Below are 56040 nucleotides of genomic sequence, written 5' to 3'. Positions count from 1 at the left end.
GTGCAGGCGGTCCGGCTGCGCCGCTCCGCGGTGCGGCGATGAGCAGCACGGCTGAACAGATCATCGACGCCTGCCGCGGGCAGTCCCTGACCGTGGCCACGGCCGAGTCCCTGACGGCCGGCCTGGTGGCGGCGGCCCTCGCCGACGTGCCCGGCGCCTCGGCCGTCCTGCTCGGCGGAGTGGTCGCCTACAGCAGCCAGGTGAAGGCCTCCATGCTCGGCGTCTCGGCCGAGCTGCTGGAACGCGCCGGATCGGTCGACGCGCAGGTGGCCCGGCAGATGGCCGCCGGCGCCAGGCGCCGGCTGCACGCAGACATCGCCGTCTCCACAACCGGAGCGGCAGGACCGGAACCGCACGACGGCAAGCCGGTGGGCACGGTCTTCATCGGCCTTGCGGACGGTGCGGGAAGCATTTCGCGCGGTTTTCGGTTTACCGGGAACCGGGCCGAAATCCGGGCGCAGGCCTGCGCGCAGGCGCTGGCCATGCTCGGCGGGCACGTGGCGCGGACCCAGCGCTGAGGCCCCGCCGCAGCAGGGCCCCGGACCGGGAACAAATCCCGTCACGGCCCGGTTGTAGGTATCAGGAACCCCCAAGGTTTCCGGTTTAGGATCGAAAAACGTTCTGCGGCGAAAACACGCAGACCGAACCCAGAGGGAGCAGGAACGAATCAGATGGTCAAGCAGCCCGTATCCGTGAACGGCGTTGTACGCTGGCGGGATGTAGGGTTGGCGGAAGAAGCACACCGGGAGCCAAAGGAGCGCAAGATGGTAGTTCTTCGTCACGAGATCGGTGACGTCCTCCGCGACGTCCGTCAGCGCCAGGGTCGCACCCTGCGCGAGGTCTCGCACAGCGCCCGGGTTTCCCTCGGCTACCTCAGCGAGGTGGAGCGGGGCCAGAAAGAGGCCTCCTCGGAGCTCCTTTCGTCTATCTGCGGCGCGCTCGATGTTCCCCTGTCCCTGATGCTTCGAGAGGTCAGCGACCGGGTGGCCAGCGCCGAGGGCGTGGCAATCCCCGACACCGTCCCCTCCGAGTTCTCGCGGGAGTTCGCCCGTGAGTTTCCGGAGGACATGGCGCGGGACCTCGCCCGAACCCCCTAAATCCACTACGGCGGCCTGACCGGCCGCCGTTCACAGCCTTACCGGTTTGGCCCCGTCGGAAGCGGCGGGGCCAAACTGCGTTCCGGGCTATCTGCCTTCGGTGCCGGCGCCGGTCGGCGGCTGCCCGGCGGGCCCCGCCGCCACGGAGTAAGAGTGGTTGAGCTTGTCCAGCAGCTGGGCCAGCTGGGTGATGTCATCCTGCGGCCAGTGGGCCAGCAGCTCGCGGAAGTGTCCCTTGCGCGCCTGCTGCACGGCGGCGAGGCGGCGCGTGCCTTCCTCGGTGAGGCTGATCGCCTGGGCCCGCCCGTCGTCGGGGTCGGCCTCGCGGCGCACGAGTCCCAGCTTCTCCAGCATGACCACCTGGCGGCTCACCGACGGCTTGCCGACCCCGATCTCCGCGGCGAGGTCCGTCAGCCGCATGGCCCCGCAGCGCTGCAGCAGGACCAGCAGGCCGTAGGCGGAGGACTCCATATCCGGATGCACCTGGCGCGCGATCCGGTGCGAGTTGGACCGCGCCCGCCGCCACAGCAGGCTCAGCTGATGTTCCAGCGACTCCACCGGATCCTCGCCCGGCGTTCCGCTGCCTGCAATGCTCATCCTCCAAGTCTAGGCGGACGTGCCGAGGTGAGGGGCAGGGGAGCAGCCGGCGGCGGCACGGCCGCGTGGCGGAGGGCTCTGCTGGGCATCGGGGGAGCGTGAGAGCATGGAGGCATGCGCATCAGCGATTTCTGGCGGCTCATGGACGACGAATTCGGGCCCGCTTACTCCCGGGTCCTCGCCGGTGACCTGGTCCTCGGCGCAGTCGGGGGAGTCACCGCGGCCGAAGCGCTGAAGCGCGGAGCGGACCCCAAGGCTGTCTGGCTGGCCGTCTGCGAAATGCAGGACGTTCCGCAGGAACGCCGGCTGGGCCGGGACATCAAGCCGGCGAACTAGACACGCCGTCAGATGGGTTCGAATATTTGTTCGGACCCCGGTACGATCACATCGTAACCGGCACCCCTCCGGACGCGATCGAATATCCACAAGGGCGGCTCGGCACAGGTTTTGTCAGTGCCTCCGCTTACGGTTGTGGCAGAGGATTAAGCCATCCCCCACAGCCACACTCAACGAGGTGAAGAATGCCTGCTCCTGCAGACCGCGCCAAGGCGCTAGAAGCCGCCCTCGCCCAGATCGACAAGCAGTTCGGCAAGGGCTCCATCATGCGGCTGGGAGACGATACCCGTGCTCCCATCGAAACCATTTCCACCAGCTCCATCGCCCTGGACATCGCCCTTGGCATCGGAGGCCTGCCGCGCGGCCGCGTCGTGGAGATCTACGGGCCGGAATCCTCCGGCAAGACCACCGTCGCCCTGCACGCCGTAGCCAACGCCCAGAAAAACGGCGGCATCGCCGCGTTCATCGACGCCGAGCACGCCCTCGACCCCGAATACGCCCGCAAGCTCGGCGTCGACGTCGACGCGCTCCTGGTCTCCCAGCCGGACACCGGCGAGCAGGCCCTGGAGATCATGGACATGCTGGTCGGCTCCGGCTCGCTGGACATCATCGTCATCGACTCGGTGGCCGCGCTGGTGCCCCGCGCCGAAATCGAGGGCGAAATGGGCGACAGCCACGTCGGCCTGCAGGCCCGCCTGATGAGCCAGGCGCTCCGGAAGATCACCGGCCGCCTGAACCAGACCAAGACCACGGCCATCTTCATCAACCAGCTCCGCGAGAAGATCGGCGTCTTCTTCGGCAGCCCGGAGACCACCACCGGCGGCAAGGCGCTGAAGTTCTATGCCTCGGTCCGCATCGACGTGCGCCGCATCGAAACCCTCAAGGAGGGCGGCAACCCGGTCGGCAACCGCACCCGCGCCAAGATCGTCAAGAACAAGATGGCCCCGCCCTTCAAGCAGGCCGAGTTCGACATCATCTACGGCCAGGGCATTTCCCGCGAGGGCGGCCTGATCGATATGGGCGTGGAGAACGGGCTGGTGAAGAAGTCCGGTGCCTGGTTCACCTATGACGGCGACCAGCTGGGCCAGGGCAAGGAAAACGCCCGCCGCTTCCTGCACGACAACCCGGAGCTCGCCGACGAAATCGAGCGCCGCCTCCGCGAGAAGGTCGGCATCGACCCGACGCCGGAATCCGACGCCGAGCCGAAGCTGAAGGCCGTCGGGGACTGACGGCAGACGCCCGTGGCTGACTGGAATTCCCTGCTGGCCGACGAAGCCGCTCCCGACCCGGGGGCGGCTTCGCCGTCAGCTGCCCGAACACGAAACCGACCCGCCAGGGGCAGCTCTGAGACCCCGGACGCGCCGCACGCCGCGGAACCGGATACCGATGAGCGCAGCGGAGAGCTCCTGCCGGACGGGGAGGGCGACGGGTGGCCCGGGGCCAGGGGCCGGCGCGGCTCCAAGGGCAGGGGCGGATCCAAGGGTACGGGTGGATCCCGGACGGAGCGGAGCCGGCGGAAGGGGGCAGGCGCCGAGGACCGCGGCACGTCCCCGGGCAGCGGAGCCGCAGGGCCCTCGGAGGACCCCTACGAGCGGGCCCGGTCCATTGTCCTGCGGCAGCTCACCGGGGCGGCCCGCAGCCGCCGACAGCTGGCGGACAAGCTGGCGGAAAAGCAGATTCCCGCTGATGTCGCTGCAGCCGTGCTGGACCGCTTCGAAGAGGTCCGCCTCATCGACGATGCCGAGTTTGCCCGGATGTGGGTGCGCAGCCGCTCCCGGACCCGCAGCCTCGCGCGGGGAGCGCTGCGCAGGGAACTGAGCGAAAAGGGCATCACGGGAGACCTGGCCGACGAGGCCCTGGCCGAAATTGACGACGATGACGAGTACCAGGCCGCCGTCGAGCTGGCCCGGCGTCGGCTTCCCGCCCGGATCGACCTCACCGACCGCGACCAGAAGGACAGGCAGACCCGCCGGCTGGTCTCCATGCTGGCCAGACGTGGCTATCCGCCGGGACTGGCCTATCGGGCCGTCGGGGAAGCGATCGGAGACGAACTCGAAGGAGCCGACGAGGCCGGTTTCTGACCGCCCCGGCAATTGGTATGCCGCTGTTATCGTCGCCCTGCCCGCGGGCCGCAGGGCTGAAGTAAGCTAACGCTCGCGATGTTAAAGATGAGGCCCATGGGGCGAATGACAAACGGACTGCTGCCCGTCCAGGCAGCGGCCGCTGCGGGCATCCTTGCCGCCGCCCTGCTCGCGGCTGCCCCCGCCGCCGCCCGGGACGCGCTTACCTGGGACCAGATTGAACAGGCGATCGGCGACGACGCCGCCGTTGCCGAGCACGCAGGCCGGCTTGAAGCCTCTCTCCTCGAGCTCGAGGAAGAAGCCGGCGCCCTCGGAAACGCAGCGGTCGCCGCCTCCTCCGAGTACGCCCTCATCCAATCCGACCTCGCCGCTGCCGAGGAACGGATCGCGGAGCTGGAGCAGCAGCAGGCGGCCGCCGACGCCCGCTCCCTCGAACTGTCCCGGCAGGTTGGGGCCCTCGCCGCGCACACGTACAAGAACGGCGGAGCGGACAGCACCCTCGGGCTGCTCCTCGATACCGAACCCGGCGGAGACAGCCTCCAGGCGATCGGCGCCCTGTACCGGGTCACCGACCGCGCCGGCCGGGTCTATGCCGAAGCCCGCTCCGTTGCCGACATTGCGGAGAGCCTGCGGGATCAGCAGGAGCAGGCACGCCGCGAGCACGAGCGGCTCTCCGGCGAAGCCCGGGCAGCCCTGACCGAGACGCAGGCGGCTGCGGCGGCGGCGGATGCGGCCGTCGTCGAGGGGCGTGAGCAGGCTGCCGTCATGCTTGACCAGCTGGCCGCGCTGCGCGAGACCACCGCCGCCGAGGAAGCGGAACGGCTCCGCCGGCAGCGGGCCGAGGAAACGTTCCGGGAGCAGCAGGAGCAGGCGGCGCAGGCGGCACGCGAACAGGCGCAGGACACCGGCCGGGGACAGCAGGACACACCCGAAGCCATCGCACCGCCCAAACCGGCGCCCGAGCAGCCTCCGACCGTGATTCTTCCCACGCCCCCCACGCCCCCCGCGCCGCCCGCGCCAGCGGAACCGGCTCCGGTGCCCGCTCCGCAGCCGACCCCGCCGCCGGCCGCGCCTCCGGCCCCGGCCCCCGCGCCGGTGGTGGACGACCCCGCGGGCGCCCAGGCCTACGCATCGTCCAGGATGGGCGGCTTCGGATGGGACCAGGGCCAGTTCCGCTGCCTCGTCGACCTGTGGAACCGGGAGTCCAACTGGCGAACGAGCGCGCATAACCCCTCGTCAGGGGCCTACGGCATTCCCCAGTCCCTACCCGGTTCCAAGATGTCGGTCTTCGGAGACGACTGGCGGACCAACTACCGCACGCAGGTGAACTGGGGGCTGGACTACATCAAGTGGCGCTACGGAAGCCCGTGCGGCGCGTGGGAGCACTCCGAGCGCCACAACTGGTACTGAACCGGCTGTTCCGGGCCGCCGGGCCGGTTTCCGTGCCGTTACCGTTTTGAGACTTCTCCCAGAAACGGCCGGTAGCGTCTCGCGCTTGTGACCTCACCGCACCCGTCCCCACTGTCCGCGCCGGCCCGTCCGGACCGTCCCTCCGCTCACCGAAACCCGGCGTCCGTTCCCGGACAGGAACCGGATCCGGCCGCCGTCTCCGCATCCTCCGCCGCCACCGCATCTGCCCCCGGGTCCATGCGTCCGCACTCCCGGCGCGAGGCCGCTGCCGAGCGCCGACGCCGCCGTCGTGCCCGCCGGGTACAGGCAGGGGCCGCCCTGGGCCTGGGAGCGGTGGTGGCCGTGGCCGGGGTCGGCAGCGCCATGGCCGGGGAGGACCTGCGCTCATCCGTGGCGCTGTCGCTCTCCGCGGCCGTTGCGCCGCTGCCCGCCTCAGAAACCGCCGGACCGGATCCGGCCGGCACCGGGACCGGCGCCGAAACCGGCTCCGAGCCGACCGCCGCCCCGTCGGATGAGGCTGCGGCAACGGACACCGGCGGCGGGCCCTCGGATGCCGAAGCTGCCGAAGCTGCCGAAGCTGCCGAAGCGGCAGAAGCCGATGCCTCCGCCGAACAGGAACAGGCCGCTGCCCGGGCCGAGGCGTCGGCCGCCGAAACCGCTGCCGCGGAGGAGGCCGCCGCAGCGGCGGCAGAGCAGGCCGCCGCCGCGGAGGCCGCCGCAGCCTCCGTCCCGGTGGACGACCCGGCGGCCGCCAAGGCCTACGCAGCCGGCGCCCTGGCCGGATACGGCTGGGACGCGTCCCAGATGACCTGCCTGGATACGCTCTGGACGAAGGAATCCGAGTGGCTCACCTCGGCCACGAATGCCGGCAGCGGCGCCTACGGCATCGCCCAGTCGCTGCCCGCCGAAAAGATGGCCGCCACGGGCCCTGACTGGCTCACCAACCCGCAGACACAGATCCGCTGGGGACTGACCTACATCCAGTCCCGCTACGGCAGCCCCTGCTCTGCCCTGAACTTCCACTACGCCAACAACTGGTACTAGCCGCCGCGGCCGTTCCTCCGGCCGGGCGGGCAGGCAGCGAAAGGGCCCGTCCGATGTCCGCGGCACCGCTGCCGGGGACGTACCCTAGGAGGGTGAGTTTGACAGTTGCCTCCGCCCCGCAGGAACAGACCGCCGAGCATCCGCGCACCTACCAGGTGCGTACCTTCGGCTGCCAGATGAACGTGCACGACTCCGAGCGCATCTCCGGTCTGCTGGAAGACGCCGGCTATGTGCCGGCTGACGGCGATCAGGCGGACCTGGTCGTGTTCAACACCTGCGCGGTGCGGGAGAACGCGGACAACAAGCTCTACGGCAACCTGGGGCTGCTGGCTCCGGTGAAGGAGTCCCGCCCGGGCATGCAGATCGCCGTCGGCGGCTGCCTGGCGCAGAAGGACCGTGACACCATCCTGCGCAAGGCGCCGTGGGTGGACGCCGTCTTCGGCACCCACAACATCGGCTCGCTGCCGGCCCTGCTGGACCGGGCCCGGCACAACTCCAAAGCCGAGCTGGAGATCCTCGAATCCCTGGAGGTCTTCCCCTCCACCCTGCCCACCAAGCGGGACTCCGTGCACTCGGGCTGGGTCTCCATCTCCGTGGGCTGCAACAACACCTGCACCTTCTGCATCGTGCCCTCGCTGCGCGGCAAGGAGCGCGACCGCCGCCCGGGCGAGATTCTCGCCGAAATCCAGGCGCTGGTGGACGACGGCGCCATCGAGGTCACCCTGCTGGGCCAGAACGTGAACTCCTACGGCGTCGAATTCGGCGACCGCGGTGCGTTCGCCAAGCTGCTGCGCGCCTGCGGCGACATCGAAGGCCTGGAACGCGTGCGCTTCACCAGCCCGCATCCGGCCGCCTTCACCGACGACGTCATCGAGGCGATGGCCGAGACGCACAACGTGATGCCGCAGCTGCACATGCCCCTGCAGTCCGGCTCCGACAAGGTGCTCAAGGACATGCGCCGGTCCTACCGCTCGAAGAAGTTCCTCGGCATCCTGGACAAGGTCCGTGCGCGGATGCCGCACGCGGCCATCTCCACCGACATCATCGTCGGCTTCCCGGGCGAAACCGAGGAGGACTTCCAGGCCACGCTCGACGTCGTCGAGCAGTCCCGCTTCGCCACCGCCTTCACCTTCCAGTACTCCAAGCGGCCCGGCACGCCCGCCGCGGAGCTGGCGGACCAGCTGCCCAAGGCCGTGGTGCAGGAACGCTTCGAACGCCTGGTCGCCCTGCAGGACCGGATCAGCGCCGAGGAAAACGCCAAGCAGGTCGGCCGCACCGTGGAGGTCATGGCCACCGCAGCCTCCGGCCGCAAGGCCGGGGAGACCGGCCGGCTCTCCGGCCGGGCCCCGGACCAGCGGCTGGTCCACTTCAGCGTGCCCGAGGGCGCCGAAGCCCCGCGCCCGGGGGACCTGGTCACCGTGCCGATCACGGCGTCCGCCGGGTTCCACCTGATCTCCGATCCGGCCACCGCCGCCGACTACAAGCTCCGCCGCTCCCGTGCCGGCGACGCCTGGGACCGGGCGCAGGCTGAATCCTGCGGCGTGCCCGCCCCCGGTGCCGGCAGCGGCAGGGGCGTCTCGCTGGGCATGCCCACGCTGCCCGTGCGCCGCTAGGCGTGGACGAACCCGTGCCCGTGCCCGCGCCGGCAGGCGCCGCCGCCGGGCCCGACGCCGCCGCGCACCGGCTGCCGGTGGTCGCCGTCGTCGGCCCCACCGGATCCGGCAAATCCGACCTCGGCGTCGAACTGGCGCTGCGCCTGGACGGCGAGGTGATCAACGCCGACGCCCTGCAGTTCTACCGCGGAATGGACATCGGCACCGCCAAGATTTCCGAAGCCGAACGCCGCGGGGTGCCCCACCATCTGCTGGACATCATGGAGGTCACCGAGGAGGCCAGCGTCTCCGCGTTCCAGGCCCAGGCCCGCCGCGCGGTCGAGGAGATCCGCTCCCGAGGCCGGCTGCCCATCCTGGTCGGCGGGTCGGGACTCTACGTGCGTGCCGCCCTGGACGTGCTGGAGTTTCCCGGCACTGACCCCCGGGTACGCGGAGAGCTCGAGGACGAGCTCGCCGCCGTCGGGCTCGAGGCCCTGCGCGCCCGGCTGGCCGCCGTCGACCCGGTGTCGGCGGAGCGGCTGGGCGACGCCCGGCGGGTTGTCCGCGCGCTGGAGGTGCACCGACTGACGGGGCGTCCGTTCAGCTCCTACATGCCACGCCGCGAGTACTTCCAACCCGCCCTGCAGATCGGGCTGAGCGTGGACCGGCCGGTGCTGCACGCCCGGCTCGCGGACCGGGTACAGCGCATGGTCGACGCCGGCCTGCTGGAGGAGGTGCGCGCCCTGGACGGACGCGGGCTGCGCAGCGGCAGGACGGCGTCGCGCGCCCTGGGCTACGCCCAGTTCCTGCAGGTGCTCGACGGCGAGGCAACCGTGGCCGCGGCCGCCGAACAGACGGTCGTCGCGACCCGGCAGTTCGCCCGTCGGCAGCTCACCTGGTTCCGCGCCGACGAGCGGATCCGGTGGTTCGCCCATGACGATCCCGCGCTGGCGGCGCAGGCGGAGCGCGCGGTCACCGCTATTCTGGAACGGTGAGCACCCTTTCCACCCAGCCGCTGTCCGCCTCCGGCCTGCCCGCCTCGCTGGCCGGCACCGTGTTTGCCAAGGGCCACGGCACCGGCAACGACTTTCTGCTCGTCGCCGACCCCGACGGAGCCCGGGACTTCACCGCAGCCGAAACCGCGGCGCTGTGCGACCGCCGGCTCGGGCTGGGCGCCGACGGCTTCATCCGTGCCGTGCCCTCCCGCCACCTGCCCGAGGGGCAGGCGCTGCTGCAGACCGAGCCGCAGGCCGAGTGGTTCATGGACTACCGCAACTCCGACGGCAGCATCTCGGAGATGTGCGGCAACGGGGTGCGCGTGTTCGTGCACTTCCTGCTGGAGGAAGGCCTGGTGGAGCTGCCCGAAGGCGCCGTGCTGCCGATCGGCACCCGCGCCGGCGTCAAGCTGGTGACCCGCGTCGCCGGCGGGTACGCCGTGGACATGGGGCCGTGGGAGTTCATCTATCCCGACCACGCCGCGGCCAAGGCCATGGACACCGTGGTCGACGCCGGCGGCCTCGAGGTGCCCCGGCCGGGACTGTCCGTGAGCATGGGCAACCCGCACACCGTCGTCGCGCTTGCCGAGCTGACCGAGCTGGCCGCCACCGACCTCACCCGCGCCCCCTCTGTCTCGCCGGAGCCGGAGGACGGCACCAACGTGGAGTTCGTGGTGCCGGCCGAGCCGCTTGTGGTTGAGGGCATCGGCCAGGTGACAATGCGAGTGCACGAGCGCGGCGTGGGGGAGACCCTGTCCTGCGGCACCGGAGCCTGCGCGGCAGCCGTCGCCACCCGGTTCTGGGCCGGCGCCGGAGCGCCCGACGCCTGGTCGGTGGACGTGCCCGGCGGGACTGTGGGAGTGCGCTTCCTGCCCGGCCCCGACGGCCGTGAGCACGTTGAGCTCAGCGGCCCCGCCGTGCTGGTGGCCCGCGGAACGGTGCTCTGACCCGCCCCCTGTCAGGCCGCGGCGCGCTCCACCTGCAGCACGCGGAAGCCCTTGTCGGTCGCGTAGCGGGACACCGCGTAGCCGGCGCCCAGCTCGGCGGCCAGCCACTTCTGCAGGCTGTCCGAGCCCAGGTTCTTCTGCACCACCAGCCAGGCGCTGCCCCCGGGCGCAAGCCGGGGAAGCCACTGCCGCAGCAGGCCGTGCAGCGCCTCCTTGCCGACGCGGATGGGCGGGTTGGACCAGATGGTGTCGAAGCGCAGATCTCCGGGAACGTCCTCGGGCAGGCAGGTGCGCACGTTGTCCAGGCCGAGAGCCGTGGCGTTGTCACGGGTGAGGCCCAGGCTGCGTTCGTTGACGTCCACGGCGTACACCTGCGCCGCAGGAGACTTCAGGGCGAGGGTGAGCGCGATCGGCCCCCAGCCGCAGCCGATGTCCAGCAGCACGCCGTCGGCTGCCGGGGCGGGTGCCTCGGCGAGCAGGACGGCGGTGCCCTTGTCCACGCCGTCGGGGGAGAAGATGCCGCCGGCCGTCTGGACGGAGCGCTCCGCGCCGTCGAGGACCACGCTGATCCGCCGGCGCTTTTCCGGACCGGACGGCTGCGAACTGAAGTAGTGCTCTGAACCCATAATCCCCAAGCCTAGTGCGCCCTTGCCACGGGCCGGGGACGGGAAGAAAATGGCGCTGCGCGACGTTGACCACAACAGGCACATCGGCAGGCTCTGGCCTAGGATGGTGTGTAACGAATCCTAAAGGAGACCATGACCAATAATTCCCGTCCTGTCGCCTCGTCCCCGGAGCTGTCTCCGGAGGAAATCCAGGGGGTAATCGACAGGATCCTCGCGAAGGACAGCGCTGTGGAGGCCAAGGCTGCGGCCGGGCCGAACGGCGCTACAGCGAAGCACGGTCGGGCCCAGGCACTGGACGAACCAGGCCAGGAGCATTCCGACTACGACGGTGAGCAGCAGGACCTGCAGGAACGGCGCGCCCTGCGCCGCGTCGCCGGCCTCTCCACCGAACTCGAAGACGTCACCGAGGTCGAATACCGGCAGCTGCGCCTGGAGCGCGTGGTCCTGGCCGGGCTGTGGACCGAAGGGACATCCGCCGACGCCGAGAACTCGCTCCGCGAGCTGGCGGCCCTGGCCGAGACCGCAGGCTCCGAGGTGCTCGACGGCATCATCCAGCGCCGGCTGAAGCCGGACCCCGGCACGTTCCTGGGCTCGGGCAAGGCGCAGGAACTCAAGGACATCGTGATGGCCACCCGCGCCGACACCGTGATCGTGGACAGTGAACTGTCTCCGTCGCAGCGCCGCGGCCTGGAGGACATCGTCAAGGTCAAGGTCATTGACCGCACCGCGCTGATCCTGGACATCTTCGCCCAGCACGCCAAGTCCCGCGAGGGCAAGGCGCAGGTCGAGCTGGCGCAGCTGGAGTACCTGCTGCCGCGCCTGCGCGGCTGGGGCGAATCGATGTCCCGGCAGGCCGGCGGCCAGGTCGGCTCCGCAGGCGCCGGCATGGGCTCCCGCGGTCCCGGTGAAACCAAGATCGAGCTGGACCGGCGGAAGATCCGCAACCGGATGGCCAAGCTGCGCCGCGAAATCGCCGCCATGAAGCCCGCTCGGGAAACCAAGCGGGCCAACCGGCAGCGCAACGCGGTGCCCTCGGTGGCGATCGCCGGCTACACCAACGCGGGCAAGTCCTCGCTGCTGAACCGGCTCACCAACGCCGGGGTGCTGGTGGAGAACGCCCTGTTCGCCACCCTGGACCCGACCATCCGCCGCGCCGAGACCCCCGACGGCCTGGGCTACACCCTGGCCGACACCGTCGGTTTCGTGCGGTCGCTGCCCACGCAGCTGGTCGAGGCTTTCCGCTCGACGCTGGAGGAGGTCGCCGACGCCGACCTGATCCTGCACGTGGTGGATGCCTCGCATCCGGATCCGGAAGGCCAGATCGCGGCGGTCCGCGAGGTCCTCGCCGAGGTCGACGCCCGCAAGGTGCCGGAGATCATCGTGCTCAACAAGGCCGACGCCGCCGATCCGTTCGTGCTCGAGCGGCTGCGGCAGCGTGAGCGCCGGCACGTGGTGGTTTCGGCCCGGACCGGTGAAGGCATCGACGAGCTGCTCGAAACCATCTCGGCCTCCATCCCGCGGCCCGCCGTGGAGCTGGAGCTGCTGGTTCCCTACGACCGCGGCGACGTGGTGTCCCGGCTGCACAGCCAGGACACCGAGATCCTGTCCATGGACCACGTCGAAGAGGGCACCCGGCTCCGCGTCATGGTTCGGGAAGGACTGGCTCCTGAACTGGAGCCCTTCACCACCCGTGGCTAAGCAGCGCCCCGAGAAGGTCCTCGCGCTGCTCGACGCCGCCGTCCGGGCGATGGGCGGGCAGAACCGCGAAGGCCAGCACCAGATGGCACGGCAGGTGGCGGATGCAATTGAGTCCCGCCGCCACCTGCTGGTCCAGGCCGGCACCGGCACCGGCAAGTCGCTGGCGTACCTGGTGCCGCTGGTGGCCCACGCCGTGGAAAGCGAGAAACCGGCGCTGGTCTCCACGGCCACGCTCGCGCTGCAGGCGCAGATCGTCGGCCGTGACCTGCCGCGCCTGCTGGAGGCCCTCGAGCCGGAGCTGCCCCGCCCGGTCGACGTCGCGCTGCTGAAGGGCCGCAGCAACTACGTCTGCCTGCACAAGACCGGCGGCGGCTTTCCCGACGAAGACGACCCGGGCGCGCTGTTCGTGCTGGGGGAGGAGAACGCCGTCGGGCACCCCGCCCCCGGCACCGGCCCGGTGAGTGCCCTGGGCCGCGACGTGCAGCGCCTGCACGAATGGGTCGAGGAGACCGAGACCGGGGACCGCGACGAGCTGGTGCCCGGCGTCAGCGACCGGGCGTGGCGGCAGGTGTCCGTCACCTCCATGGAGTGCCTGGGCGCCCAGAAATGCCCGATGGCCGCCGAGTGCTTCAGCGAACGGGCCCGCGCCAAGGCGGCGGAAGCCGACCTGGTCATCACCAACCACGCCCTGCTGGCCATCGCGGCCTTCGAGGGCCTGGCGGTGCTGCCGGATTACGACGTGGTGGTCATCGACGAGGCGCATGAGCTCGCCGACCGGGTGACCGGAGCGGTCACCGGCCAGCTCTCCGGCGGCACCATCAGCTCCGCCGTGACCGCGGCGCGCAAGCACACCAACGCCAGCGTGCAGGAACTCGCCGACGCCGGCCGCGCCTTCGACGGCGCCATCGAAGGCATCGCCTCCGGGCTGCTGCCTTCGGGGCTGAACGAAGACCAGCTGCTTGCCGTCGGGCGTGTCCGTGAGGCGTGCCGTGTCGCGCTGTCCGATTCGAAGCCGGACGGGCAGGACAACGCCGACGGGGGCCGGCAGATGGCCCGCTCCCGGCTGATGGCGATCCTTGAGCTGTGCGAACGGCTGGAGTCCGCGCCCGAATCCGGAGAGGTTGTCTGGGCCTCGCGCAGCAGCACCTTCTCGCCGTCCGGCGGCTACCAGCCGCCCGACGACGACGCGCCGGCGACGCTGAACATCGCCCCGCTGTCCGTGGCCGGAAAGCTGCGGGAAAACCTGTTCGACGGGCACACCGTGGTGCTGACCAGCGCCACGCTGGCCATCGGTGCGGAGTTCGGTCCGGTGGCCGGAGCGCTCGGCCTGCAGGGCCCGGGAGCGCCCGCCTGGGAGGGCGCCGACGTCGGCAGCCCCTTTGACTATCCGCGGCAGGGGATGCTGTACATCGCCAAGGACCTGCCCAAGCCGGAGCGGGGGACCTCCGAGGCCCAGCTCGATGAGCTGGCCGAGCTGATCGCCGCTTCGGACGGCGCTGCGCTGGGCCTGTTCTCCTCACGGCGGGCGGCCGAAGAGGCCGCCGAGGCGATGCGGAAACGGCTGGACGTACCGATCCTGTGCCAGGGCGAGTCCTCAATGGCCTCGCTCGTGAAGCAGTTTGCCGAGGACGAGCGGACCTGCCTGTTCGGCACCATGGGACTGTGGCAGGGCGTCGACGTCCCGGGCCCGTCCTGCCGCTTGGTGGTCCTGGACCGGATTCCGTTCCCGCGCCCGGACGACCCGCTGATGACGGCCCGCAGCCGGGCCGTGGCCCGCGCGGGAGGCAACGGCTTCATGAGCGTGTCCGCCACGCACGCCGCGGTGCGTCTGGCCCAGGGGGCGGGCCGGCTGATCCGGGCGGCCGAAGACCAGGGCGTGGTGGCGGTGCTGGACTCGCGGCTGGCCACGGCGCGGTACGGAGGCTTCCTGCGTTCGGCGCTGCCGCCGTTCTGGCCGACCGCGGACCGGGCCGTCGTGCTTAAGGCGCTCCAGCGCCTCGCCGCCGCGTCGAAGGCCGGCAGCGGGGCCTGACGCCCGCGCAGGGGATGTGGGCGCACGCCCGCGGGCCCGGCGCTTCCCCCGGCCCGTCCGTACACGCAAACGCCCCCGACCGCGGCGCCGAAGCCGGCGCCAGGGTCGAGGGCGGAGCGGGAGGAGCGGGTGCCTAGAGCGACCGCATCACGGAGACAACCTTGCCCATGATCGTGGCGTGGTCGCCCGGAATCGGCTCGTAGCGGGTGTTCTGCGGCAGCAGCCAGGTGTGGCCTTCGCGCTGGCGGAAGGTTTTCACCGTGGCTTCGTCATCGAGCAGCGCGGCCACGATGTCGCCGTTCTCCGCGGTCGGCTGGCGGCGGACCACCACCCAGTCGCCGTCGCAGATGGCGGCGTCGACCATGGAGTCGCCGGAGACCCGCAGCATGAACAGCTCACCGTGGCCCACCAGCTGGCGGGGCAGCGGAACCATGTCCTCAACCTGCTGGTCCGCGAGGATCGGACCGCCGGCGGCAATGCGGCCGACCAGCGGGACCATGGCGGTATCCAGCGCGGTGTCCGTCCGCAGCGGGGTGACGTTGCCCGCCTCCGCCGCGCCGCCGGACGGTGCGGGGGCTGCCGCCGGGGCGGCCGGGGCTGAAGGCTCGGCGTCCCGAAGCATCAGCGGTGTGAGGATCTCCATGGCCCGGGGCCGTTTGGGGTCACGCCGGATGTAGCCGAGCTTTTCCAGCTGGCCGAGCTGGTGGGTCACGCTCGAGAGGCTGGCCAGCCCCACGGTGTCACCGATCTCGCGCATGGACGGCGGGTAGCCGTTGCTGCTGACGGACCGCTGGATGGTCTCCAGGATCCTCTGCTGGCGGGGAGTCAGGCCCTTGGCCGGGCGCCCGGAGGTGGAGGCATCGGTGCCTCCGCTTACAGTCCTGCGTGCCACGGCGCTTCCCTTCAGGCCGGCGGCCGGTGCATCCGGCCGCGTTTTTCGTGCGTACGGACGGCGGTGCCGCCCGGGCTCCCGGCGGTTTTGTCAGAGGCGGGTGATGGACTCGCTTCTGTCAGCTTCCGGTGCTGCTCACAACGCTAGGGGAGCAGCCCCCTGTTTTCAAACATTTGTTCGAGCGAGTCTCGACAACGTTCGTAGACAGGTGCTAGAAAGGATCCAGCTGATCGAACAAAGATTCGAAAGAAGCTGCTCTTAATCCGAGCGGACTTTCGAAACAAGCTTCGAAACCGCACCGCCCGAGCCTGATGGGCCCCGCGGTTCGGAAAGGAAAACCATGTCACTCGCACTTCAGCCCGGCCTGTCCGCCGCGTCCGCCACCCCGTCCTCCGCTTCGGGTCCCGCGTCCCCGCTGCGCCTCACCCGCCGCGGCCGCCTGGTCCTGGTGGGCCTGCCGCTCATGCTGGTCACCGCAGCCCTGATCTTCCTGGCCGCCTTCTTCACCGCCCCCGCGATCGCCGGCAGCGAGACACAGGATCCGGCCGCCCACACGCTGCAGGTCAGCGTGGAAACCGGTGAGTCGCTGTGGGGGCTGGCGGACCGATACGTCCCGGACCGTGACCCGCGCGCCGTCGTCGCCGACATCATGGAGCTGAACAACCTGCAGGAAGCCACCATCCCGGCCGGCGCGCAGCTTTACGTCCCGGTCTCGCGCTGAGCGGCCGGACCACCGCCTGCACCTGCCCCTGTACCTGCCGCTGCTTCTGCCCCCGGGGCCTGCGGCGCGTGAGCCGCTGCAGCCGCAGGGCCGTAACCCCCCGCCCCGGGATTCTCCCCAGCAGTGCCTGCGGACTTAAGCTGGACGGGTGACTGAACAGCTGGACAAACTCAACCGCCTTCCGCTCCGCGACGATCTCCGCGGCCTTTCGCCCTACGGCGCTCCGCAGCTGGAAGTACCCGTCCTGCTGAACGTCAATGAGAACACCCACGGCCTGCCCGCACATGTGCGCGACGCCATCGTGGCCGCCGTCTCCGAAGCAGCGGTGGGCCTCAACCGGTACCCCGACCGCGAGTTCACCGAACTGCGGGACCGCCTGGCCGCTTATCTGGGCCACGGACTGAGCCGCGACAACATCTGGGCGGCGAACGGCTCCAACGAGGTCCTGCAGCAGATCCTCCAGGCCTTCGGCGGACCGGGCCGGACCGCCATGAGCTTCCCGCCCACGTATTCCATGTACCCGCTGCTGGCCAGCGGCACCGGCACCACCTACCTGTCCGGGAAGCGCACCGAAGACTTCACCCTCTCCGCCGAGTCGGCGGCCGGGCAGGTCCGTGACGCCGCGCCGAACATTGTCTTCCTCTGTTCGCCGAACAACCCGACCGGCACGGCGCTGGGCCTGGACGTCGTCGAAGCCGTCTACGAGGCGGGCCGGGCAAGCAACGCCATCGTGATCGTCGACGAGGCCTACGCGGAGTTCTCCCACACGGGCACGCCCAGCGCGCTGGAACTGCTGCCCGGGCGCGAACGGCTGATCGTCTCGCGCACCATGAGCAAGGCCTTCGCCCTCGCCGGCGCCCGCATCGGCTACCTGGCCGCAGCGCCGGAAATCACCGACGCGCTGCGCCTGGTCCGCCTGCCCTACCACCTCTCGGCCCTGACCCAGGCCACCGCCAACGCCGCCCTCGCCCATGCAGATGCGCTGCTGGCCAACGTCGAGGACATCAAGGGACAGCGCGACCGCATCGTCGACGAACTGACGGCGCTGGGGCTCACGCCCGCCCCGTCCGACTCCAACTTCGTCTTCTTCGGCGGCCTGGCCGAGCCGCACCGCATCTGGCAGGGACTGCTGGAGGCCGGAGTGCTGATCCGCGACGTCGGCATTCCCGGCCACCTGCGCGTCACCGCCGGAACCGAAGCGGAAACCACCGCCTTCCTCGACGCCCTGCGTGCCCTGCTTGCCCAGGACGACGCCGGCCGGTCCGGCGTCCGCGCCGCGCACTAGACTGGTTCTCAGCCCCTACCGACTTCGAAGGACTTTCATGACCGTGGAGACCACCACCGGACGCACCGCCCGGCTCGAACGCAGCACCAGCGAGTCGTCGGTCGTCGTGGAGCTGGACCTGGACGGCACCGGCCGCTCCAACATCAGCACGTCCGTGCCGTTCTACGACCACATGCTCACGGCACTGGCCAAGCACTCCCTGATCGACCTCACGGTCCAGGCCACCGGGGACACCCACATCGACGTCCACCACACCGTTGAGGACGTCGCCATCACCCTGGGCGAGGCCCTGCGCCGGGCGCTCGGCACCAAGGCCGGCATCCGCCGCTTCGGCGAGGCCACCGTCCCACTCGACGAGGCGCTGGCGAACGCCGTCGTCGACATCTCCGGCCGCCCCTACCTGGTGCACTCCGGCGAGCCCGCAGGGCAGGAGTACCACCTGATCGGCGGCCACTTCACCGGCTCGCTGACCCGCCACGTGTTCGAGGCGATCACCCTCCACGCACAGATCTGCCTGCACATGACCGTGCTCGGCGGCCGCGACCCGCACCACATCGTCGAAGCCCAGTTCAAGGCCTTCGCGCGCGCCCTGCGCGCCGCCGTCGAGCCTGATCCGCGGGTCGAGGGCATCCCCTCCACCAAGGGCGCGCTGTGAGCACCCGCAACGTCACCGTCCTGGACTACGGATCCGGGAACATCCACTCCGCCGTCCGCGCCCTGGAGCGCACCGGCGCGAACGTCACGCTCAGCGCCAAGCCCGACGACGTCCTGAACGCCGACGGGCTCGTCGTTCCAGGCGTCGGGGCGTTCGCCGCGGTGATGCAGGGCCTGAAGGACGTCGACGGCATCCGGATGATCGGCCGCCGCGTCGCCGGAGGCCGGCCCGTCCTGGGCATCTGCGTGGGCCTGCAGGTCCTCTTCGAGGAAGGCGTGGAGCACGGGGTCCGCACCCCGGGCATGGGGGAGTGGCCGGGCACGGTCGAGCGGCTCGCCGCCGACGTCGTGCCGCACATGGGCTGGAACAACGTCACGGTGCCCGAAGGGTCCAAGCTGTTCGCCGGCATCGAGGACGAACGGTTCTACTTCGTGCACAGCTACGGGGTGCAGAAGTGGGACTTCGACGTCACCCAGCCGGCCATGCGCCCGCCGCTGGTCACCTGGTCCGAGCACGGCGGCCCGTTTGTCGCCGCCGTGGAAAACGGGCCGCTGTCCGCCACCCAGTTCCATCCGGAGAAGTCCGGCGACGCCGGGGCTGCCCTGCTGGACAACTGGATCAAGACGCTGGGCTGACGCCATGTGGAGCATCATCCTGATGGGCCTGGCCGGGCTGCTGATCGGCGGCGCCATTTCCTTCCGCGCCCAGGGCTTTTCCAAGCTCATATCAATCAGCTTCTGGGTGCTGGCCGGCATGGCCCTGCTGGCCGCCTACTTCCTGACCCTCGACCTCGCCTGACCGCCGGGTCCGCCAACCACCCCGCCGGGCACCCTCCGGGCCGCCGGCACCGTATCGAAAGAGAACGATGAGCCTTTCCGACACCCCCATCCTCGAACTGCTGCCCGCCGTCGACGTCGCCGACGGGCAGGCCGTGCGCCTGGTCCAGGGCGAGGCCGGCAGCGAGACCAGCTACGGCGACCCGCTGGACGCGGCCATGGCCTGGCAGAACGACGGCGCGGAATGGGTCCACCTGGTGGATCTGGATGCAGCCTTCGGCCGCGGCTCCAACCTGCCGCTGCTCAAGCGCGTGGTGGAGAAGCTGGACATCAAGGTGGAGCTTTCCGGCGGCATCCGCGACGACGAGTCCCTGGAGAAGGCCCTCGAGCTCGGCGCCCGCCGCGTGAACCTGGGCACCGCCGCCCTGGAGAACCCCAGCTGGACCGCCAGCGCCATCGCCCGCTACGGGGACGCGATCGCCGTCGGCCTCGACGTCCGCGGCACCACCCTGGCCGCCCGCGGCTGGACCCGCGACGGCGGCGACCTGTGGGAGGTCCTGGCCCGCCTGGAGGACGCCGGCTGCTCCCGCTACGTGGTCACCGACGTCACCAAGGACGGCACCCTGCGCGGCCCCAACCTCGAACTGCTCCGTGAGGTGCTGCAGCGCACCGAACGCCCCGTCGTCGCCAGCGGCGGCATCTCCAACCTCGACGACCTCGCCGCCCTGCGCGAGCTCGTTCCCCTGGGCCTGGAAGGCGCCATCGTCGGCAAGGCGCTCTACGCCGGCGCCTTCACCCTGCCGCAGGCGCTCGACGTCGCCGGCCGTTCGCGGAGCCAGGCCTAGGCCATGGCTGAGCGCGCCCTGCCCGGACACATTGCCGCCGCCCTGGCCGCAGCCGGCGGGCCGACGGACTCCGCCGGCCAGCCCTGGTCGGGGCGCGACCTCAGCGGCGACGGGAACCCGCTGCACAACTTCGACCAGGACGACGGCGCCGCCGACGCCGGCTACCTGGCCGCCGTCGCCGACCTCGCCGCCGGCACCGGCTCGGAAGCTGCGGTGGTCGCGGCGCTGGCCACCGCGCGGCTGTTCGTGCCCATCGTCGCCACGCTCGGCGAGGAGGCCGAGGGCCACGACGGCCTGACCTCCGACAAGCAGGCCGACATGGCGCTGGTGACCCTCACCGCACCGGACGGTCGCAAGGCCCTTCCGGCCTTCACCTCCGTGGACGCGCTGCAGCGCTGGCACCCCGAAGCCCGGCCGGTCGCCGCGTACACGGCCCGCGCCGCGCTGTCCGCCGTGTCCGAAGAGGCGCAGCTGATGGTGCTGGATCCGGGCGGGGATGTGACCTTCGTCGTCCGCCGCCCGGCGCTCTGGGCCCTGGCGCAGCAGAAGCCGTGGACGCCGTCGTACGCGGACCCGCAGCTCGCCGAAACAGTGGGCGCGCTGGCCGCGGAGGAGCCGGCCGTGCTGGACGTCCGCCTCACGGCGGGCCCCGGAACGGCGAGCCGCACGGCAGCGGGTACAGTAATCCCGGGCGGCGGCAGCGGGCCCGAGCTGAGGCTGATCCTCCGGCTCACGCCCGGCCTGGACGCGGACGCGGTGCGCAGCATCGCCGGAACGCTCCAGCAGCGGCTGGCCTCCCATCCCGATTTCGTTGAGCGCGTTGATTCACTCGAACTGAAACTCACGCGCTGACCCCAGGCGGCAGTGCCGCCAGGAAAGACGTGCCGTGAACTTCAAACTGTATGGGCAGCTGCTGCGCCATGCCCCGATCCGCTGGGTCCTCCTGGTGGGAATGATCGCCCGCTTCCCGCACTCAGCGGCCGGCGTGCTGCTGACCCTGCACATCGTCATGACGATGGACCGCGGCTACGCCGAAGCCGGCGTCGTCGCGGCCCTGGTCACCATCGGCATCGCCGTGGGAGCGCCGTGGCGCGGACGGCGGGTGGACACCGTCGGCCTGCGCCGGGCCCTGATCCCCTCGGTCATCTCCGAAGCCGTGATCTGGTCCGTCGTGCCGCACGTGAGCTACCAGTGGGTGCTGGTGCTGGCCCTGGTGGGCGGCCTGTTCACGCTGCCGGTGTTCTCCGTGGTGCGGCAGGCCCTCGGGGTGCTGGCCGAAGGGGAGCAGCGGCGCACGGCGTTCGCCGTGGACTCGATCGCCACGGAGCTGGTCTTCATGATGGGTCCGGCGCTGGGCGCGGTCATCGCCACCCAGGTCTCCTCCGCCCTCGGCCTGACCCTCGTGGGACTCTGCACCGCTGCGGCGGGCCTGCTGCTGATGTGGTTCAACCCGCCCACCCGCAGTCCGGCGGCAATGACCGCGGTGGAGGAGGCCGACGACCAGGACGCCGCCGCGGCCGCCGTCGTCGCCTCCGCCCCCGCGTCGATCGGGGAGGCCAGCGCGGAGCTGGCGCTGAGCGGCGAACGGCGTCCGGGCCTTCGCGGCCGGGTCCGATCCGCGCTGCCGGCGGGCCTGTCCTGGGTGACCGTCAGCGTCGTCGTGGTCTTCACGGTGGCGGCGGGCGCCGGGCTGCTCCTGTCGGCGACCGACGTCGGGATCGTGGCCCTGCTCGAAGGCACCGGGCACTCCGGCCAGCTCGGGCTCGTCTTCGCCTGCTGGTGCGCCGCCTCGGCGATCGGCGGCATCCTCTACGGCGCCATGAACCGCCGGATTCCGCCCATGCTGCTGCTGCTGGCGATGGCGGTGCTCACCATTCCGATGTCCTTCGCCACCGACACGCTCAGCCTGGCGCTGCTCTCGATTGCTCCCGGGCTGCTCTGCGCCCCGGTGCTCTCCTCCGCGTCGGAGCGGGTGGCGGACCTGGTCTCCGAGGAGCGCCGTGGAGAGGCCATGGGCTGGTACGGCTCCGCGCTCACCTCGGGCACCGCCCTGGGCGCCCCGGCCACCGGCCTGGCGATCGACGCGATCGGCCCGTGGGCCGGCTTTTCCTTCGCCGGCGGCCTGGTGGTCCTCATGGGCTGCCTGGTGCTGACGGTGCGCGCCGTCGTGCACCGTCGGGCCGCCGCCGTGCGCTAGCCGACGCGGGGCCGGTCACCTGGGTTAAGCAGCGCTGCCGCCGCCCGGCGGGCGGCGGCAGCGGATGCCGGAACGGTGAAGCGGGTCAGTTGACCGGGCCGGTGAACTTCTCGCCCGGGCCCTTGCCCGGAGCATCCTGGATGACCGAGGCTTCGCGGAAGGCCAGCTGGAGGGAGCGCAGGCCGTCACGCAACGGGCCGGCGTGCTGGCTGCCGATCTCGGGTGCCGCGGCGGTGACCAAGCCGGCCAGCGCGGTGATCAGCTTGCGGGCCTCGTCGAGGTCCTTGAGCTCTTCGGCGTCCGGGCCTTCGGCCAGGCCGCACTTGACGGCCGCCGCGCTCATGAGGTGGACGGCGGTGGTGGTGATGACTTCGACGGCGGCCACCTCGGCGATGTCGCGCATCTGCTCGGCGACGGCGCGCTCAGCCGCTGCCTGCTCGGCGGCTTCGCGGGCTGCATCGCCGGCCGGCTCCGAGGTTTCGGGGAAGGCATGGCGGGAGGATCCGCCTGCCGGATTGCTCTGTGGGGTACTCATACTGGTAAGCTTGTCACAGACCAGCCGATCGTCGGTATTTTCGGGTGCCCCTGCGGGCATCGGAGACCGGCGGCCGGTTTGCAAGCGGAGACTCCTCCCACCCGCGTCAGCCCGAGCCGTTTCGGCCGGAGTTGCCGGGTTCAGGTCGGCCCTGCGGCCAGCGTCACGGCGAACCAGCGTTCGCCTTTGAAGCGCCGCGGGTAGGCACCGTCAGGGACGGCGCAGCCGATCAGAGGCCTCCGATTGCGCGTGCAATTTGGAGGCCTTCTTCATTTGCAGGCGGCTGCCGTACCCAGACAAACAGGAGCTGAAACATTAGCGAGCCAAGAATCAATGATCGCATCCGCGTCCCCGAGGTGCGGCTGGTAGGGCCGGCCGGCGAACAGGTGGGAGTGGTGCGTATTGAAGACGCCCTGCGCCTTGCAGCCGAGTCCGATCTGGATCTTGTCGAGGTGGCGCCGCAGGCCAAGCCGCCGGTTTGCAAACTAATGGACTACGGCAAGTACAAGTACGAAGCCGCCGTCAAGGCCCGTGAGGCCCGGAAGAACCAGACCAACACGGTGCTGAAGGAAATCCGGTTCCGCCTCAAGATCGACACCCACGACTACGAGACGAAGCGCGGCCACGCGATCCGCTTCCTCGCCGCCGGGGACAAGGTCAAGGCCATGATCCAGTTCCGCGGCCGTGAGCAGCAGCGCCCCGAAATGGGCATCCGGCTGCTCCAGAAGTTCGCCGATGACGTGGCCGAGGTCGGCGTCGTGGAGTCCGCTCCGCGCATCGACGGACGCAACATGGTCATGGTGATCGGACCGCTGAAGAACAAGGCGGAGGCCAAGGCCGAAGCCCGTCGTACTGCCCAGAAGGAAGAGGCCAAGAGCGGCCGCGCGTCCCGCGTCGACACCTCCGGTGCCGAAGCTCCCATGACGCAGAGCCTGGCCGACCTGATCCCGGGCGGCCTGCGCCTGGGCACCGGCAGCGGCGAAGCGCCGCAGCGTCCCGCAGCCTCGGCCCCGGCCCAGGCACCCGCGGCGGCGCAGGCACCGGCACGGACCGAAGCCGAGCGGAGCACCACCAGCGCCGCGCGGACCGAGTCCGCCGCGAAGGCGCCGGCTCCCCGCGCGGCAGCGCCGAAGGCTGCTCCGGCCCCGCGGCCGGCGGCGGACGCGGCCCCGGCACCCGCTCCGAAGCCGATGCCGGCTCCGAAGCCCACCGCGATGCCCAAGCCTACGGCCATGAAGCCGGCCCCGCGCCCCAAGCCGCAGGGCGCACCCAAGCCCGGTGGCCGACCCGCCCCGCGCAGCCAGAGCAAGCCGGACGCCGCGGAGTAACACCCGCGCTGCTCCGCCGGCCCAGCCTGGCAGTTCAGTAAACCCTGACGCCCCTCCCAGGGCGTTCAAAGCCCCGCGGTCCGCCGCGGAAACCATTAAGGAGATCGGTTCCCATGCCGAAGATGAAGACCCACAGCGGCGCCAAGAAGCGTTTCAAGCTCACCGGTTCCGGCAAGCTCAAGCGCCAGCAGGCCAACCGCCGTCACTACCTGGAGCACAAGTCCAGCACCCTGACCCGCCGCCTGGCCTCCGACCAGATCGTCGCCCCGGCGGACGCCAAGGTCATCAAGAAGATGCTGGGCAAGTAAGCCCTTCTTCCTTCGGCGGCGGAAGCCGCCACCCACTAATCACCATTCGTTCCCGCCCGCGGCCCTGCCGTGAGAGGTCCGGGAACAGCAGATAAGGAGTACGCACGTGGCACGTGTGAAGCGGGCGATCAACGCCCAGAAGAAGCGCCGGGTAATTCTTGAGCGCGCCAAGGGCTACCGGGGCCAGCGTTCGCGCCTGGTCCGTAAGGCCAAGGAGCAGCTGCTGCACTCGTACGTGTACAGCTACAACGACCGCCGCAAGCGCAAGGGTGACTTCCGCCGCCTGTGGATCCAGCGCATCAACGCTGCCTCCCGCGCCAACGGCCTGACCTACAACCGCCTGATCCAGGGCCTGAAGGCCGCTGAGGTCGAGGTCGACCGCCGCATGCTGGCAGAGCTGGCCGTCAACGACGCCAACGCTTTCGCCACCCTGGTCCAGGTTGCCAAGGACGCCCTGCCCGCCGACACCTCGGCCAAGGCCGCTCCGGCCGCCGCTGCTGCCGTCGCCGCACCGGCTCCGAAGACCGCTGCCGCTCCCGCTGCTGACGCCGGCTTCAAGGCCTCCGAGGGCGAGGCTCCCGAGGGCTACGTCATCAAGGGTGCCGCCACCGGCAAGTACCACGTTCCGGGCTCCACCTGGTACGAGCAGACCGTTGCCGAGTACTGGTTCAACTCCGTTGAGGCCGCCAAGGCCGCCGGCCTGGAGCCGGCAGGCGGCGAAGCCCGCCAGAAGTTCCAGGGCTAAGTCCTCGAACGCATGAGCATCGACGGGCGCCCGCAGGCTCCGCTGCTTTCCAACCCCCGGGCTGACCGGGTGAAGGAGGTGGCGCGGCTTGCCGGGCGCCCGTCGCGCTTAAAGACCGGCACCTTCCTGGCCGAAGGGCCGCAGGCCGTCCGCGAGGCGCTGTCCGCGCACCGCGCGGCCGTGGCCGCCGGCGGCCCGGCCGTCGTCGCCCAGGTCTACGCGACCGGGGCCTGCCTGGACCGGCTGCCCGAACTGGAGGACCTGGCGCGCGGCGTGCCGCTGCGCCTGGCCACCGACGAGGTCCTCGCCGCCATGGCCGATACCGTCAACCCGCAGGGCATCGTGGCGGTCTGCCACATCCCTGCGCCGCGGCTCGAGGACGTGCTCGACGCCGGTGCCCGCCTGATCGCCGTCCTGTGCGAAGTGCGGGACCCGGGCAATGCCGGCACCATCCTCCGCGCGGCCGACTCCGCCGGCGCGGACGCCGTCGTGCTCACGCGCAGCAGCGTCGACATCCACAATCCCAAGGCCGTGCGGTCCACCGCCGGCTCCCTGTTCCACCTTCCGGTGATCACCGGCCAGGACTTTGACGACCTGGCCGTGCAGCTGCGCGGGCGCGGCATCACCCTTCTGGCCGCTGACGGTTACGGCAGCGCCGACCTCGACGTCCTGCAGGACGAAGCCGCGCTCCGCCGGCTCGTGCCCGGTGACGCCGGCTCCGGACCCAACGCCGGCACCGCGGATCCGGCCGGCACCGCGCCGGCCCCGGGTCCCCGGCTTGAGGACGCCACCGCCTGGCTGTTCGGCAACGAGGCCCAGGGCCTGTCCGACGCCGAGTTGGCAGCCGCGGACCACCGCGTCGCCGTACCCATATACGGCGAGGCGGAAAGCCTCAACGTGGGTACCGCCGCAACCGTGTGCCTCTACGCCTCAGCCCGCGCTCAGCGGCGCTAGCGCCCGCCCGGCACCCGCCGTCGGGTGCCGCTTCGGTGGATTCACCCCCGGCGCTGCCACAAGCCTGAGGCCCGCCCCGCCCCGCGGACGTTCAGCGGGCGGACGGCCCTTCAGCCGCCGCCTGCCCCGCCGCTTCGGGGGCGCGTGACCGGCGGCGCTCCAGCAGTCCGCTGAACAGCGCCACGGCCAGGCCCATGACCGCCAGGCCGGCTCCCACCAGCGCCGGTGACCGGTATCCCCAGCCCCAGGCAATGACGACGCCGCCCACGAACGCACCCAGCGCGTTGGCCATGTTCAGGGCCGCGTGGTTCAGCGACGAGGCCAGCGACTGCGCTCCGGGGGAGACATCCAGCAGCCGGGTCTGCAGCGGGGGCACCAGCATGGATCCGATCAGCCCGACCAGGAAGACGAAGACCAGCGCGGGGATCCGGTACTGCACCAGCCACGCATAGCCGAGCAGGATGATCACCGTCGCGGCCAGGATGGCGTAGATGCTGCCCAGCACGTTGCGGTCGGCAACCCAGCCGCCGATCACGTTGCCCGCCACCTGGCCGACGCCGTAGAGGCCCACGATGAGCGGAAGCACCGACGTCGGGAAGCCGGCCAGGTCCGTCATGGTGGGGGAGATGTAGGTGTAGACGGCGAAGAAGCCGCCGAAGCCGACGGTGCCGATCAGCAGGGCCAGCCAGACCTGGACCCGGCGCAGCGCCCCGAGCTCGCGGCGGATGCTCGCGTCCGGATGCGCCGCCTCGTAGGGAATCCTGCGCGCGGTGAGCACGACGGTGAGCGCGCCAAGCACGGCGACCACCACGAACATCCAGCGCCAGCCGGCGGTCTGTCCCAGCCAGGTGGCGGCGGGAACGCCGATGACGTTGGCGATGCTCAGGCCCAGCATCACCATCGAGATGGCCTGGGCACGTTTGGTGGGAATCACCAGGGAAGCAGCGATGACGGCCGCGACCCCGAAGAACGCCCCGTGCGGGAGCCCGGAGATGAACCGGGTGACCAGCAGCCAGCCGTAGTCCGGCGCGAAGAACGAGGACAGGTTGCCGAGGGTGAACAGCATCATGAGCCCCACGGCCAGGCTCTTCCGGGGCAGGCGGGCCCCAAGAGCGGCCAGCAGCGGCGCGCCGACGACGACGCCCAGGGCGTAGGCGGAGATCACGGCGCCGCCTTCGGGGACCGATACCCCGAGGTCGGCCACCATCTCCTGCAGCAGGCCCATGATGGCAAACTCCGTGGTGCCGATGGCGAACCCGCCGACGGCCAGGGCGAAGATGGCAAGGCGGACGCCGGCCGGAGAGGATGCGGGGCGGGGCAAGGTCGGTGCAGGGCGGGACATGGCTTCTTTCACGGTCGGCGGCCCTGCGGGCAGGGCAGGGCCGGGCACCGTCAGGGGAAGGGGAGGACAGTGCGGCTCCGCTGCCGTCGCTGCATGAACCAGCCTAGCGGAGGCGTGCCGACCGGACGGAACCGGTGCCGGACGGAGCCTGCAGCTTCGACGGCGGCCTGGAAGCGGCACCAAAGGGCTCGTGACCTTGTGCTGCACGCCCGGCCCGGGTAGCTGTGTCAGGGTGGAGAACCTGGATCCGGCGTCCCTGACGGCCCGGCTGCGGCGTGCCGGTTGTGTCTTTGCCGAAGAGGAAGCCCGGTTGCTGGCCGGCGAAGCGGCGACCGGAGCTGAGCTTGAGGCAATGCTGGACCGCCGTGCCGGTGGTGAACCGCTGGAGCACATCCTGGGCTGGTGCGCCTTCCTCGGCCTGCGGCCGGCCGTGGCGCCCGGGGTGTTCGTGCCGCGGCGGCGCAGTGAGTTCCTGGCAGAAGGCGCGGTGCGGGCGCTGGCGGGGCGGACCGGCGCGAACCTCGTGGAGCTGTGCTGCGGGACCGGCGCGGTCACCATGGCGGCCATGGCCGGCGCTGCTCCCGGGTGTCTTGCCTCGGTCCACGCGGTGGACATCCTTCCCGCCGCCGTGGCCAGCGCGCGCCGGAACCTTCCCGCCGCCGTCGTCCTGCCGGGCGACCTGTGGCAGGCCCTGCCGGACGGGCTTCGCGGCCGCGTCGATGTCGCCGTCGCCAACGCCCCCTACGTTCCCACGGCCCGCCTGCCCACCCTGCCGCGGGAGGCGCGCGGATATGAACCGGCCCTCACGCACGACGGCGGCCCGGACGGCCTGGCCGTGATCAGGCGGCTGGTGGCCGAGGGGGCGGGCTGGCTTGCCCCGGGGGGTCAGCTGCTGCTCGAATGCGGAGGGCAGCAGGCGTCAACGGTCCGAGCGATGCTGCAGGCGGCGGGCCTGAGTGCCCGGATCACCCGCTGCGCTGCCCGGGAAGCGACCGTGCTCATCGGCACCCGGCCGAGGCGGGCAGGGTCCTGAAGACGTGCCCGTCCCTCCGCCCGGGGACGGCTCCGCGGCTTCGGAGGCCCCTGCCGCCCCGCGTAGACTTCTCGGATGCCCTCCGATGCCTCTCACACCCGGCCCGCCGATCCGACCGACCTCATCCAGGTGGTGGGCGCCGCCATTGTTGACTCCCTTGCCGAGCCGACCATGATGCTGGCGGCCCGCCGCAGCGCTCCGCCGACGCTGGCCGGCCTGTGGGAGTTCCCCGGCGGCAAGGTGGAGCCGGGGGAGGAGTGCGAGGCCGCCCTGGAACGCGAACTGCGCGAGGAGCTGGGGGTCGACGTCGTGCTGGGCCCCGAGGCGCCCGGGCCGACGGCGGCCGGCTGGCTGCTGAACCCGAAGGCGGCCATGCGGGTCTGGCTGGCGGAGATCCGGTCCGGTGAGGCCCGGCCGCTGCAGGACCACGACGAGCTGCGCTGGGTGCCGCTGCGGCGCGCCCAGCTCATCGAACTCGACTGGATTCCCGCGGATTTCCCGATTGTCAACGCGGTCCTGCAGGCCGCCTGCGCCCGGCCCTGACTTTTCGGCGGGCCCGGAGGCCGGCCGTCAGGCCGAGACCAGCAGGCCGTCCATCTGGCCGACAGCCTCCCGGAGGCCCTCCGCCATGCCCATCTCCAGGACCCGCTCCATGTCCTGTCGGGTGGCATAGGCGGTGCTGATGGTCATGGTGGTTCCACGGTCTCCGTTCGGCTTCAGCTCCACGGCGGTCGGCATCACCGGAAGCTCCGTGCTTGGCCGGCCGTCGTCGTCGGCGAATCCATCGTCGAAGGCCAGTGCGACGGGCTCCTCGATGGAGCGCAGGAGCCACCAGCCGCGGGCGACCGAACCGTCGGGGCCGGTCATGTGGTACGTCACTTCCCCTCCGGGGCGGAAGTCGAAGCTGTCCATGGTCGCCGGCCAGGTCGGCGGGCCCCACCAGCGTTCCAGCAGGCGGGGGTCGGCCCAGAGCTGCCAGACGCGCTCCGGCGGTGCCGGCAGCTCCGCCGTCAGCGTGAGGGAGAGGGAATCGTAGTCTTTCTGCACATCGGTGACGCTCATGGGACCTGTCCTTCCTGGGGTTCGGGGCGTGCCCGTTCTTCGTCAGGTGCTGCCCGGCCGTCCGCGAGCAGTGCGCCCATCTGTCCGATGCGCTGCTCCCAAAGGACTGCCAGTTCATCCAAGGCCGTGCGGACGGGGCGGAGCCCGGAGGGCAGCGGGCGCACCAGGTGCTCCCGCCCGTGCCGGTGCTTGCTGACGAGGCCGGCCTGCTCCAGCAGCGCCACGTGCTTTTGCACCGCGGCAAAGCTCAGCGGGTAGTCCCGGGCCAGGGCACTGACCGAATGCTCTGCCTCTCCCACCCGCCGCAGGATATCGCGGCGGGTGGGATCGGCGAGGGCACGGAACAAGCGGTCTAGGCTTTCAGCTGCCCGGTCCATCGCTGCCTCTCCGTCCACACGATCCGGCTCGACTTACAACCAGATGGTTGTAGGTTAGGCTGCCGGCTGGACCCGGACAAGGGCTGCGGGAAGGAAATTCAGAACAGGGTGCCGGTGCCGGTCCGCTGTCCGTCGTCAGCACCGAAGAGCGCGGGGGTAGCCTCGATGCCCTGCTGGTCGGCAGGGCCGGACGGCGCGGCGGCGTTGGCGCCGCTGCTGCGCGGCGGACGGAGGAAGGAGCGCCGCCGGTCAAAGCCGTGCCGGGACTTGAAGTGCCGGACGCGTCCGGTCAGCCACTGCCGGTACTCCTTGGAGGCGTAGCTGCCGCCGGCGTACAGCTCCCGGTAGCGCGGCACCAGGGCGGGGTAGTCGCGCGCCAGGAACGCCATGAACCATTCCCGGGCGCCGGGACGCAGGTGCAGCGCGCCCGCAGTGACGGAGTCCGCCCCCGCCCGGGCCAGCGCGCCGAAGAGAGCGTCAAGGGATTCGTCGCCGTCGGTCAGCCAGGGCAGGATCGGCATGGCCATCACGTTGCAGGCCATGCCGGCATCGGACAGGCGGCGGACCAGGTCCAGGCGCGCCCTGGGGGTGGGGGTGCCGGGCTCCACCCGCCGCGCCAGGTCCGGATCCAGCAGCGCCAGCGAGATCCCCATGCTGACCGGCACCTCGGCCGCCACCGACTTCAGCAGCGGCAGGTCCCGGGCCAGCAGGGTTCCCTTGGTCAGGATGGAGAACGGGGTGCCCGAGTCGGCCAGGGCCCGGATGATGCCCGGCATCAGCTGATAGCGGCCCTCGGCCCGCTGGTAGGGATCGGTGTTGGTGCCCATCGCGACGTGCTCGCGTTGCCAGGACGGCCTGGCCAGCTCCCGGCCCAGCACCTCCGGGGCATTGACCTTGACGACCAGCTGGGAATCGAAGTCCATGCCGGCATCCAGGTCAAGGTAGGTGTGCGTGCGCCGGGCAAAGCAGTACACGCAGGCGTGGGAGCAGCCCCGGTAGGGATTCACCGTCCATCCGAACGGCATGGAGGACGTCTTGGCGACCTTGTTGAGTACCGATTTCGACGCCACTTCGTGGAAGGTGACGCCGGCAAACTCCGGCGTGCGCACGCTGCGGACCAGTCCCTGCAGGGACAGCAGGGCGTCGGTGGTCTCGGCGGTGGTTTCCTGTCCGGCCCATCTCATGCACAGTATTAGAACACATGTTCGAACTGGTGTGCACTACCTGCGTGGAAAAGGACGGCGCAGGGCAGCCGGCTCGGAGTAGCCGCCCTCACGCAGTCCCGCCAGCCGCTCAAAGGGATTGCCGCTGCCCGGATTGCCGGTGCGCAGAACCGACCACGCCGCGGCGGCGAAATACAGGGGGAGGAAGACGGGGCCCAGCAGGGCGTACTGCGTGCTGTGCCGGGACTCATGCACCAGCAGCGGGGAACCCGGTGCCAGCTGCGGTGCCGCGCGCTCCCGGTACAGCACGACGTTGCCCACCGTGAACGCCGCGGCCTTCGGCAGCCGATGCGTCCAGTTCCCGGCCAGCAGCAGCCCCGACGGCCCACGCCGAATCCGGCAACCCGCAGCCCGTGCCAGCAGGACGCCCGCAGGCGTGGAAAGGTTCATCAGGTTCAGTGCCGCCCGCAGATCCATGCCGCCAGCCTAGCCGCGCCGCGGGCCGCGCCGGTCCTTCGCGGTCATGCGGGCCGCAGGGGGAGTCCCGTCCTCTAGACTGGAAGCAGAATCACGGCTCCCGCGCGCCCTCCGCCAGGATCGCGCCGGAGCACCCAACCACCGGGCCGAAACAGGTAACCACCCATGTCGAATTCTCCCGAGGGGACTTCCCCCGAACCCGCCGAGCAGGCACCCAGTCCGCTGGACGAGACAGCGGTAGCGGCCGCCGTCGACGCCGCGCTCGCCGCCATTGCCGGCGCCGCCGACCTCGATGACCTCAAGGAGGTGCGGATTGCCGTCACCGGCGAAAAGTCTCCGCTCTCCCAGGCGAACCGCCAGATCGGCAAGCTGCCCAAGGACCAGAAGGCCGCCGCCGGCAAGCTGATCGGCCCGGCCCGCGGCCGGATCAACCAGGCGCTCGCCGGCCGCACCGTTGAACTTGAAGCCGAGCGCGATGCCCGCATCCTCGTCGAGGAGGCCGTGGACGTCACCGCCGCCCCGCGCCGTCGCCGCATGGGCGGCCGGCATCCGCTGTCCACGCTGCAGGAGCGCGTCAGCGAGATCTTCGGCGGCATGGGCTGGGAAATCGCCGAAGGCCCCGAGGTGGAATCCGAATGGTTCAACTTCGACGCCCTGAACTTCAAGCCGGACCACCCGGCGCGCGAAATGCAGGACACCTTCTTCGTGGAGCCGCCCGAAGCGCACCTGGTGATGCGCACCCACACCTCCCCGGTGCAGGTGCGTTCCATGCTCGAGCGTGAGCTTCCGATCTACGTGCTCTGCCCGGGCAAGGTGTTCCGCACCGACGAGCTCGACGCCACGCACACCCCGGTCTTCCACCAGTTCGAGGGCCTGGCCATCGACAAGGGCCTGACCATGGCCGACCTGGTCGGCACCCTGGAGCACTTCACCCGCGTGCTCTTCGGCGACGAGGCCAAGGTGCGGCTGCGGCCCAACTACTTCCCCTTCACCGAGCCCAGCGCCGAGCTGGACATCTGGCACCCCGGCGCCAAGGGCGGCCCGCGCTGGATCGAGTGGGGCGGCTGCGGCATGGTCAACCCCAACGTGCTGCGCGCCGCCGGCATCGACCCCGAGGTCTACTCGGGTTTCGCCTTCGGCATGGGCATCGAGCGCGCCCTGATGTTCCGCAACGAGGTGGCGGACATGCGCGACATGATTGAAGGCGACGTACGTTTCAGCGAACACTTCGGGATGGAGATCTAAGTGCGAATCCCCCTTTCCTGGCTGCGCGAGTATGCCCAGGTGCCGGCGCAGTCCCGCGCCGAAGACGTCATGGCCGAACTGGTCAAGGTCGGCCTCGAGGAAGAGGACGTGCACCGTCCCGCCGATGAGCTGTCCGGACCCATCGTGGTCGGCCAGGTGCTGAGCCTGGTCAAGGAACCGCAGTCCAACGGCAAGACCATCAACTGGTGCGAGGTCCGCGTGGTGCCCGAGGGCAGCGGGCAGACCCTGACAGGCAAGGGCATCGAGCCCTCCGGCGTGCAGGGCATCGTCTGCGGTGCCCACAACTTCGAGGTCGGGGACAAGGTGGTCGTCACCCTGCCCGGCGCCGTGCTGCCCGGGGACTTCCGGATCAGCCCGCGCAAGACCTACGGCCACGTCTCCGCCGGCATGATCGCCTCGGTGCGTGAACTGGGCATCGGCGATGACCACGACGGCATCCTGGTCCTGTCCCGCATCGGCCTCGATCCCGAGGTCGGCACCGACGCCATGGAACTGCTCGGCCTGTACGACGAGGCGGCGGAAATCAACGTCACCCCGGACCGCGGCTACTGCTTCTCCATCCGCGGCGTCGCCCGTGAGTACGCGCATGCCACCGGCACCGAGTTCACCGACCCGGCCGCCGGCGTCACCGTGCCTGCGGCCGCGGAGCCCGGCTACCCGGTCCGCATCGACGACGCCGCACCCATCTACGGCAAGGCAGGCTGCGACCGGTTCGTGGCCCGCACCGTGCGCGGCATCGATCCGACCCGGCCCACCCCGCCGTGGATGGCCTCGCGCCTGCGCCTGGCCGGGATGCGCTCCATCTCGCTGGTCGTGGACATCTCCAACTACGTGATGCTCGAGCTCGGCCAGCCGCTGCACTTCTACGACCAGGACAAGCTGAGCGGCGACATCGTCGTCCGCCGGGCCGCCCCCGGCGAAACGCTGAAGACCCTTGACGAAAAGGTCCGCACGCTCGATCCCGAGGATCTGCTGATCACCGACGAATCCGGCCCGATCGGCATCGCCGGCGTCATGGGCGGCGCAGCGACCGAGGTCTCCGACGCCACCACCACGGTGCTGATTGAGGCCGCGCACTTCGAGGAAGTGAGCATCGGCCGCTCGCGCCGCCGGCACAAGCTGCCTTCCGAGGCGTCCAAGCGCTTCGAACGCGGTGTGGACTGGAACATTGCCGACGTCGCCGCCCAGCGCGCCGTCGACCTGCTCACCAAGCTCGCCGGCGGCACCGCCGACGACGCCGCAACCGACGTCGGCACTGCGCCGGAGCCGCGGTCCATCGAGCTGGCCGCCGGGTTCCCGGAGCAGCTGATCGGCTACCCGTTCACGACGGAGCAGATCACCGGCACCCTGGAAGCCATCGGCGCCCGCGTCGAGGCGCACGACGGCGGCTACACCGTCACGCCGCCGAGCTGGCGCCCGGACCTGGAAACCCGCGAGGACCTGACCGAGGAGATCATCCGCCTGGTCGGCTACGACAAGATCCCCTCGACGCTGCCCACGGCCCCGCCCGGCCGCGGCCTGACCCGCGTGCAGCAGCAGCGCCGCCGGGTGATGCAGTCACTGGCCGCGTCCGGCCTGACCGAGGTGCTCAGCTACCCGTTCGTCACCGCCGAGGACAACAACACCTTCGGTGCCCCCGTTGAGGGCGAGGTGCCCGCCGTCAAGCTGGCCAACCCGCTCAGCGCCGAATACGGCTGGCTGCGCACCTCGGTGCTGCCCGGCCTGTTTGAGGTGGCCCGGCGCAACATCTCCCGCGGCTTCCGCGACCTGGCGCTCTTCGAATCCGCCATGGTCTTCCTGCCGGGGGAGCAGCTGGGCACCGCGAGCATCCCGCCGCTGGGCGCCAAGCCCGCCGAGGACGTCCTGGACGGCCTGTACGAGGGCATCCCGCACCAGCCGCTGCACCTGGGAGCCGTCTTCACCGGCCACGAGTCCGCCCCCGGAGCGGGTCACGCGCCGCGCGCCTGGGACTGGGCCGACGCCGTCGACACCGCCCGCCTGATCGGCGACACGCTCGGCGTGGAGCTGGTGATCAGCCAGGGCACGCACCAGGCGTTCCACCCGGGGCGCACCGCGAAGCTGTCGCTGCGCAGCGGCGAAACCGTCGGCTACGCGGGCGAGCTGCACCCGAAGCTGCTGGCCGCCCGCGACCTGCCCGCCCGCACCGTGGCGCTGGAGCTGGACCTGGACGGGATGTTCGCCGAGGCGCCGGACGTCATCGTCGCCCGCCCGCTGTCGGCCTTCCCGGCCAGCACGCAGGACGTGGCCCTGGTGGTCGCCGACGACGTTCCCGCCGAACAGGTCCGCGAGGCGCTGCGGGAAGGCGCCGGCGAGCTGCTGGAAGACGTCGCGCTGTTCGATGTCTACGCCGGCACCGGAATCGAGCCCGGCCACAAGTCGCTGGCGTTCGCGCTGCGCTTCCGGGCCCCGGACCGCACGCTGACCGCGGACGAGGCCTCCGAGTCCCGGGCCGCCGCCGTCGCGCTGGCCGCCGAACGGTTCGGAGCCGTGCAGCGCTAGAACCGCTGCGCAGACGCTGACTCAAAGGCCCCGCCGGATTTCTTCCGGCGGGGTCTTTGGCGTCTGCCCTCCGGCGGCGAGATGCTGCGCCATTGAGGACCTGTTCTTTCCTGATCAGCAGGCCGAGCGCTCCGCGTCAAGCTCCGGCGGCTTGGACAGGGAGGACAAGCCCTCAGGCACCTCCGCGCAGAAGTCGGGATAGCCCTCGTACTCCACGTGCAGGACCGCCTTGCCGGCGTGAATGAAGGGAGCGTAGCGGGCGCACTCGCCGTAGCGGGCGCATTCCTCATTGAGGGCGAAGTCAAAGTCGTCGACCAGGGCCGGAATCTGGTCAAGGTCGTTCTTCAGCGCCACCGACAGGCCGCGCTCGTGGGCCAGGGCGGCCAGCGCCCGGTTGTAGGCAAGCTGGTCGTCATAGCTGAGCGGAAAGCCGCTGTGGTTGGCGTAGCCGTCCACGTTGTCCGGTTCGACCGCGTCGAAGCCCTTCTCCGCGCAGGTGTCCATGCGGGCCGCCATGATCGGCAGCAGCTCATCCAGCCGCCGGATGTCCAGCCACTGTTCATCAGGCCAGCCGTCCAGAACCTCGCCGCGCACCTTGTCCGGGAACCGGGCAGCGTCGGGCCGGTAGTCCTCCCGGGATCCGGCGGAGAGATAGCAAATGACGTGTGCCCCGCCGCGGTGCAGCTGCTCCACCTCCTCGGCGGAGGTCCTTTCGTAATCCACGTCGAAGATCTCGGCGTCCACCGTCAGGTCCAGGGGCCCACTGAGCTGCCACTGCCAGCTGGAGCCGGGTGGTGGCAGCCACCGGTCCGACGCCGCTGCGCCGCTTGCCGAATCCCGTGTCGCGTCCACGGTGGCCGGATCAGCGGCGTCGGCCTCCGTGCCCGCCTCCGGCACACAGCCGACCAGGACGGCGAGGAGCAGCCCCATAGCCGGCACCCGCAGCGGCCATGTCCCGGAAGTCTTCATCCAGCCCCACTTTTTCCTTCGCCAAGCCTGTCCGCGGCCCTGACGCCACCGCTACACCCTACGTCCCGCACCGATATCCGGGTGCGGTCCCTGCGGGCCCGTCCTCCGCCTGCTGGCTATGCTGGGCCGATGAGTCCGCATCCCGCCAGCCCCCGGCTGTCCCGCCCCGGCACCTGGTACCTCTTCGACTACGGCATGGTGATCTCCACGGCCCCCGAACCGTCCGACTGGCGGGTCCTCGCCGCGGCGCTCGGGCTGGAGGACGACGACGGCACCCGGCTGGCGCAGCCCGGCAGCCGGTACTGGCACCGGCGGGAGGAGTACGACGCCGGGGCACTCACCCCGGGTGAATTCTGGTCCGACGTGCTGGGCCGGCCGGCCGGCACCGAGGAGGTCGAGCGGTTGGAGGCCCTCGACGCCGCCCAGTGGGGACACCTGAACCCCGCGACCGCCGCCGTCCTCGACGAGCTGCAGGGTGAAGGCGCGCGCCTGGCCGTGCTGTCCAACATGCCGGCGGAAATGTCCCGTCGCTACACGGCGCAGGCGCCCTGGGCGCCCCGCTTCGACCGGCTGTTCTTCAGCGGGCAGCTGCGGATGACCAAGCCGGACCGAAGGATCTTCGACCACGTCGTCCGGGAGCTGGGCGCATCCCCGGAGGACATCGTCTTCATCGACGACAATGAGGCCAATATCGCCGCGGCACGGGCGCTGGGCTTCCGGACCGTGCACCATGTCCCCGGCACGGACCTGCGGGCGGAGCTGGCAGCCCTGGCCCCGCAGCGTCCGCCCGCCTGACCCTACGGAATCAATACGACCTTGCCGGTGGTCCTGCGGCCCTCCAGGTCACGGTGCGCCTGCGCGGCCTCGGCCAGCGGATAGGTCTGCCCGATCCGCACGTCCAGCGTTCCGTCCGCCACGGCGCCGAACAGCTCGTCGGCGCGCCAGCGGCGCTCCTCGGGAGTTAGGACGTAGTCCCTTATGGTCGGACGCGTCAGGAACAGCGAGCCCAGGGCGTTCAGCCGCTGGATGTCGAAGGGCGGCACCTGCCCGGACGCCCCGCCGAAGAGCACCATCATGCCCCGGGTGCGCAGGCTCTCCAGCGAGCCGTCGAAGGTGGCCTTGCCGACGCCGTCGTACACCACGTCCACGCCGGTACCGCCGGTCAGCTCCCGCACCCGCTCCGCGAAGCCCTCGTAGCGCAGGACATGGTCGGCACCGGCGCCGCGCGCGAGCTGCTCCTTCTCATCCGTGGAGACGGTGGTGATCACGGTCGCCCCCTTGGCCTTGAGCAGCTGGGTGAGCAGCAGCCCGACGCCGCCGGCTCCGGCATGTGTGAGGACGGTCTGCCCCGCCTGCACCGGGAAGGTGGAGTTGATCAGGTAATGCGCGGTCATGCCCTGCAGCGGCAGCGCCGCCGCCGTCTCGTCGCTGACCCCGTGCGGAACATGCAGTGCCTTGTCGGCGTCCAGCAGCGCATACTCGGCGTAGGCCCCGCCGCCCTCGGCGGTGGCCACCCGGTCACCTTCGGCGAAGCCTCGCACCTGCAGCCCGGCCGCCACCACGGTGCCGGCGAACTCGGCGCCGGGAATGAACGGATGCTTCATCGGGTACACGCCGCTGCGCTGATAGGTGTCAATGAAGTTCACCCCGACGGCGCCGACCCGCACCAGCAGCTGGTTCGGGCCCGGCTCGGGCAGGTCCACGTCTTCCCAGCGCAGGATTTCCGGACCGCCGGGGGAGGGGACGACAATGGCCTTGTGCATGCGTTCGATTCCTTCGGTGCGGGGGTCGCTGAAACGCTCCCCATCGTAGGGCACGGGGTGCCGCAGACCACAAGGGCGCTCATCAGGCGCATTGCATAACTATTCACGATGTTGCATAAACCTGTGTAAGGTGGAGGCATGACGATTTCCGTTGCCGTCTCCGGTGCCAGCGGCTATGCCGGCGGCGAAGTGCTGCGCATCCTGGCCAACCACCCCGAGGTCTCCATCGGGGCCATCACGGCGCACAGCAGCGCGGGCACCCTGCTCGGCGCCGCCCAGCCGCACCTGCTCTCACTCGCGGACCGCGAAATCACCGACACCACGGTGGAGAACCTGGCAGGGCACGACGTCGTCTTCCTGGCCCTGCCGCACGGTGCCAGCGCCGAGATCGCCGCCCAGCTGGATCCCGGCGTGCTGGTGATCGATGCCGGCGCCGACCACCGGCTCAGCGACCCGGCGGCCTGGGAGAAGTTCTACGGCAGTGCCCACGCCGGCACCTGGCCCTACGGGCTGCCCGAGCTGCCCGGCCAGCGCGAGGCGCTCCGCGGAGCCCGCCGGATCGCGGTGCCCGGCTGCTACCCCACCAGCTCGTTGCTGGCCCTGACCCCCGGCTTCGCCGCCGGCCTGCTGGAGCCCGACGACGTCGTCATCGTCTCCGCGTCCGGCACCTCCGGGGCCGGCAAGGCCGCCAAGGCGCACCTGCTCGGCAGCGAGGTCATGGGCGGGATGAGTCCCTACGGCGTCGGCGGCGGCCACCGGCACACCCCCGAAATCGAGCAGGGCCTGTCCAATGCGGCGGGGGAGCAGGTCTCCGTCTCCTTCACGCCCACCCTGGCCCCGATGCCGCGCGGCATCCTGACCACGGCCACCGCCAAGGTGCGGCCCGGCACCGACGCCGCCGCCCTGCGCGCGGCGTGGGAGCAGGCCTACGCCGGGGAACACTTCGTCCGGCTGCTGCCCGAGGGCCAGTGGCCCGCCACCAAGATGGTGGTCGGCTCCAACTACGCCGCCCTGCAGCTGGCCTACGACGATCACGCGAACCGCGTCATCGTCTCCTGCGTGATCGACAACCTCGCCAAGGGAACCGCCGGCGGCGCCGTGCAGTCCATGAACATCGCCCTCGGCCTCGAGGAGACCGCCGGCCTGACCACCCTGGGAGTAGCACCCTGATGAGCACCGAGACCAACAGCACCGCATCCGGGTCCACCCCGGCCGGACCCGACGCCGCGGGCGCGGTCACCGCTCCCGCCGGGTTCCGCGCCGCGGGCGTGGCCGCCGGACTGAAGGCCTCCGGCGGGCGCGACGTCGCGCTGGTCGTGAACGAGGGGCCCGCCAAGGCCGCCGCCGCCGTCTTCACCCGCAACCGGGTGGCCGCCGCGCCGGTGCTCTGGTCCCGGCAGGTCGTCACCGACGGCCGGGTGGACGCCGTGATCCTCAACTCCGGTGGGGCCAACGCCTGCACCGGTCCGCAGGGCTTCCAGGACACCCACGCCACCGCGGAGAAGACCGCAGAGCTGCTCGGTATTTCCGCCGGGGACGTGCTGGTCTGCTCCACCGGCCTGATCGGCGAGCCGCTGCCCATGGACAAGCTGCTGCCCGGCGTCGAGGCCGCCGCCGCCCAGCTGGCCGTCGACGGCGGCGCTCTGGCCGCGGAGGCGATCATGACCACCGACACCGTGCCCAAGCAGGCCGTTGCCGCCGGCACCGGCTACAGCATCGGCGGCATGGCCAAGGGCGCCGGCATGCTGGCCCCCGGTCTGGCCACCATGCTCGTGGTTCTCACCACCGACGCCGCACTGGAACCGGCCGCGCTGGACACCGCGCTGCGCGCCGCCACCGCCGTCACCTTCGACCGCACCGACTCCGACGGCTGCATGTCCACCAACGACACGGTGGTGCTGATGGCTTCCGGTGCTTCCGGCACGACGCCGGAGGCGGGCGAGTTCACCGCCGTCCTCACCGAGGTCTGCGCCTCGCTGGCCCGCCAGCTGATCACCGACGCCGAGGGCGCCAGCCACGACATCGCCATCACCACGGTCAACGCAGCCACGGTGGCCGACGCCGAGACCGCCGCCCGCGCCGTCGCCCGCTCCAACCTGTTCAAGACCGCGATCTTCGGCAACGACCCCAACTGGGGCCGGGTGCTCTCCGCCGTCGGCACCACCGACGCCGCATTCGAGCCGGAAAACCTCAACGTCTCCATCAACGGCGTGCAGGTCTGCCGCAACGGCGGCGTCGGCGAGCCGCGCGACCTGGTGGACCTCACCGGCCGCGAGGTCAGCGTGGAGATCGACCTGGGCGCCGGCACCGAATCGGCCACCATCTGGACCAACGACCTCACCACGGCCTACGTCCACGAAAACTCGGCGTACAGCAGCTAAGGCGGGGAAGAAGCAATGGACGCACTGACCGAACAGGCCCAGGACAAGGCCGGCACCCTGATCGAGGCGCTGCCCTGGATCCAGCGGTTCGCCGGCTCCACGATGGTGATCAAGTACGGCGGCAACGCCATGGTCAACGATGAGCTGCGCCGCGCCTTCGCCGAAGACATCGTCTTCCTCCACCATGTGGGCGTGCACCCCGTGGTGGTGCACGGCGGCGGTCCGCAGATCAGCGCCATGCTGAAGCGCCTGGGCATCGAGTCCGAGTTCAAGGGCGGCCTGCGGGTCACCACGCCCGAGGCCATGGACGCCGTGCGGATGGTGCTCACCGGCCAGGTCGGCCGCGAACTGGTCGGTCTGGTCAACTCCCACGGCCCCTACGCCGTCGGACTCTCCGGCGAGGACGGCGGCCTGCTCGAAGCGGTCCGCACCACCGCCGTCGTCGACGGCGAGGAAGTGGACCTGGGCCTGGTGGGCGAGGTCACCGGCGTGAACCCGGCCGCCATTCAGGACCTGATCGAGGGCGGCAGGATTCCGGTGATCTCCACGGTGGCGCCGGAGATCGGTCCCGACGGGATGCCGACCGGCCAGGTGCTGAACGTCAACGCCGACACCGCCGCCGCAGCCCTGGCCGTCGCCCTGGGCGCCTCCCGCTTGGTGGTGCTGACCGACGTCGAGGGCCTGTACGCCAACTGGCCGGACCGTTCCTCCCTGATCTCCTCCCTGAGCGCGGGAGAGCTGCGCGCCATGCTGCCCTCCCTGGAATCCGGCATGATCCCCAAGATGGAGGCCTGCCTGGCGGCAGTGGATGGCGGCGTGGACCGTGCCGCCGTCGTCGACGGCCGGATGGCGCACTCCATGCTGCTGGAAGTCTTCACCACCGCCGGCATCGGCACGCAGATCACCCCTGATGAGACACCCCTGCCCGTCACGACCCAGGAAACCCAGGTAGCACCGTGAGCCCCACCGAAGGCCGGACCACCGGCACCGCAACCGCCGCCGCCGGCGTTGGACCCGCCGACGAGCAGTGGCTGGACCGTTACCGCAGCTCCCTGATGGGCGTGTTCGGCACCCCGCAGCGGGTGCTGGTCCGCGGCACCGGCTGCACCGTGCAGGACGCCGACGGCAACAAGTACCTCGACCTGCTCGGCGGCATCGCCGTCAACGCCCTGGGCCACGCCCACCCGGCGCTGGCCGCGGCGGTCACCGGGCAGCTGGAGACCCTGGGGCATGTCTCCAACTTCTTCACCAGCCCCGCCCAGGTGGCGCTGGCCGAGAAGCTGCTGCGGCTCACCGGGGCTCCGGCCGGTTCCAAGGTGTTCTTCGCCAACTCCGGCACCGAGGCCAACGAGGCGGCCTTCAAGCTCGCCCGCCGCAACGGCGCAGCCGACGGCGGTGCCGCGCCGGCCCGCACCAGGATCCTGGCCCTGGAAGGCGCGTTCCACGGCCGGACCATGGGCGCCCTCGCCCTGACCGCCAAGGAGGCCTACCGGACGCCGTTCGAGCCGCTGCCCGGCGGCGTCGAGCACCTGCCCTTCGGCGACATCGATGCCCTGCGCGCCGCCGTGGACGAGACCGTCGCCGCCGTCATCCTTGAACCCATCCAGGGCGAGGCCGGCGTGCGGCCGCTGCCCGCCGGCTACCTGCAGGCCGCCCGCGAGGCGACCGCCGCCGCCGGCGCGCTGCTGATCATCGACGAGGTGCAGACCGGCGTCGGCCGGACCGGCCGCTGGTTCGCCTCCGAGGGCGTGCTGCCGGACGCCATGACCCTGGCCAAGGGCCTGGGCGGCGGCTTCCCGATCGGCGCGCTGATCACCTTCGGCGACAAGGCCTCCGGCCTGCTCACTCCCGGGCAGCACGGCACCACCTTCGGCGGAAACCCGGTCGCCACCGCCGCCGGACTCGCCGTCCTCGAGACCATCGAGGCCGAGCACCTGCTGGACAACGCCGCCACCGTCGGCGCCGGCCTGCGGGCCGCGCTGGCCGACGTCGACGGCGTCACCGAGGTCCGCGGCGAGGGCCTGCTGATCGGCTTCGACCTGGATGCCGACATCGCCCCGGCCGCCGTCGCCGCCGCCCTCGACGCCGGCTTCATCATCAACGCCCCCGGTCCGCGGACCCTGCGCCTGGCGCCGCCGCTGATCCTCACCGCCGAGGCCGCCGCAACGTTCACCGCGGCGCTGCCCGGCATCCTCGCCGCCGCCCGCGCCGCCACTTCCAAAGGACAGCCATGACCCGCCACTTCCTCGTTGACACCGACCTGACCCAGGCCGAGCAGGCCCAGGTCCTGGACCTTGCCGCCGCCCTGAAGCAGGACCGCTACGCCGCGCAGCCCTACGCCGCCGCCGGTGCCGGTCGGAAGACCGTCGCGGTCATCTTCGACAAGACCTCCACCCGTACCCGCGTTTCCTTCGCCACCGGCGTCGCCGACCTCGGCGGCGTGCCGCTGGTGATCGGCGCGGGGGAATCCCAGCTGGGCCACAAGGAGTCCGTCGCGGACACCGCCAAGGTCCTGGAGCGGATGGTCTCCACCATCGTCTGGCGCACCTACGCCCAGTCCGGGCTCGAGGAAATGGCCGCCAACTCCTCGGTGCCGGTGATCAACGCCCTCTCGGACGACTACCACCCCTGCCAGCTGCTGGCCGACCTGCTCACCATCCGCGAGCACAAGGGCCGCCTGGCCGGGCTCACCCTGGCCTACCTCGGTGACAGCGCCAACAACATGGCCAACTCCTACCTGCTCGCCGGCGTCACCGCGGGCATGAACGTCCGCGTCGCCGGCCCGGTCGGTTTCCTGCCCGACCCGGCGATCGTCGATGCCGCCGCGGCCCGCGCGGAGGAAACCGGCGGATCGGTGATGATCACCACCGATCCCACGGAGGCCCTGGCCGGCGCCGACGTCGTCGCCACCGACACCTGGGTCTCCATGGGCCAGGAGGAGGAAAAGGCCGCACGGCTGGAACTCTTCCGCGATTATGCGGTGGACGCCGCGGCGATGGAGCAGGCGGCCGACGACGCGATCGTGCTGCACTGCCTGCCCGCCTACCGCGGCTACGAGATCTCCGCCGACGTGATCGACGGGCCGCAGTCCGTGGTCTGGGACGAAGCGGAGAACCGCCTGCACGTGCAGAAGGCGCTGATGGCCTGGCTGATGGCCGCCAGCGGCCTGGCGGAACTGCCGGCCCTGCCCGGCGTCGACGCCGGGGCCGGGGCGGAAGGGACCGGCGCGTAGTGAGCATGCCGGCCACCAAGACCGCGCGGCAGGCCCGGATCCGGGCCCTGCTCACCGGACTGGCGGTCCGCTCGCAGGCCGAACTGGCCACGCTGCTGGCCCACGAGGGCATCCAGGTCAACCAGGCCACCCTCTCCCGGGACCTGGTCGAACTCGGCGCGGTGCGCATGCGCGGCGCGGAGGGAGCCCTGGTGTACGCGATTCCGTCCGAAGGCGGGGAGCGCCGGCCCCAGTCCGGGGTCAGCCAGGAAGTGCTCGACGCCCGGCTGGCCCGGCTCTGCGGGGAACTGCTGGTCACCGCCGAAGCCTCCGGAAACATCGTGGTGCTCCGAACCCCGCCCGGCGCCGCGAACTTCCTGGCCCTGGCGATCGACCACTCCACCATCCCCGCCATCCTGGGCACCGTGGCCGGCGACGACACGGTCCTGATGGTCACCCGGGAGCCCGACGGCGGGGCCGACGTCGCCGCCCGGTTCCTGGCCATCGCCGACGAGGCGACGGCCAACGGGCAGGCCCCGGACAACCGCATAACCTAGAGACAGGAACCGGGCCGGGGCCGACCCCGGCCGGTGATCCGCCCGGGCGGACCGCCGAAGACCGGACACCGCAGATTTGAAACAACCGCAGCGCTGGAGAACCGCGGCCCCAGCGGCCGCACCCATCAACTGCACTGACAAGCAAGGAGCACATTCGTGAGCGAACGCATTGTTCTGGCCTACTCCGGTGGCCTGGATACCTCCGTGGCCATCGGCTGGATCGCCGAGGCCACCGGCGCCGAAGTCATCGCCGTGGCGGTCGACGTCGGACAGGGCGGCGAGTCCCTGGAGACCATCCGCCAGCGCGCCCTGGACTGCGGCGCCGTCGAGGCCTACATCGCGGATGCCCGCGACGAGTTCGCCGCCGAGTACTGCATGCCGGCCCTGCGCGCGAACGCCCTGTACATGGACGCCTACCCGCTGGTCTCCGCGCTGTCCCGCCCGGTGATCGTCAAGCACCTGGTCGCCGCCGCCCGCCAGTTCGGCGCCAGCACCGTGTCCCACGGCTGCACCGGCAAGGGCAACGACCAGGTCCGCTTCGAGGTCGGCATCCAGACCCTGGGCCCGGACCTGAAGTGCATTGCCCCGGTCCGCGACCTGGCCCTGACCCGCGACAAGGCCATTGCCTTCGCCGAGGAGAAGAACCTGCCGATCGTCACCACCAAGAAGAACCCGTTCTCCATCGACGCCAACGTGTGGGGCCGCGCCGTGGAGACCGGCTTCCTCGAGGACATCTGGAACGGCCCGACCAAGGACGTGTACGAGTACACCTCCGATCCGGCGCAGTCCTCCGGCCCCGACGAAGCGGTGATCACCTTCAAGGAAGGCATCCCCGTGGCCATCGACGGCAAGGCCGTCACCCCGCTGCAGGCCATCGAGGAGATGAACCGCCGCGCCGGCGCCCAGGGCGTGGGCCGCATCGACATCGTTGAAGACCGCCTGGTCGGCATCAAGAGCCGCGAGGTCTACGAGGCACCCGGCGCCATGGCGCTGATCGCCGCGCACCGCGAGCTGGAGAACGTCACGGTCGAGCGCGAGCAGGCCCGCTTCAAGAAGATGGTGGACCAGCGCTGGACCGAGCAGGTCTACGACGGCCAGTGGTTCTCCCCGCTGAAGAAGTCCCTGGAGGCCTTCGTCGACGACACCCAGAAGTACGTTTCCGGCGACATCCGCCTGGAGATGCACGGCGGCCGCGCCACCGTCACCGGACGCCGTTCCGAGTCCTCGCTGTATGACTTCAACCTGGCCACCTACGACACCGGCGACACGTTCGACCAGTCGATGGCCCGGGGCTTCATCGAGATCTTCGGCATGTCCTCCAAGGTCGCCTCCTCCCGCGACCAGCGGCTGGCCGAGGGCAAGTAGGCATGGGCAACGGCAAGCTGCCGGCCGAAGGAGCCGGCCCCGACGCACCCGGTGCAGCCTCCGGCGTCGCCGGACCCGGCACGACGGTCCAGGGCGCCCTCTGGGGCGGCCGGTTCGCGGGCGGACCCGCTGACGCGCTGGCCGCGCTGAGCAAGTCCACCCACTTCGACTGGCGGCTTGCCGGCTACGACATCGCCGGCTCCCGGGCGCACGCCCGGGTGCTGCACAAGGCCGGGCTGCTGACCGACGACGAGCTCGAGGGCATGCTGGACGCCCTGGACCGGCTCGACGCCGACGTCCGCTCCGGCGCCTACACGCCGGCGGAATCCGACGAGGACGTGCACGGCTCGCTGGAGCGCGGCCTGATCGAGCGCGCCGGCCCGCAGCTGGGCGGCAAGCTCCGCGCCGGCCGGTCCCGCAACGACCAGATCGCCACCCTGGGCCGGATGTACCTGCGCGACCACGCGCGGATCATCGCCCGCGGCGTGCTGGCCACCGTGGACGCCCTGGTGGAGCAGGCCGAGGCGCACCTCGGTGTCGCCATGCCCGGACGCACCCACCTGCAGCACGCCCAGCCCGTGCTGCTGAGCCACCACCTGCTGGCCCACGCCTGGGCGCTGCTGCGCGACGTGCAGCGCCTGGCGGACTGGGACCGCCGGGCGGCGGTGTCCCCGTACGGCTCCGGCGCGCTGGCCGGGTCCTCGCTGGGCCTGGACCCCAACGCCGTGGCCGCGGAGCTGGGCTTCGATTCCGCGGTCTGGAACTCGATCGACGGCACCGCCTCCCGCGACGTGTACGCGGAGTTCGCCTGGGTGGCGTCGATGATCGGCGTGGACCTGTCCCGGATCAGCGAGGAGGTCATCCTCTGGGCGACCAAGGAGTTCTCCTTCGTCACGCTCGACGACGCGTACTCCACCGGGTCCTCGATCATGCCGCAGAAGAAGAACCCCGACGTCGCCGAGCTGGCCCGCGGCAAGGCCGGCCGGCTGATCGGCGACCTCACCGGGCTGCTGGCCACCCTCAAGGGCCTGCCGCTGGCGTACAACCGGGACCTGCAGGAGGACAAGGAGCCGGTGTTCGACGCCGCCGACACCCTCGAGGTGCTGCTGCCGGCGGTCTCCGGCATGATCGCCACGCTGCGGTTCAACACCGGACGCATGCAGGAGCTGGCCCCGCAGGGCTTTGCGCTGGCCACCGACGTCGCCGAGTGGCTGGTCCGCCAGGGCGTGCCGTTCCGGGAAGCCCACGAGCTCTCCGGCGAGGCCGTGGCGCTGGCGGAATCCCGCGGCGTCGAGCTCTGGGACCTGACCGATGAGGACTACGCCGGCATCTCGGCGCATCTGACCCCGGAGGTCCGTTCCGTGCTCAGCACCGAAGGCTCGCTGGATTCACGCAGTTCCCAGGGCGGCACCGCCCGCTCCGCCGTCGAGGCGCAGCTGGCCGCGCTGCACGCGCAGCTGGCCGAGGCGCGCGCCTTCGCCGGGTAGGTTCCGGACGTACCACGGTAAAGGGCCCGGCGGAGCGATCCGCCGGGCCCTTCGCCGTTGTCCGCGAAGCGGTACGCTGGCCGGATGAGCGACTCCTTCCGCCGCCGGCTGCGCGCCCTGCCTGATTTCCCGGAAGCGCTGCCGGGCTTCGATCCGGCCGACGCGCCGGCGGATCCGCAGCAGCTGTTCCGGGCCTGGCTGGACGAGGCCCTCGCCGCCGGGATCCGCCAGCCGCACGCCTTTTCGCTGGCGACGGCGGACGCCGCCGGCAACCTGTCCTCCCGCATGTTGATCCTGAAGAACCTCGACGACAGCGGCTGGCATTTCGCCACCGCGCGCAGCTCCCGGAAGGGCCGTGAGCTGGCCGCGAACCCGCGGGCGGCCATGAACTTCTACTGGGCGGAACAGGGATGCCAGATCCGGGGCGCCGGCGCCGTCGTGCTGCTCTCCGACGCCGCGTCCGCCCGGGACTGGGCGGAACGTCCGTCCGCCGACGGACCCGCCAACCCGGACTGGCAGCTCTACGCGCTGCAGCCCGTGGAGATCGAGTTCTGGCAGGCGGACCCCGGCCGGCGGCACATCCGGCACCGCTACACCCTCTGAAACAGCCGGCCGGGTAACAGGGCTGCTGCTTCGGGGCCCCGCTGGCTAGGCTGGTCGCATGAGCGAACCGACCTCCGTGCCCTCACCCGCCGACCGCTCCGACGCCGCCGCATCCGGCCTGCCGCACTCCGCCGGTGCCGGCGCGGGGGCCTCCGAGCCGGATACCTCCCGCCTGCTGGAATTCCTCGACCAGGCAGCGGAGGACTTCCACCGGCACGCCGCGGCGCTCACCGACAGCGAGGTCCGCGCCCCGTCGCTGCTGCCCGGCTGGTCCCGCGGCCACGTGCTCGCCCATGTCGCCGGCGTCGCGCACGGCATGGCCCGGCAGCTGGAGTACGCGGCAAACGGACGCCGCATCGACCTGTACGACGGCGGCGCGGAAGGCCGCAACGCCGCCATCGAGGCCGACGCCGTCCTGCCCGCCGAGGACCTGCACACCCGGGTGGCCGCCGGGCTTGACCGGGCCCGGGCCGCCTTCCACCGGCTGGACGACGCGGCGTGGGCCGCGCCCATCTCCTATCGGGACGGGACCGTGAAGACGGGCGGGCTGGCGCTCTGGCGTGAGCTGGCGATCCACGCCGTCGATCTCGGCAGCGGGCCGGAACCGGACGGCTGGAGCCAGGAACTCTGCGCCCACCTTTTCGACTTCCTGGCGGCCCGGGTGCCGGAGGGCCTGCGGCTGCGGCTGGAACCCACGGGCATGGACCCGCTGGTGCTGACCAATCCCGCCTCGCCGGCGCCCTTCAACACGGTGACCGTCCGCGGCATCGCCAGCGACATTGCCGCCTGGCTCGCCGGGCGCACCCCCAGCCTGGGCACCCTGGAGGTCGACGGCGGCGGGCTGCCGGACCTGCTGCCCTGGCCGTCGGCACTGGCCAGGTAGGCACCCGTTGGGCCGCTTGCCCCTCCCGCCGCGCCGGCGTCGTCGCTAACCTGTTGTCACCTGCGGCTCTCCAGGAGGTCCCGACGTGACTGCTCCCGATTCCTCGCATCCCGTGCCGTCCGGCCGGATCGAAAAACTCAGTGACGGGTATGCCCTGGCGTTCGACCGCCGGTTCGACTACCCGACGGCCTACATCTGGGATGTGCTGACCTCACCCTCGAAGGTGGCCGCCTGGCTCGGCCGGCTCAGCCCCGGCTGGGAGCAGGGCAGCGCATATCGGCTGGATCGGCAGGGCATGGAGGTCACCGGCACCGTGCTGCAGATGAACCCGCGCAGCAGCCTCCAGCTCACCTGGGAGGACGACCTCGGGGACGAGTCCGTGGTGGAGTGGCAGGTGCTGGACAGCGAAGGGGGAGCGCTGTTGAGTTTCCGGTCCCGCAGCGACGGGGCCGACTTCCTCACCGAGGGCGCCGCGGGCTGGCAGGACATCCTCGACGCGTTTGCCTCGGTGGCGGCAGGAGAGCAGCCGGGCACCGGATTCGCCCTGGACACCTGGCTGGCCCTGCGCGACGCGTATGCCGAGGAGTTCAGCATCTCGCCGACCATGGGCACCGTGCACGGCGACGTCATCCTGTTTGAGCGCTGGTTCAACACCGGCGCCCGGGAGGCGACGGACGCAATCAACGACTCCACCGCCACTCTGGCCGTTGGCGCCGGCTCCGAAGTGGAGGTGGAGGACACCGCCGACGGGTCGCGCGCCGTCGTCCGCCAGCCGCTGCCGGCCGGCGGAGGTGACGCTCCGGCGCTGCTGGCCGCCTGGCACATGGCGCTGGACGACGCCGCGCTGCGCCTGCAGGGCGGCACGCCGCACGCTGATTCACGCCGCCTCGCCGCGCTGCGGAGCTTCTACGGCGGGGTGGACTGACCCCCCGGCCGTCCCCGATTCCCGGGTGGCCGGGTGCCCTTGCTAACGTCGGGGGATGGATTCGTTGCAGGCCCGCAGCCTCCTGGCCGTTCCCGCCGTCGACGCCGCCCCGTGGCTGCTCGGCGCCGTGCTGCGCCGCGAGGACGACGACGGCGCCGTGGCCGTGCGGATCACCGAGGTGGAGGCCTACATGGGCAGCCAGGACCCCGGCTCGCATGCCTTCCGGGGCCGCACTGCCCGCAACAACACGATGTTCGGCCCGGCCGGCCACCTCTACGTCTACTTCACCTACGGGATGCACTACTGCGCCAACGTGGTCTGCGGGGAAGAGGGCTTCGCCACGGGGCTGCTGCTGCGGGCCGGCGAAATCGTCGAAGGCCGCGACCTGGCCCGGCGCCGGCGGAACAACCCGCGCACCGACCTGGACCTGGCCCGCGGCCCGGCCCGCCTGGCGCAGGCCCTCGGCCTGGACCGGCGGTTCGACGGCGCCGACGTCTTTGGCGGTCCCCTGGAGCTGACCCTGCCCGGGCAGCCGCAGCCGCAGGAGGGCATCTCGACCGGGCCGCGGGTCGGAGTCAGCGGCGAGGGCGGGGGAGAGGCCTACCCCTGGCGGTACTGGATTGCCGGAGATCCCACCGTGTCCAAGTACCGTCCCGCGGTTGCGCGGCGCCGGCCGGCGGCAGGCGCCACGGCCCTGCCGCGCCGGAACGCGGAACGGCGCCCAGGGTAACCCTGGACGCCGTCCCGCCGGTCAGTGTCGTTCCTCAGCAGCGCCGCTGCTAGGCCGAACCCGGCACCGGAGCCTGTGCGGAAATGAGCTGCTTCTCCCGGAGCTCGTCCCAGAAGGCGCCGGGAATCGCTGTCTTCATGGCGGCCACGTCCTCCGCGATGCGCTCGGGGCGGCTGGAGCCGGGAATCACCGCGGCCACTGCCGGGTGGGCGGCGGAGAACTGCAGCGCGGCGGCCTTCAGGCTCACATCGTGCCGCCGGGCCACCTCGGTCAGCTCGGCGATCCGCTGCTTGATCTGCGGCGGGATTTCCGCGTAGTCGAAGTAGTCGCCGCCCAGCAGCGCGCCCGAGTTGAACGGCCCGCCGACGACGATGCCCGTCCCCTTCTCCTGCGCTGCGGGCATCATCCGCTGCAGCGCCCGCTCATGCTGGAGCAGCGTGTACTGGGTGGCGGAGAGGCTCATGGTGGGGGCCGCCTCCTCCATGTCCAGGGCCAGCTCGATGGGCTCGGTGGTGTTCACGCCCAGCCCCCAGCCGCTGATGACGCCCTCATCCTGCAGCCGGGCCAGCACCTTGAACGCACCGCGCCTGGCCTCGTCGAACTTGGCAACCCACTCGTCGCCGAGGAAGTCCCGGGACGTGTCGTGGATGAACACGAAGTCCAGCCGGTCGGTCTTCAGCCTCGACAGGCTCTCGTCGATGGAGCGCAGGGTCGCGTCGGCTGAGTAGTCGGTGGCGATTTTGTTCGCCCGGCCGTGGGTGAAGAGGCCGGGGCTCTTTTCCTCCTCCTCGTCGAGGATCAGCCGGCCCACTTTGGTGCTCAGCGCATACTCGTCCCGGTTGTGCCCGGAGAGGACCTCACCCAGCCGGGATTCCGCCAGGCCCGCCCCGTAGAAGGGGGCGGTGTCGAAATAGCGGATGCCTTCATTCCACGCAGCTTCGACGGTGGCCAGCGCCTCGTCCTGGGGAATGTCCCGGAACATGTTTCCCAGGGGTGCCGTACCGAATCCGATCTTGTTCCTGAGTGCTTCGTGCAGGTTGGGCATGTGCTCCACTCCTTGACGTTCGGCGATAAATCCCGGCCCTGCCGCAGGGCCGCTCCATTCGTGGCAACCGCAGCGCTTCGCCCCTTTATTCCTGACCCCGCGGCCACCGGCAGATGGGGAGACAAACGCCACAGAGGCCCGGCCCGGCCCCGGGAAGCCGGGCGGAAGCGGGTAAAGTGGATGGGTGAATGAAAGCAAAGCAGTACCGGCCGCCGAGACCGTTCAGGAGACGATCGACCGCCTCGGCGCCGTGGTTCCCGACTACCCCAAGCCCGGCATCGTTTTCCGGGACCTGACTCCTGTCTTCGCGGACGGCCCTGCCCTGCGGGCCATTGTCGACAGCTTCGTCCGCACCTTCGAGGGAACCTTCGACTACGTCGCGGGCATCGAGGCCCGCGGCTTCCTGCTGGCCGCCGCCGCAGCGTATGCGTCCGACCGCGGCGTCATCACCATCCGCAAGCCCGGCAAGCTGCCGCGCCGGGTGTACTCCGAGAGCTACGGCATGGAGTACGGCCGCAACACCCTCGAGGTCCACGTCGACGACGTGCCTGCCGGATCCCGCGTCCTGATCCTCGACGACGTCCTCGCCACCGGCGGCACCCTCGGCGCCGCTGCGCGGCTGATCCAGAAGGTCGGCGGGGAAATCGCCGGCTTCGGCGTCGTTCTTGAACTGGGCGACCTGGGCGGCCGGGAGGCCCTGAAGGGGTACGACGTCACCTCGCTCGTCACCTACTAGCCGCCGACGGCGCCCTCGGCGCATCGCACACCAACCTATCGAAACGGCCCGGAACTCCGGGCCGTTTCGCTGTCCCGAAGGCAATCAGGGGTGAACGGCGGCCTCCCGGCGGGCGACGGCGGGCGGCGTCGGCCGGGCCGGTCCGCGGCCGCCCGCGGGGCCGCCGCGTGGCGGTCCCCGCCCGGCAAAAGAAGGCGTGGAAAAATCTTCCCGCCGGGGTAGAATTGACGGTCTGCCTTTCCGAGAGGGAACCCGAACATGCCTGAGAAGTCCGCAGCCCAGCACGAGCTGGATCATGAGCGCGCCTACGTGGCGGGGCTCTACCACCGGCTCGACGAGCTGCGCGCCGAAAAGCAGGAGCAGCTGGACCAGGTGCGCCGCAGCCACGCCAGCGGCTCCCACCAGAACCGTTCGGAGCGGGACGCCTTCGCCACCATGTATGAGGACAGGCTGGCCCAGCTGAACGCGGTGGATGACCGCCTCGTCTTCGGACGGCTGGACCTCGACGACGGTGAAGCCCGCTATATCGGCCGGATCGGGCTCTCCACCGAGGACCTGCAGCGGCTCATGGTGGACTGGCGGGCCCCCGAGGCCGGTACCTTCTACCAGGCGACCGCCTTCGAACGGCAGGGCGTGCGCCGCCGTCGGCACCTGATCCTCAAGGGCCGGGACGTGCAGGGCATCGAAGACGACGTGCTGGATTACTCGATGCTCGACGAAGGTGCCTCCATGCAGGGCGAAGGCGCCCTGCTCGCGGCCCTGAACTCCAAGCGCACCGGACAGATGTCCGACATCGTCGGCACCATCCAGGCCGAGCAGGACCGCATCATCCGCGCCCCCATGCCCGGCGTCCTCGTGGTGCAGGGCGGGCCCGGCACCGGCAAAACCGCCGTCGCGCTGCACCGGGCCGCCTACCTGCTCTACACGCACCGGGAACGGCTGAAGTCCGCGGGCGTGCTGCTGGTCGGCCCCTCCAACGCCTTCATCCGCTACATCGAACGTGTGCTGCCATCCCTGGGCGAGACCGGCGTCGTCATGGCCAGCGTGGGCGAGCTGTATCCCGGCGTGCGCGCCGTGGCCGAGGAGGACCAGCGGGTCGCCGAGATCAAGGGCCGGCTTTCGATGGCCGAGACCATCGCCCGCGCCGTCGCCAACCGGCAGCGCCTGTACCCGGAGCCGCGGCGGGTCGTCGTCGAGGGAACCGCGCTGACCCTCAGCCCGCGCCAGGTCCGCCGCGCCCGCGACAAGGCCCGTGCCACCGGCAAGCCGCACAACGAGGCCCGCAACACCTTCGTCAAAATCCTGCTGCGCGAACTCACGGAGCAGCTCACCGAGAAGCTGGAGGCCTCCTCGGGTGCCGGCAACAGCGCCGACCGCGCCTATCTGGCCGAAGACGTGCGCAGCGCCCGCGACGTGCGGATCGCCCTGAACCTTGCCTGGATGCCGATGACGCCCGAGCGGCTGCTCCGCGAGCTGTTCTCCAAGCCCGGGCACCTGGAAATGGCCGCCCCCGACCTCACCGATGAGGAACTGGCGCTGCTGCGCCGCAGCCCCGAAGCCCCCTGGACCGAGGCCGACGTTCCGCTGCTGGATGAGGCAGCCGAACTGCTGGGCGACCTCGATGCCTCCGCCGGACGGGACAATGCCGCCCGCGAGGAGCAGCGCAAGCGGGACCTCGCCATGGCCGAGAACGCCATCCGCAACACCGAGGGCTTCCTGGAGGACTCCGGCGCCGCCGGCATCCTCACCGCCGAGGAACTGGTGGAGCACAACGCCGCCGCCGAGGAGCGGCTCACCGCCGCGGAGCGCGCCGCCGTGGACCGGACCTGGGCGTTCGGGCACGTGGTCGTGGACGAGGCCCAGGAACTGTCCGCCATGCAGTGGCGGCTGCTGATGCGCCGCGCCCCGCTGAAGTCCTTCACCGTGGTCGGCGACATCGCCCAGACCAGTTCCGCGGCCGGCGCCACCAGCTGGCAGCAGGCGCTGGAGCCGTTCGTGGGGGAGCGGTGGACGCTCGAGGAACTGACCGTGAACTACCGCACCCCGGCGCAGATCGCGGAGGCCGCGGTGCGGATGGCCAACGCCGCCGGCTTGGTGGTTTCCGCGCCCAAGGCCGTCCGTGAGGGCCGGTGGGCTCCGATCGTGGACCGCGTCGGCACCGGAGAGCTGGTCCCGCATCTGCTGAAGGTCCTGCCGGAGGAACTGGACGCGCTCGACGGCGGCCTGCTGGCCGTCATCACCGAGGACCACCGCCTCGACGCCGTCCGCACGGCGCTGACCGGGCAGTACGGTTCCCGCGTGGGCACCGGAGCCGGCGGTCCGGGCCAGGACATCGTGGTGATGGATCCGCGGGAGGCCAAGGGCCTGGAGTTCGACGGCGTCGTCATCCTGGAACCGTCAGAACTGCTGACCGCCGCCGCCGGCAAGGTGGGGGACCTGTACGTCGCCATGACCCGGCCCACGCAGCGCCTGCGTCTTATCGCGGAAGGCAGCGTCCCCGCCGGGATAGTCGACGACGAATCCTGATACTTTGGAAAGCGTGCCACAGGATACCCAGACGGGCCTCGCAGCCCAACAGAATGACCCGACCTTCGCCAACATCTGGCAGGAGCTCAAGTGGCGTGGACTCGTCCACGTCTCCACCGACGAAGCCGAGCTGGAAAAGCTGCTCGCCGGTGACCCGATCACCTATTACTGCGGGTTCGATCCCACGGCGCCCAGCCTCCATCTGGGCAACCTCGTCCAGCTGCTGACCATGCGCCGGCTGCAGTTGGCAGGTCATCGCCCGCTGGCCCTGGTGGGCGGCTCCACCGGCCTGGTGGGCGACCCGAGGCCCACCGCCGAGCGGACCATGAACACCAAGGAAACCGTCGCGGAGTGGGTGGGCTACCTGCAGGGCCAGGTGCAGCGCTTCCTCAGCTTCGACGGCGACAACGCCGCGCGGATGGTCAACAACCTCGACTGGACCGCGCCGATGAGCGCCATCGACTTCCTCCGGGAGATCGGCAAGCACTTCCGGGTGGGCACGATGATCAAGAAGGAGATCGTCGCGTCTCGGCTGAACTCCGACGACGGCATCAGCTACGCCGAATTCAGCTACCAGGTGCTGCAGGGCATGGACTACCTCGAGCTCTACCGTGAATACGGCTGCGTGCTGGAGACCGGCGGCTCCGATCAGTGGGGCAACCTCACCAGCGGCACCGAGCTGATCCGCAAGGTGGAGGGCAAGTCCGTCCACGCACTCGGCACGCCGCTGATCACCAACTCCGACGGCACCAAGTTCGGCAAGAGCGAGGGCAACGCCATATGGCTCGACGCCGCGATGACCAGCCCCTACGCCATGTACCAGTTCTGGCTGAACACCGCCGACGCCGACGTCGTCTCGCGGCTGAAGGTCTTCACCTTCCTTGGCCGGCGGGAGATCGAGGAGCTGGAGCGGGCCACGCAGGAGGCACCGCACAAGCGCGAGGCCCAGCGCACGCTGGCCTACGAGGTCACGTCCCTGATCCACGGCACCGAGGCCACCGACAAGGTCATTGCCGCCTCCGCCGCCCTGTTCGGGCAGGGCGAGCTGGCGGACCTGGACGAAGCGACCCTGCAGGCGGCGACCGCTGAACTGCCCTCGGCCACCGTGGGCGCCGACGCGCTGGGCATCGTTGACCTGTTTGTCGCGTCCGGGCTGGCCAAGAGCAACTCGGAGGCCCGTCGGACAGTGGGCGACGGCGGTGCGTACGTGAACAACCGGAAGATCACCGACGTCGACGCCGTGATCGGCAGCGAGGAACTGCTGCACGGCAAGTGGCTGCTGCTGCGCCGCGGCAAGCGCACCCTGGCGACGGTCACGGTCAACTAGCCTCCCGGACCAGTCAGGTCCCGGCACGCCTCAGGCGTCCACTGCATCCCGGTGCGGTGGACGCCTGAGCCGTCTCCGGGACAGGCGGCGGGCAGTGCGCTCCGCTGCATCCATCAATGGGAAGAGATCGACTGCGGGAACGGCTTGCGCCGCCGGCCCGGATGCCTACACTGGAAATGCGCGTTCAACGCGCTTGTTCCGGGCCACCGGGCCGCTTGACCGGGATCACATCCGGTCGAGTTGCGGTGGGGTGGCCGGGTGCGTATAGTTGAATCTGTTGCCCGCCGGAGAGCGGAGCGACGATCCCCTTCACAACTGATCGGATGAGAATTCCGGGTGGCTTTGCTGCCGGTTTTTGTCCGTGGTTTTGGAGGTCCTGAAGACCTGTTGTCCTGGTTTCCGGTGAAAGACCCGGATTTGCAGGAAAGCGGTGGGAGGGTTTAGGATTGTAACACACCACGGCGGTGCTAAAGGGAAACGAAAGTTCCGGTTTCGGAATGGTTTTCCCGAGTAGGCCGGATGTGTCTGTTGTTTGAGAACTCAATAGTGTGCCAAGTTTATTGATACCAATTATTTTGATTGGTTATTTGGCCGGT

The 56040-nt window shown here is 70.9% G+C and carries 57 protein-coding genes (1 of these 57 only partly in view); 45 read left to right on the top strand and 12 right to left on the bottom strand.

The annotated features are described in order from the left end of the window. The 3 genes from pgsA to AC5RV6_RS11500 form a co-directional block, all read left to right on the top strand. Window positions 1-42 carry the end of a CDP-diacylglycerol--glycerol-3-phosphate 3-phosphatidyltransferase gene (gene pgsA, locus AC5RV6_RS11510; protein WP_494007466.1) on the top strand. The gene continues 549 nt to the left of window position 1, outside the view, so only the last 42 of its 591 coding nucleotides appear in the window; the start codon falls outside the window, past its left edge; its stop codon occupies window positions 40-42. After that, window positions 39-518, top strand: a complete 480-nt coding sequence (locus AC5RV6_RS11505) for a CinA family protein (RefSeq protein WP_494007465.1) — start codon at window positions 39-41, stop codon at window positions 516-518. The genes pgsA and AC5RV6_RS11505 overlap by 4 nt, the downstream gene beginning before the upstream one ends. Before the next feature lie 153 nt (window positions 519-671). Further along, window positions 672-1097 (top strand): helix-turn-helix domain-containing protein, encoded by a 426-nt coding sequence (locus AC5RV6_RS11500; RefSeq protein ID WP_494007464.1) that lies wholly within the window; start codon window positions 672-674, stop codon window positions 1095-1097. Window positions 1098-1184: 87 nt separating this feature from the next. Here the strand turns inward: AC5RV6_RS11500 and AC5RV6_RS11495 are convergent, their stop codons facing one another. Beyond that, window positions 1185-1694 (bottom strand): MarR family winged helix-turn-helix transcriptional regulator, encoded by a 510-nt coding sequence (locus AC5RV6_RS11495; protein ID WP_494007463.1) that lies wholly within the window; start codon window positions 1692-1694, stop codon window positions 1185-1187. Window positions 1695-1808: 114 nt separating this feature from the next. Here AC5RV6_RS11495 and AC5RV6_RS11490 point away from each other — a divergent pair, with 114 nt between their 5' ends. The 8 genes from AC5RV6_RS11490 to dapF all read left to right on the top strand — a co-directional run bounded on the left by AC5RV6_RS11490 (window position 1809) and on the right by dapF (window position 10099). Continuing rightward, window positions 1809-2030, top strand: coding sequence for a DUF3046 domain-containing protein (locus tag AC5RV6_RS11490; protein WP_494007462.1), 222 nt, complete (start codon window positions 1809-1811; stop codon window positions 2028-2030). 185 nt (window positions 2031-2215) lie between these two features. After that, the gene (gene recA / locus AC5RV6_RS11485; protein WP_494007461.1) at window positions 2216-3259 is read left to right on the top strand and encodes a recombinase RecA; all 1044 of its coding nucleotides are present in this window, start codon (window positions 2216-2218) and stop codon (window positions 3257-3259) included. A gap of 12 nt (window positions 3260-3271) precedes the next feature. Further along, on the top strand, window positions 3272-4111 hold the full coding sequence (locus AC5RV6_RS11480) for a regulatory protein RecX (protein WP_494007460.1): 840 nt from the start codon (window positions 3272-3274) through the stop codon (window positions 4109-4111). Window positions 4112-4207: 96 nt separating this feature from the next. Then, on the top strand, window positions 4208-5521 hold the full coding sequence (locus AC5RV6_RS11475; protein WP_494007459.1) for a coiled-coil domain-containing protein: 1314 nt from the start codon (window positions 4208-4210) through the stop codon (window positions 5519-5521). Between the two features lie 237 nt (window positions 5522-5758). Further along, the gene (locus AC5RV6_RS11470; protein WP_494007458.1) at window positions 5759-6565 is read left to right on the top strand and encodes an aggregation-promoting factor C-terminal-like domain-containing protein; all 807 of its coding nucleotides are present in this window, start codon (window positions 5759-5761) and stop codon (window positions 6563-6565) included. 53 nt (window positions 6566-6618) lie between these two features. Next, complete coding sequence (gene miaB / locus AC5RV6_RS11465) at window positions 6619-8178, top strand: tRNA (N6-isopentenyl adenosine(37)-C2)-methylthiotransferase MiaB (RefSeq protein WP_494007457.1); 1560 nt, start codon at window positions 6619-6621, stop codon at window positions 8176-8178. A gap of 14 nt (window positions 8179-8192) precedes the next feature. Next, on the top strand, window positions 8193-9152 hold the full coding sequence (miaA, locus tag AC5RV6_RS11460; RefSeq protein WP_494007456.1) for a tRNA (adenosine(37)-N6)-dimethylallyltransferase MiaA: 960 nt from the start codon (window positions 8193-8195) through the stop codon (window positions 9150-9152). Beyond that, window positions 9149-10099 (top strand): diaminopimelate epimerase, encoded by a 951-nt coding sequence (gene dapF / locus AC5RV6_RS11455; protein WP_494007455.1) that lies wholly within the window; start codon window positions 9149-9151, stop codon window positions 10097-10099. The genes miaA and dapF overlap by 4 nt, the downstream gene beginning before the upstream one ends. 11 nt (window positions 10100-10110) lie before the next feature. Here dapF and AC5RV6_RS11450 read toward each other — a convergent pair whose 3' ends face one another. Next, window positions 10111-10725 (bottom strand): class I SAM-dependent methyltransferase, encoded by a 615-nt coding sequence (locus tag AC5RV6_RS11450; RefSeq protein ID WP_494007454.1) that lies wholly within the window; start codon window positions 10723-10725, stop codon window positions 10111-10113. Between the two features lie 132 nt (window positions 10726-10857). Between AC5RV6_RS11450 and hflX the strand changes: the two genes are divergently transcribed. Further along, the gene (gene hflX / locus AC5RV6_RS11445) at window positions 10858-12423 is read left to right on the top strand and encodes a GTPase HflX (protein WP_494007453.1); all 1566 of its coding nucleotides are present in this window, start codon (window positions 10858-10860) and stop codon (window positions 12421-12423) included. Window positions 12424-12472: 49 nt separating this feature from the next. Continuing rightward, a complete protein-coding gene (locus tag AC5RV6_RS11440) occupies window positions 12473-14455 on the top strand; it encodes an ATP-dependent DNA helicase (RefSeq protein ID WP_494008074.1) in 1983 nt (660 codons plus the stop codon). Between the two features lie 133 nt (window positions 14456-14588). Here the strand turns inward: AC5RV6_RS11440 and lexA are convergent, their stop codons facing one another. Next, on the bottom strand, window positions 14589-15347 hold the full coding sequence (gene lexA, locus AC5RV6_RS11435) for a transcriptional repressor LexA (protein WP_494007452.1): 759 nt from the start codon (window positions 15345-15347) through the stop codon (window positions 14589-14591). Between the two features lie 340 nt (window positions 15348-15687). Between lexA and AC5RV6_RS11430 the strand changes: the two genes are divergently transcribed. The 8 genes from AC5RV6_RS11430 to AC5RV6_RS11395 all read left to right on the top strand — a co-directional run bounded on the left by AC5RV6_RS11430 (window position 15688) and on the right by AC5RV6_RS11395 (window position 21826). Further along, window positions 15688-16068 (top strand): LysM peptidoglycan-binding domain-containing protein, encoded by a 381-nt coding sequence (locus AC5RV6_RS11430; protein WP_494007451.1) that lies wholly within the window; start codon window positions 15688-15690, stop codon window positions 16066-16068. Between the two features lie 148 nt (window positions 16069-16216). After that, window positions 16217-17353, top strand: a complete 1137-nt coding sequence (locus AC5RV6_RS11425) for a histidinol-phosphate transaminase (RefSeq protein ID WP_494007450.1) — start codon at window positions 16217-16219, stop codon at window positions 17351-17353. 37 nt (window positions 17354-17390) lie between these two features. Then, window positions 17391-18008 (top strand): imidazoleglycerol-phosphate dehydratase HisB, encoded by a 618-nt coding sequence (hisB, locus tag AC5RV6_RS11420; protein WP_494007449.1) that lies wholly within the window; start codon window positions 17391-17393, stop codon window positions 18006-18008. Continuing rightward, the gene (gene hisH, locus AC5RV6_RS11415; protein WP_494007448.1) at window positions 18005-18643 is read left to right on the top strand and encodes an imidazole glycerol phosphate synthase subunit HisH; all 639 of its coding nucleotides are present in this window, start codon (window positions 18005-18007) and stop codon (window positions 18641-18643) included. The genes hisB and hisH overlap by 4 nt, the downstream gene beginning before the upstream one ends. A gap of 4 nt (window positions 18644-18647) precedes the next feature. Continuing rightward, entirely contained in the window at window positions 18648-18806 is a 159-nt protein-coding gene (locus AC5RV6_RS11410; RefSeq protein ID WP_494007447.1) for a hypothetical protein, read from the top strand. A gap of 67 nt (window positions 18807-18873) precedes the next feature. Next, on the top strand, window positions 18874-19629 hold the full coding sequence (gene priA / locus AC5RV6_RS11405; protein WP_494007446.1) for a bifunctional 1-(5-phosphoribosyl)-5-((5-phosphoribosylamino)methylideneamino)imidazole-4-carboxamide isomerase/phosphoribosylanthranilate isomerase PriA: 756 nt from the start codon (window positions 18874-18876) through the stop codon (window positions 19627-19629). A gap of 3 nt (window positions 19630-19632) precedes the next feature. Further along, a complete protein-coding gene (locus tag AC5RV6_RS11400) occupies window positions 19633-20481 on the top strand; it encodes an SseB family protein (RefSeq protein WP_494007445.1) in 849 nt (282 codons plus the stop codon). Between the two features lie 34 nt (window positions 20482-20515). After that, window positions 20516-21826, top strand: a complete 1311-nt coding sequence (locus AC5RV6_RS11395) for an MFS transporter (RefSeq protein ID WP_494007444.1) — start codon at window positions 20516-20518, stop codon at window positions 21824-21826. Between the two features lie 85 nt (window positions 21827-21911). Here the strand turns inward: AC5RV6_RS11395 and AC5RV6_RS11390 are convergent, their stop codons facing one another. After that, window positions 21912-22361 carry a DUF1844 domain-containing protein gene (locus AC5RV6_RS11390; protein WP_494007443.1) on the bottom strand — a complete coding sequence of 150 codons (450 nt, stop codon included), beginning with the start codon at window positions 22359-22361 and terminating at the stop codon, window positions 21912-21914. A 314-nt stretch (window positions 22362-22675) separates the two neighbouring features. Between AC5RV6_RS11390 and infC the strand changes: the two genes are divergently transcribed. The 4 genes from infC to AC5RV6_RS11370 all read left to right on the top strand — a co-directional run bounded on the left by infC (window position 22676) and on the right by AC5RV6_RS11370 (window position 25696). Further along, window positions 22676-23689, top strand: a complete 1014-nt coding sequence (gene infC / locus AC5RV6_RS11385) for a translation initiation factor IF-3 (RefSeq protein ID WP_494008073.1) — start codon at window positions 22676-22678, stop codon at window positions 23687-23689. Between the two features lie 113 nt (window positions 23690-23802). Continuing rightward, window positions 23803-23997 carry a 50S ribosomal protein L35 gene (gene rpmI / locus AC5RV6_RS11380; protein ID WP_494007442.1) on the top strand — a complete coding sequence of 65 codons (195 nt, stop codon included), beginning with the start codon at window positions 23803-23805 and terminating at the stop codon, window positions 23995-23997. Between the two features lie 106 nt (window positions 23998-24103). Then, entirely contained in the window at window positions 24104-24742 is a 639-nt protein-coding gene (gene rplT, locus AC5RV6_RS11375) for a 50S ribosomal protein L20, sunset domain variant (RefSeq protein WP_494007441.1), read from the top strand. Window positions 24743-24754: 12 nt separating this feature from the next. Continuing rightward, window positions 24755-25696 (top strand): TrmH family RNA methyltransferase, encoded by a 942-nt coding sequence (locus AC5RV6_RS11370; protein WP_494007440.1) that lies wholly within the window; start codon window positions 24755-24757, stop codon window positions 25694-25696. A 91-nt stretch (window positions 25697-25787) separates the two neighbouring features. Here AC5RV6_RS11370 and AC5RV6_RS11365 read toward each other — a convergent pair whose 3' ends face one another. Beyond that, entirely contained in the window at window positions 25788-27038 is a 1251-nt protein-coding gene (locus AC5RV6_RS11365; RefSeq protein ID WP_494007439.1) for an MFS transporter, read from the bottom strand. A gap of 232 nt (window positions 27039-27270) precedes the next feature. Here AC5RV6_RS11365 and AC5RV6_RS11360 point away from each other — a divergent pair, with 232 nt between their 5' ends. Further along, the gene (locus tag AC5RV6_RS11360) at window positions 27271-28071 is read left to right on the top strand and encodes a putative protein N(5)-glutamine methyltransferase (RefSeq protein WP_494007438.1); all 801 of its coding nucleotides are present in this window, start codon (window positions 27271-27273) and stop codon (window positions 28069-28071) included. A gap of 75 nt (window positions 28072-28146) precedes the next feature. Beyond that, window positions 28147-28614: a (deoxy)nucleoside triphosphate pyrophosphohydrolase gene (locus AC5RV6_RS11355; protein WP_494007437.1), complete on the top strand. Its 468-nt coding sequence runs from the start codon at window positions 28147-28149 to the stop codon at window positions 28612-28614. A gap of 27 nt (window positions 28615-28641) precedes the next feature. On the opposite strand, the gene AC5RV6_RS11350 is transcribed toward AC5RV6_RS11355, so the two are convergent. The 4 genes from AC5RV6_RS11350 to AC5RV6_RS11335 form a co-directional block, all read right to left on the bottom strand. Next, window positions 28642-29133, bottom strand: a complete 492-nt coding sequence (locus tag AC5RV6_RS11350; RefSeq protein ID WP_494007436.1) for an SRPBCC family protein — start codon at window positions 29131-29133, stop codon at window positions 28642-28644. Next, a complete protein-coding gene (locus AC5RV6_RS11345) occupies window positions 29130-29480 on the bottom strand; it encodes an ArsR/SmtB family transcription factor (protein WP_494007435.1) in 351 nt (116 codons plus the stop codon). Before AC5RV6_RS11345 ends, AC5RV6_RS11350 begins: the two co-directional genes overlap by 4 nt. Window positions 29481-29608: 128 nt before the next feature. Beyond that, window positions 29609-30694, bottom strand: a complete 1086-nt coding sequence (locus AC5RV6_RS11340; RefSeq protein ID WP_494007434.1) for an Rv2578c family radical SAM protein — start codon at window positions 30692-30694, stop codon at window positions 29609-29611. A gap of 36 nt (window positions 30695-30730) precedes the next feature. Next, a complete protein-coding gene (locus AC5RV6_RS11335) occupies window positions 30731-31150 on the bottom strand; it encodes a hypothetical protein (RefSeq protein WP_494007433.1) in 420 nt (139 codons plus the stop codon). A 165-nt stretch (window positions 31151-31315) separates the two neighbouring features. On the opposite strand from AC5RV6_RS11335, the gene pheS reads away from it, so the two are divergent. Together pheS and pheT are read left to right on the top strand one after the other, a co-directional pair. Further along, window positions 31316-32395 (top strand): phenylalanine--tRNA ligase subunit alpha, encoded by a 1080-nt coding sequence (pheS, locus tag AC5RV6_RS11330; RefSeq protein ID WP_494007432.1) that lies wholly within the window; start codon window positions 31316-31318, stop codon window positions 32393-32395. Next, window positions 32396-34936 (top strand): phenylalanine--tRNA ligase subunit beta, encoded by a 2541-nt coding sequence (gene pheT / locus AC5RV6_RS11325; RefSeq protein WP_494007431.1) that lies wholly within the window; start codon window positions 32396-32398, stop codon window positions 34934-34936. A 114-nt stretch (window positions 34937-35050) separates the two neighbouring features. Here pheT and AC5RV6_RS11320 read toward each other — a convergent pair whose 3' ends face one another. Further along, window positions 35051-35905, bottom strand: coding sequence for an endo alpha-1,4 polygalactosaminidase (locus AC5RV6_RS11320; protein WP_494007430.1), 855 nt, complete (start codon window positions 35903-35905; stop codon window positions 35051-35053). A 129-nt stretch (window positions 35906-36034) separates the two neighbouring features. Here AC5RV6_RS11320 and AC5RV6_RS11315 point away from each other — a divergent pair, with 129 nt between their 5' ends. After that, entirely contained in the window at window positions 36035-36700 is a 666-nt protein-coding gene (locus tag AC5RV6_RS11315) for an HAD family hydrolase (protein WP_494007429.1), read from the top strand. Window positions 36701-36702: 2 nt separating this feature from the next. Here the strand turns inward: AC5RV6_RS11315 and AC5RV6_RS11310 are convergent, their stop codons facing one another. Then, window positions 36703-37668 carry a quinone oxidoreductase family protein gene (locus tag AC5RV6_RS11310; RefSeq protein ID WP_494007428.1) on the bottom strand — a complete coding sequence of 322 codons (966 nt, stop codon included), beginning with the start codon at window positions 37666-37668 and terminating at the stop codon, window positions 36703-36705. A 138-nt stretch (window positions 37669-37806) separates the two neighbouring features. On the opposite strand from AC5RV6_RS11310, the gene argC reads away from it, so the two are divergent. From argC to AC5RV6_RS11250, 12 genes are all read left to right on the top strand, one after another. Beyond that, entirely contained in the window at window positions 37807-38838 is a 1032-nt protein-coding gene (gene argC, locus AC5RV6_RS11305) for an N-acetyl-gamma-glutamyl-phosphate reductase (RefSeq protein WP_494007427.1), read from the top strand. Beyond that, window positions 38838-40049, top strand: a complete 1212-nt coding sequence (gene argJ, locus AC5RV6_RS11300) for a bifunctional glutamate N-acetyltransferase/amino-acid acetyltransferase ArgJ (protein WP_494007426.1) — start codon at window positions 38838-38840, stop codon at window positions 40047-40049. The genes argC and argJ overlap by 1 nt, the downstream gene beginning before the upstream one ends. Window positions 40050-40064: 15 nt before the next feature. Next, window positions 40065-41009, top strand: a complete 945-nt coding sequence (gene argB, locus AC5RV6_RS11295; RefSeq protein WP_494007425.1) for an acetylglutamate kinase — start codon at window positions 40065-40067, stop codon at window positions 41007-41009. Continuing rightward, window positions 41006-42283, top strand: a complete 1278-nt coding sequence (locus AC5RV6_RS11290; protein WP_494007424.1) for an acetylornithine transaminase — start codon at window positions 41006-41008, stop codon at window positions 42281-42283. The genes argB and AC5RV6_RS11290 overlap by 4 nt, the downstream gene beginning before the upstream one ends. Beyond that, window positions 42280-43281: an ornithine carbamoyltransferase gene (gene argF / locus AC5RV6_RS11285; RefSeq protein WP_494007423.1), complete on the top strand. Its 1002-nt coding sequence runs from the start codon at window positions 42280-42282 to the stop codon at window positions 43279-43281. The genes AC5RV6_RS11290 and argF overlap by 4 nt, the downstream gene beginning before the upstream one ends. A 5-nt stretch (window positions 43282-43286) precedes the next feature. Next, entirely contained in the window at window positions 43287-43817 is a 531-nt protein-coding gene (locus AC5RV6_RS11280; protein ID WP_494008072.1) for an arginine repressor, read from the top strand. A 156-nt stretch (window positions 43818-43973) separates the two neighbouring features. Continuing rightward, a complete protein-coding gene (locus AC5RV6_RS11275) occupies window positions 43974-45182 on the top strand; it encodes an argininosuccinate synthase (RefSeq protein ID WP_494007422.1) in 1209 nt (402 codons plus the stop codon). Window positions 45183-45184: 2 nt separating this feature from the next. Beyond that, window positions 45185-46669 carry an argininosuccinate lyase gene (gene argH, locus AC5RV6_RS11270; RefSeq protein WP_494007421.1) on the top strand — a complete coding sequence of 495 codons (1485 nt, stop codon included), beginning with the start codon at window positions 45185-45187 and terminating at the stop codon, window positions 46667-46669. 84 nt (window positions 46670-46753) lie between these two features. Next, window positions 46754-47272 carry a pyridoxine/pyridoxamine 5'-phosphate oxidase gene (locus AC5RV6_RS11265; protein WP_494007420.1) on the top strand — a complete coding sequence of 173 codons (519 nt, stop codon included), beginning with the start codon at window positions 46754-46756 and terminating at the stop codon, window positions 47270-47272. Window positions 47273-47330: 58 nt separating this feature from the next. Continuing rightward, a complete protein-coding gene (locus AC5RV6_RS11260) occupies window positions 47331-48155 on the top strand; it encodes a maleylpyruvate isomerase family mycothiol-dependent enzyme (RefSeq protein WP_494007419.1) in 825 nt (274 codons plus the stop codon). 85 nt (window positions 48156-48240) lie between these two features. Beyond that, on the top strand, window positions 48241-49080 hold the full coding sequence (locus AC5RV6_RS11255) for an SRPBCC domain-containing protein (protein ID WP_494007418.1): 840 nt from the start codon (window positions 48241-48243) through the stop codon (window positions 49078-49080). A 55-nt stretch (window positions 49081-49135) separates the two neighbouring features. Next, on the top strand, window positions 49136-49810 hold the full coding sequence (locus AC5RV6_RS11250; protein ID WP_494007417.1) for a DNA-3-methyladenine glycosylase: 675 nt from the start codon (window positions 49136-49138) through the stop codon (window positions 49808-49810). A 49-nt stretch (window positions 49811-49859) separates the two neighbouring features. On the opposite strand, the gene AC5RV6_RS11245 is transcribed toward AC5RV6_RS11250, so the two are convergent. Continuing rightward, window positions 49860-50855: an aldo/keto reductase gene (locus AC5RV6_RS11245; RefSeq protein ID WP_494007416.1), complete on the bottom strand. Its 996-nt coding sequence runs from the start codon at window positions 50853-50855 to the stop codon at window positions 49860-49862. Between the two features lie 184 nt (window positions 50856-51039). On the opposite strand from AC5RV6_RS11245, the gene AC5RV6_RS11240 reads away from it, so the two are divergent. From AC5RV6_RS11240 to tyrS, 3 genes are all read left to right on the top strand, one after another. Then, window positions 51040-51591: an adenine phosphoribosyltransferase gene (locus AC5RV6_RS11240; protein WP_494007415.1), complete on the top strand. Its 552-nt coding sequence runs from the start codon at window positions 51040-51042 to the stop codon at window positions 51589-51591. A 258-nt stretch (window positions 51592-51849) separates the two neighbouring features. Then, on the top strand, window positions 51850-54117 hold the full coding sequence (locus tag AC5RV6_RS11235) for a HelD family protein (protein ID WP_494007414.1): 2268 nt from the start codon (window positions 51850-51852) through the stop codon (window positions 54115-54117). Between the two features lie 13 nt (window positions 54118-54130). Continuing rightward, on the top strand, window positions 54131-55444 hold the full coding sequence (gene tyrS, locus AC5RV6_RS11230; RefSeq protein WP_494007413.1) for a tyrosine--tRNA ligase: 1314 nt from the start codon (window positions 54131-54133) through the stop codon (window positions 55442-55444). Window positions 55445-56040: the final 596 nt, after the last annotated feature.

This window comes from Arthrobacter saudimassiliensis (assembly GCF_059090665.1).
This window is presented reverse-complemented; position numbering and strand designations above follow the sequence as displayed.

Bases quoted from the DNA above. Each gene is read 5' to 3' on its own strand.
- AC5RV6_RS11245 (WP_494007416.1), bottom strand. From the start codon at position 50,855: ATGCCCAACCTGCACGAAGCACTCAGGAACAAGATCGGATTCGGTACG.
- AC5RV6_RS11260 (WP_494007419.1), top strand. From the start codon at position 47,331: ATGAGCGAACCGACCTCCGTGCCCTCACCCGCCGACCGCTCCGACGCC.
- AC5RV6_RS11495 (WP_494007463.1), bottom strand. From the start codon at position 1,694: ATGAGCATTGCAGGCAGCGGAACGCCGGGCGAGGATCCGGTGGAGTCG.
- AC5RV6_RS11365 (WP_494007439.1), bottom strand. From the start codon at position 27,038: ATGTCCCGCCCTGCACCGACCTTGCCCCGCCCCGCATCCTCTCCGGCC.
- AC5RV6_RS11370 (WP_494007440.1), top strand. From the start codon at position 24,755: ATGAGCATCGACGGGCGCCCGCAGGCTCCGCTGCTTTCCAACCCCCGG.
- AC5RV6_RS11265 (WP_494007420.1), top strand. From the start codon at position 46,754: ATGAGCGACTCCTTCCGCCGCCGGCTGCGCGCCCTGCCTGATTTCCCG.
- hflX (WP_494007453.1), top strand. From the start codon at position 10,858: ATGACCAATAATTCCCGTCCTGTCGCCTCGTCCCCGGAGCTGTCTCCG.
- AC5RV6_RS11450 (WP_494007454.1), bottom strand. From the start codon at position 10,725: ATGGGTTCAGAGCACTACTTCAGTTCGCAGCCGTCCGGTCCGGAAAAG.
- AC5RV6_RS11400 (WP_494007445.1), top strand. From the start codon at position 19,633: ATGGCTGAGCGCGCCCTGCCCGGACACATTGCCGCCGCCCTGGCCGCA.
- AC5RV6_RS11340 (WP_494007434.1), bottom strand. From the start codon at position 30,694: ATGAGATGGGCCGGACAGGAAACCACCGCCGAGACCACCGACGCCCTG.
- AC5RV6_RS11470 (WP_494007458.1), top strand. From the start codon at position 5,759: ATGCGTCCGCACTCCCGGCGCGAGGCCGCTGCCGAGCGCCGACGCCGC.
- AC5RV6_RS11490 (WP_494007462.1), top strand. From the start codon at position 1,809: ATGCGCATCAGCGATTTCTGGCGGCTCATGGACGACGAATTCGGGCCC.
- priA (WP_494007446.1), top strand. From the start codon at position 18,874: ATGAGCCTTTCCGACACCCCCATCCTCGAACTGCTGCCCGCCGTCGAC.
- argC (WP_494007427.1), top strand. From the start codon at position 37,807: ATGACGATTTCCGTTGCCGTCTCCGGTGCCAGCGGCTATGCCGGCGGC.
- AC5RV6_RS11390 (WP_494007443.1), bottom strand. From the start codon at position 22,361: ATGAGTACCCCACAGAGCAATCCGGCAGGCGGATCCTCCCGCCATGCC.
- AC5RV6_RS11430 (WP_494007451.1), top strand. From the start codon at position 15,688: ATGTCACTCGCACTTCAGCCCGGCCTGTCCGCCGCGTCCGCCACCCCG.
- argJ (WP_494007426.1), top strand. From the start codon at position 38,838: ATGAGCACCGAGACCAACAGCACCGCATCCGGGTCCACCCCGGCCGGA.
- AC5RV6_RS11350 (WP_494007436.1), bottom strand. From the start codon at position 29,133: ATGAGCGTCACCGATGTGCAGAAAGACTACGATTCCCTCTCCCTCACG.
- AC5RV6_RS11500 (WP_494007464.1), top strand. From the start codon at position 672: ATGGTCAAGCAGCCCGTATCCGTGAACGGCGTTGTACGCTGGCGGGAT.
- AC5RV6_RS11250 (WP_494007417.1), top strand. From the start codon at position 49,136: ATGGATTCGTTGCAGGCCCGCAGCCTCCTGGCCGTTCCCGCCGTCGAC.
- argH (WP_494007421.1), top strand. From the start codon at position 45,185: ATGGGCAACGGCAAGCTGCCGGCCGAAGGAGCCGGCCCCGACGCACCC.
- AC5RV6_RS11235 (WP_494007414.1), top strand. From the start codon at position 51,850: ATGCCTGAGAAGTCCGCAGCCCAGCACGAGCTGGATCATGAGCGCGCC.
- AC5RV6_RS11310 (WP_494007428.1), bottom strand. From the start codon at position 37,668: ATGCACAAGGCCATTGTCGTCCCCTCCCCCGGCGGTCCGGAAATCCTG.
- argF (WP_494007423.1), top strand. From the start codon at position 42,280: ATGACCCGCCACTTCCTCGTTGACACCGACCTGACCCAGGCCGAGCAG.
- recA (WP_494007461.1), top strand. From the start codon at position 2,216: ATGCCTGCTCCTGCAGACCGCGCCAAGGCGCTAGAAGCCGCCCTCGCC.
- AC5RV6_RS11440 (WP_494008074.1), top strand. From the start codon at position 12,473: ATGGGCGGGCAGAACCGCGAAGGCCAGCACCAGATGGCACGGCAGGTG.
- miaB (WP_494007457.1), top strand. From the start codon at position 6,619: ATGTCCGCGGCACCGCTGCCGGGGACGTACCCTAGGAGGGTGAGTTTG.
- AC5RV6_RS11320 (WP_494007430.1), bottom strand. From the start codon at position 35,905: ATGAAGACTTCCGGGACATGGCCGCTGCGGGTGCCGGCTATGGGGCTG.
- hisB (WP_494007449.1), top strand. From the start codon at position 17,391: ATGACCGTGGAGACCACCACCGGACGCACCGCCCGGCTCGAACGCAGC.
- rpmI (WP_494007442.1), top strand. From the start codon at position 23,803: ATGCCGAAGATGAAGACCCACAGCGGCGCCAAGAAGCGTTTCAAGCTC.
- pheS (WP_494007432.1), top strand. From the start codon at position 31,316: ATGTCGAATTCTCCCGAGGGGACTTCCCCCGAACCCGCCGAGCAGGCA.
- AC5RV6_RS11410 (WP_494007447.1), top strand. From the start codon at position 18,648: ATGTGGAGCATCATCCTGATGGGCCTGGCCGGGCTGCTGATCGGCGGC.
- AC5RV6_RS11505 (WP_494007465.1), top strand. From the start codon at position 39: ATGAGCAGCACGGCTGAACAGATCATCGACGCCTGCCGCGGGCAGTCC.
- AC5RV6_RS11335 (WP_494007433.1), bottom strand. From the start codon at position 31,150: ATGGATCTGCGGGCGGCACTGAACCTGATGAACCTTTCCACGCCTGCG.
- AC5RV6_RS11280 (WP_494008072.1), top strand. From the start codon at position 43,287: ATGCCGGCCACCAAGACCGCGCGGCAGGCCCGGATCCGGGCCCTGCTC.
- AC5RV6_RS11475 (WP_494007459.1), top strand. From the start codon at position 4,208: ATGGGGCGAATGACAAACGGACTGCTGCCCGTCCAGGCAGCGGCCGCT.
- AC5RV6_RS11315 (WP_494007429.1), top strand. From the start codon at position 36,035: ATGAGTCCGCATCCCGCCAGCCCCCGGCTGTCCCGCCCCGGCACCTGG.
- AC5RV6_RS11355 (WP_494007437.1), top strand. From the start codon at position 28,147: ATGCCCTCCGATGCCTCTCACACCCGGCCCGCCGATCCGACCGACCTC.
- argB (WP_494007425.1), top strand. From the start codon at position 40,065: ATGGACGCACTGACCGAACAGGCCCAGGACAAGGCCGGCACCCTGATC.